The following is a 57,671-nucleotide window of genomic DNA, read 5'->3' as shown; positions in this document are numbered from 1 at the left end:
ACGGGACAAATAGGAGGCAGGCATCCGGGGGCCAAACCAAGCAGCCAGTGTTTGGCGTTGCCATATGCTTAGCTCCCTAATAAACTCCGCGCCCCTCGCAAGGAGGTGGTCGCGGCATGCCCGCAACCGGTCGCTTGCCGCTTAAGTCGGGCATCACCGCAGCCGCCTTGCCTCCAGGCCTCCGGCCTACCCGTATGCGCTTGTCTTCCCTCGGATCCGAATCAGCTGCCCTCGCGGGCGGCGAGCCATTCCTTTGAACGACACGCGCTGCCCCGCTTAACCCTTACCAGGCAAAACAGAACCCTGATGAAGAAATTGACCCTGGCGCTTACGTGCTTCGCACTGGTCGCTTGCTCCAAACCCAATGAACCCGAAAAGACCGTGGATGCCCTGCTGATTGGCGGCGGCATCATGAGCGCCACCCTGGCGACCTATCTGCACGAACTGGAGCCGAGCTGGACCATGGAAGTCCATGAGCGTCTGCCGAGCGTGGCCGACGAAAGCTCCAATGCCTGGAACAACGCCGGCACCGGGCACTCCGCCTTCTGCGAGCTCAACTACACGCCGGAGAAAGCCGACGGCAGCATCGACATCAGCAAGGCCGTGAGCATTGCCGAGTCGTTCGAAGTCTCCAAACAGTTCTGGGCTCATCAGGTGGAGCGCGGCGTGCTTCAGGAGCCGCGCCGATTCATCAATGCCGTCCCGCACATGAGCTTTGTCTGGGGCGAAGACAATATCGACTTCCTTCGCAAGCGCCACGCTGCGCTGCAACAGAGCCCGCTATTCAAGGGCATGGAATACTCCGAGCAGCCACAGCAGATCGCCGAGTGGGTTCCGCTGGTGATGAACGGGCGCAGCGACGCCCAGCAGGTCGCAGCCACCCGCATGCCGATCGGCACCGATGTGAACTTCGGCGAGATCACCCGTCAGTTGTTCAACGCTCTGGGCAAAAGCGAGCAGGTCAAACTGCAGCTCCAGCATGAAGTGCGCGACATCGTGCGTAACGATGACGGCACCTGGACCGTCGTCTCCGCCAATCTCGCTGACGGCGGGACCGAGACCAGCGTCAAGGCGCGCTTTGTCTTCATCGGCGCTGGCGGCGGCGCGCTGAAGCTGTTGCAGATGGCCGACATTCCCGAAGCCAAGGGCTACGCAGGCTTTCCCGTGGGTGGCCAGTTCCTGATGACACGCAACCCCGAGGTTGTCGCGCAGCATCAGGCCAAGGTCTACGGTCTCGCATCGGTCGGTTCGCCCCCAATGTCCGTGCCGCATCTGGATACGCGCGTAATTGATGGTGAGCGGGTATTGCTGTTCGGCCCGTTCGCCACTTTCTCGAGCAAGTTCCTGAAGAACGGATCGCTGATGGACCTTCCCGGCTCTTTGAGCACTGACAACGCCGTGCCAATGGTTCAGGCCGGCCTGGATAACCTGGATCTGAGCCAGTACCTGATCGGCCAGCTGATGCTCAGCCAGGAAGACCGTATCGCTGAGCTGAAGGATTACTTCCCTGAGGCCGATGCCAATGATTGGGAGCTGATCACCGCAGGCCAGCGTGTTCAGATTATCAAGGACGATCCGGAAAAAGGCGGCGTGCTGCAGTTCGGTACTGAAATTGTCAGCGCTTCGGATGGCTCCATTGCGGCCCTGCTCGGGGCCTCGCCTGGAGCGTCTACCGCTGCGCCCATCATGCTCACCTTGCTGAAAACCACCTTCAAGGCGCAGGTCGAGTCGCCTGAGTGGCAAGCGAAGCTCAAGGACATGTTCCCGGCATACGGCCGCGCCCTGAACGACGACCCGGCACTCACTGAGCGGGTGCGAGCCATGACCAGCGAGCAGTTGCAGCTGGCTGCCTCGACCGGCAGCAACGAAGAGCTAGTGACTGACTGACGCAATCGATCGGAAAAACCCGCTGCGGCGGGTTTTTTTGTGACTTGCTGCCGCGAGCTCAACGTCGGACTGACCTCGACAACCATTTGTCGTATTTGTGGCGCCATATTAATAACGCGCTAATGTCTGGATTTTTCGTGCCGAAAACGCGGCGCACCGCAGCTGTCGACGGTCCGTCGCAGTTTCTCTGATCGTCTCTCGCAAGTGGTATTTGAATGAATAGCTGGTTTGGAAATATTGGCGTCAGCAGGAAGCTCGCCCTGGGCTTTGGCGCTGTCCTGGTTCTTACTCTGGTTGTAGCCTGGAATGGCTGGGGCAGCCTGGGCAGCGTAATTCAACGCAGCAGCTGGATGACTGAGATATCGCATCTCAACGACACGCTGACTGACCTGCGCATCGCGCGCCTGCAATTCATGCTGGCAAACGGCGACACCGAGTCCACCGAGCGCCTGGACAAGAATTTGGGGATCTACCTGGCCCAGCAGACAAAACTGCTCAATACGTTCAAAAACCCCGTGAACGTGGCAATGCTCAAGGAGCAGGCCGGCTACAACGAGCAATACCAGCACTCGCTGAACAACATGCGTCAGAGCTACGTGCTGGCGAACGGATCGCAGCAAACAATCGACAGTGCAGCCGCACGCCTGAGCGAACTGACCAGCGCAGTCCATGCCCGCGTACTGCGGCTCCCCGAGTACGAAGACCAGCGCTTCGAGCAGCTTCGCGCGATTACCGATATCCGCGATGAGATCAAGCAGGCTCAGTACCTACTGCGCATCTACATGGCTTCGTCGAGCGCTGAGAAAATACAAGACGTCTACAGCCAGCTCGATGCCGCCGTGGCAACACTGGAGCAAAACCGTGGCGTGATCGATCTGAGCAACCGCGACGCCGTTGGCCAGATCCGCACCGTGCTGGGTGAATACCGCGCAGCAATCGGAAACCTGGTCAGCGCCACCCAGGCGATTGCAAAGGCACGCCAGGAAATGACCGACCAGCAAAAGGAAATCGTGCGCCTCAGCGATGAGTTGTACGACTTCCAGCTAAACCGCCTGGACATCGAAAGCGGTGAAGCGCGCAACAGGCTCGTCGTCAGCACAGCGCTGGCACTGCTGCTCGGGGTGCTTGCAGCGTGGTTGATCACCCGCCAGATCATTTTCCCGCTACGCACTACCATGGCGGATGTCGAACGCATTGCTTCGGGCGATCTGACTGCCACTGCAAAGATCACCCGCAGCGACGAGTTGGGCGTCCTGCAGCAAGGCATCCAGCAGATGGGTACCACCTTGCGCGAGCTGATCGGCGGCATACGCGACGGTGTGAGCCAGATCAGCAGCGCAGCCGAAGAACTATCGGCTGTCACCGCTCAGACAAGTGCCGGGGTCAACAGCCAGAAGGAAGAAACCGATCAGGTCGCGACCGCCATGCATGAAATGTCGGCCACCGTTCAAGAGGTTGCACGCAACGCCGAACAGGCCGCGCAGGCAGCCACCGAGGCCGATCACGAAGCACGTGAGGGTGATCGGGTTGTAGCCGAAGTGGTGGAGCAGATTGAGCGCATGGCCAGTGAAGTCATCCGTTCCTCTGAGGCGATGACCGCCCTGCAGAGCGACAGCGACAAGATTGGCAGCGTGATGAACGTGATCCGCGCCGTGGCCGAGCAGACCAACCTGCTGGCGCTTAACGCTGCAATCGAAGCAGCACGCGCAGGTGAAGCCGGACGCGGGTTTGCCGTGGTCGCCGACGAAGTGCGCGGCCTGGCGCAACGCACACAGAAATCCACCGAGGAAATCGAAGGATTGGTCACGGCACTGCAAGGCGGCACGCAACAGGTGTCAGCGATCATGCAGAACAGTCGCACCCTCACCGAAAGCAGTGTCGAGTTGACCCGCCGCGCCGGCACATCATTGGCGCGCATCACCAGCACGGTGTCGAACATCCAGGCCATGAACCAGCAGATCGCCACGGCCGCCGAAGAGCAGAGCGCCGTAGCAGAAGAGATCAGCCGGAGCGTGGTGAACGTGCGCGATGTGTCGGAGAGGACTGCCGCGGCCAGCGATGAAACGGCCGCGTCGAGCGTAGAGCTTGCACGTCTGGGCAGTCAGCTGCAGACGATGGTCAGCCGCTTCCGCATCTGACCTGCCTGAAACGACGAAGCCAGGCATCGCGCCTGGCTTCGTGGTGCATCGGCTGCGGTGATCAGCCTGCCTGCGTCTGCAGGTAGTTCTGCAAGCCGATGCGGTCGATCATGCCGAGCTGCTGCTCGAGCCAGTAGGCGTGATCTTCTTCGGTGTCCATCAGTTGCAGCGCAAGGATGTCGCGGGTCTGGTAGTCGTTGTGCTGCTCGGCCAGGGTGATGCCCTTGGCCAAGGCTTCGCGCACTTTGTACTCCAACGCCAGATCACTACGCAGCATCTCCGGTACGGTTTGGCCGGGATGCATCGCATCGGGGGTCATGTCCGGGGTGCCTTCGAGGAACAGGATACGTTTGAGCAGCGCGTCGGCGTGCTGGGTTTCCTCTTCCATCTCATGGTTGATCCGCTCGTAGAGCTTGGTGAAGCCCCAATCGGCGTACATCCGCGAGTGCAGGAAGTACTGATCGCGCGCCGCCAGCTCCCCACGCAGCAGCTCTTTGAGATATTCGATGACCTGTGGCTGACCTTGCATTGCGACTTTCTCCTGCACTGACTTTTGAACGCCGGGCAATGATACGCCCAATCGGCGACAGATAGACCTTGCCTCCAGTGACGCAGGCAAAACCGGCTGACCAGCGGGTCACATCAAAACAAGGCGAACTCCCGGGCCAGAGCGGGGCTCTACTGAATCTATCGTAGCGCTTGGACGCTGCAACGCCCTGCTCGTTCCTAACACCCAGGAGTATGGATGCCGCCGCTTCAGCGAACGCCTCGAGTCCCGTTCAACCTCTTTTGCATGACTGGATCGCTCTGCCTCTTGCTCGCCTTAGCAGGCTGTGCAGATGACGAAGAGCCGGCACCTGTGCCGCCGCGCGTGGCCTTCGTCGAGCCGCTACAGCGCATCGACAAGGGCCCGGAGGCGCTGCGGTTTTCAGGCGTGGTCGAAAGCGTGACCACCACGCAGCTGGCCTTTCAGGTACCAGGACGGGTCGAACGCATCCTCGTCGACGAGGGGTCGCCAGTGAAGAAAGGGCAGGCGGTGGCCAAACTCGACCGCACCGACTACGAGCTGCAAAAGCGTGAGGCCGACGCACGGTTGCGCCAACTGGAAGCGGATCTGACGCGCAAACGCGCGCTGCTGGCCGAAGGCATCCTCGCTCCGGCTGCCATCGAACCGTTGCAAGCCAACGTAGTGGCGGCGCGCGTAGCCCGTGACAGCGCGCTTCGCGACATCAAACACAGCACCCTGACCTCGCCGTTCGATGGCGTGGTTGCGCGGCGGTTGGTCGAGCCGGACATGGTGGTCGCCACGGGGTCGCCCGTTATCGAATTGCAGAACAACCAGCACATCGAGGTTACGGTCGACCTGCCCGAAACCGCGGCGTTGAGCATTCCACTTAACGACACCTTGCAGGCCAGAGGCGAGCTGATCATCGGCGACCTGGAACTGCCGTTGACCTACAAAGAGCACAGCACCCAACCGCGCGAGGGCTCGCGCACCTACCGCCTGACCCTGCGCGGCGAACAGCCGACCGACTACAACCTGCTGCCGGGTATGGCCATGCGCGTGCATCTGCAGCGCCCCTCCGCTCCCCGGGACGATACGCAGCCGCGCTTTCGCCTGCCGCTCAATGCCGTGCAGACAGCACCCAATGGCAGCCATTACCTGTGGCTGGCAGTCGATGGCCAGGCCAAGCGTCACGATCTGCAGCTCGAGCGAATCGAGGACGATCATGCTGTGGTCAGCGGAGAGCTGAATGAGGACATGCTCGTGGTGGTAGCCGGCGGCAGCAAGCTCTCGGAAGACCAACCGATCAAAGCCGAACGGCGGAAATAAGCGGATGGATTTAGCTCGTTACGCCATCGGCAAGCCGGTCAACATCTGGGTTCTGGTTCTGATCTGCCTGATTGGGGGCACCCTCGCCTTCTTCGAAATGGGCCGCCTGGAAGATCCCGAATTCACCATCAAGGAAGCCATCGTCACGGTGCAGTATCCCGGCGCGACCGCACTCGAGGTCGAGCAGGAGGTCACCGAGCCGCTGGAAAGCGCCATTCAGGAGCTTTCCGAGGTCAAGGAAATCCGTTCGCGCTCGATGAGCGGTTTGGCCGAGATGCGTGTGGAAATCCAGGACCGCTACTCCGGCGAGCAACTCGATCAGATCTGGGATCAGCTGCGCAACAAGGTTGGCGACGCCCAGCAGAAGCTGCCGCCGGGGCTTGACCCGCCCTTGGTGAACGACGATTTCGGCGATGTCTACGGGATTTTCTTTGCGCTCACCGGGGATGGGCTGACACTCAAGGAGCTGCACGAAGTTGCCAAGGACCTGCGCCGCGGCCTGATCACCGCCGAGGGCGTCGGCCAGGTGGAAATCGCCGGGGTGCGCGAAGAGCGGATTCTTGTCGAGGTCGATCAGGCGCGTCTGGCGGCCTTGCGCTTGTCACCGCAGGAGCTGGTCGCCGCGCTGGCCGATGCCGATGCCGCGGTGGAATCCGGCGGCGTAAGGGCCGGCGAGTTCTTTGTGCATATCCGCCCGACCGGCGCTTTCGACTCGCTGGACGCCCTGCGCGCCTTGCCGGTTGGCCAGGGTCCGCAAAGCGTGGACCTGGGATCGATCGCCACGCTCAAACGCGACTATGCCGAGCGCCCTCGCCAGATCATTCGACATAACGGCGAGCCGGCATTGACCTTGGGGATCAGCGGGATTTCGGGCAGCAACATCGTCGAGGTGGGGCGCAGCGTCGAGGCGAAGCTGGAGTCCATGCAGCACTTGATGCCGCTCGGCGCCGAGCTGCACCCGCTCTATCAGCAGCACAGCATCGTCAACGAATCGGTCAACAGCTTCGCGCTCAACGTATTTCTTTCGGTAGCCATTGTCGTTGGCGTGCTCTGTCTGGCGATGGGCGTGCGGGCCGGTGTCATCATCGGCGCCGTGCTGTTCCTCACCGTGCTCGGCACATTGCTGGTGATGTGGCTGGCCGGAATCGAGCTGGAGCGCATTTCCCTCGGCGCGCTGATCATCGCCATGGGCATGCTGGTGGATAACGCGGTGGTGGTCTGCGACGGCATGCTGATCGAGAAGCAACGCGGCAAAAGCATCCTCGAAGCCTCGCGCAAGACCCTGCAGCAGACCCAATGGTCGCTGCTGGGCGCGACCGTCATTGGCATTCTCGCCTTTGCCGGAATCGGCCTGTCGCAGGACACAACGGGCGAGTTCCTGTTTTCGCTGTTCTTTGTCATCGCCACCTCGCTGCTGCTGAGCTGGTTGCTGGCACTGCTTGTGGTGCCGCTGTTCGGCTACTACCTGCTGGAACGCAAAGGTGACCGCGACAACAATAATGACGGGGGCGATGCGGACGAGGCCTACAGCGGGCCGATCTACAACCGCTACCGCCGTATGGCCGGCTCGGTGCTCGCCCATCCATGGCTGACGTTGGGCATTCTGGTGGTGCTCACGGTGCTCAGCGTGCTGGGTTTCAGCCGCGTGCCACAGAGCTTCTTTCCGCCATCGAGCACGCCGATTTTCTACGTGAACCTGTTCCTGCCGCAGGGCACGCATATTCGCGAAACCAGCCGCACCGCCGAAGATGTCGAGGGCTACCTGAAACAGCTCGACGGTGTCAGCGATGTGTCGACCTTCGTCGGCTCGGGCGCGTCCCGCTTCATGCTCACCTATGCGCCGGAGCAGCCCAACCCTGCGCTCATGCACTTTCTAGTACGCACCGAGGAGCCCGATGTCATCGCCGGGCTGGTGCACGAGGTCAACCAGACCCTGCCGGGCCGTTACCCTTCGGCCGACGTGGCCGCAGCGCAATTCATGTTCGGCCCGAATGCCGAAGCCAAGCTCGAAGCTCGCGTCAGTGGCCCGGATCCTGAAGAGTTACGCAGGCTGTCCGCCGAAGGTCAGAGAATCCTTCACGAGCAGGGCAACGTCTTCAACATCCGCGATGATTGGCGCGATCCGATTCCCGTGTTGCGCCCGCAACTGGCACTCGACCGCCTGGCCGACGCCGGCCTGACCCGGCAGCAGGTCTCGCAAGCGCTTTCGGTCGCCAGCGAAGGCGAGCAGGTAAGCGTTTTCCGCGAGCGGGACGAATTGATCCCGATCCTGCTGCGTGCCACGCCGGAGGACCGCGTCGAACCGGGCGATCTGATGCAACGGCTGATCTGGAGCCCGGCGAGCAGCCGCTACGTGCCGCTGGCTCAGGTGGCCGATGGCATCGAGGCAACCACCGAGGAGTCGATGATTCGTCGTTACGGTCGCGAACGGACCATCGCCGTGCGTGCAGAACCGCGTGACGGGGAGAACACCAACGACGCGTTCGGGCGCATTCGCCCGCTGATCGAGGGCATCGAACTGCCCACCGGCTATTCGCTGGAATGGGGCGGTGATCATGAACAGTCATCGGATGCCCAGCAGGCACTGGCCAGCACGCTGGCGGTTCCGTACCTGGCGATGGTGCTGGTCACGGTGCTGCTGTTCGCCAAGGTTCGCCAGCCATTGATGATCTGGCTGGTGGTGCCGATGGCGCTGTGCGGCGTCACCCTCGGGTTGCTGGTTACCGGGCAGCCATTCGGCTTCATGGCGCTGCTCGGCCTGCTCAGCCTGACCGGCATGCTGATCAAGAACGCCGTGGTGCTGGTGGATGAGATCGACCGGCAGATCGAGGATGAAGTGCCCCGTCTGACCGCCATCGTCGAGGCATCGGCTTCGCGCCTGCGGCCGGTAATGATGGCAGCCGGCACCACGGTGCTGGGCATGGTGCCGCTGCTGTTCGACCCCTTCTTTGCCAATATGGCCGTCACCATTATGGGCGGACTGGGCTTCGCCACCCTGCTCACCCTGCTGGCGGTGCCCTGCCTGTACCTGTTGTTCATGCGCGTCAAACCGGAGGAAACCTGATGCCTAGCCGATTGCCTCGCACGCCACTGGTCTGGGCCATGGCGCTGGCGCTCGGCGCTTGCTCCAGCGTGCCGGAGCGACCCGCACCGGACGTGCCCGAATCCTGGTTTCACGCCGTGCGCCAACAGCCCGCCGATGCCGACGCGCTCGCCGACTGGTGGCAGCAGTTCGACGATCCGGCGCTGACCCGCCTGGTGCGCCAGGCCTTGAAGAACAATCGAGACATACGCCTGGCCATGCTGCGGGTCGATATCGCGCGGTCGCAGCTGCGTCAGGCGCGCGCCGGGCTGTTCCCGACCTTCGATCTACCAGGATCGGCCAGCCGTCAGTGGATCGAAAACAACAACGAGCCGGACCCCAACAGCCCCATCGGCGAGTTCGTTCCGGACGAGGATGTGATCACCTTCGACAATTGGGAACTGGCGCTGCAGGCCAGCTGGGAGCTGGACATTTTTGGCGCCACTCGCGCCCGGACGGACAGTGCGCGGCAGCAGATCCGCTCGGCCCAGGCTCAGGCCATCGCGGCTCGTCTTGCAGTCGCTTCCAATGCAGCCCAGGGCTACATGCAATTGCGCGCGCTGGAAGGACAGCGTGCGCTGCTGGTCGAGGGCATCGAGCTGGCAACCGACCTGGAACGAATCGCCGGCAAATTGTTTGAGGCCGGTGAAGTCACCCGTCTGGACGTAGAAGCGAGTGCCGCCGAACGCGCCTCCCTGGAAGCGGACCTGGATGAGCTGGATATCAACCTGGCCGAGGCGCGCCTGGCACTTGATACGCTGCTCGCCGAGCCGCCAGGCAGCACCGCGCGCCAGCTTTTGGCTTCAGCAAAGGTGCCGCTTGCAGATAAACCCATCCCGCCTGGGCAACCGCTGGACCTATTGCGCAGACGCCCGGATTTGATCGCCGAAGCGGCACAGCTGCAGGCGGCACAACTGCAATCGCTGGCCGCCCGCCGTGACCTCTTCCCGACCCTGGCGGTGCAGGCTGCGGTCGGACGGTCCGGGCTGGCACTGGGCGATGCCTTCTCCACCGCCTCGAACTTCGCGCGTCTGGGTGCAACCTTTGGTATGCCCTTCCTCGACTATCGGCGACGCGGTGCGGCCATCGATTTGGCTGATGTAGAGGGTGAAAGCGCTTACATAGGCTTTCAGCAAGCGCTGGCCGAAGCGATGGAGGAAGTCGAGCGTTCACTGGTTCGCATGGATGGGCAGCAACGCCGCCTGAATTCGCTGAGCAACACCCTGCGCCATCGCGAATACGCCTATGAGCTGGCGCAGAAGAGCTATCGACTGGGCGAGGCGAATCTCAACGAGGTGCTCGACGCCCAGCGCGGTTCGCTACAGGCACGCCAGCAGACGTTGCAGGGACGAACCGCCCTGGCAACGTCTCAGGTGGCTTTGTTCGTGGCATTGGGTGGTGGCTGGGAGATGAAGCCGAGCGCGGTGTCGGATTCAGACAACACGAGCGAAGCGCCGGAGCAGCCGGAGCAGCCGGAGCAGTAATTCTGCGACCGCCTCTCTGATGATCGCGAGCAAGCTCGCTCCTACGAAAAGCGGACCAATCTTGCGAACCTCAGCGCCCGGAACGCGTTCGCTCTGTAGGAGCTAGCTTGCTGGCGATCAGGACCGGTACAGGCAGCGAGCATCCGGGGGAACGCCGGGCGATGATCGCGAGCAAGCTCGCTCCTACGAAAAAGCGGACCGCCGACCAGCCTTGGAACCTTAGCGCCCGGAACGCCTTCGCTCTGTAGGAGCCAGCTTGCTGGCGATCCCGACGATCATAAACAGATAGCATCACGCAGACACTGAACCGTGATCGCTCCAAGGTGGGACGCCCGAGTAGCGTCCCTCAGTGCCTGAGATCAAGCGATCAAGCCCCGCCAGGCGCTGCTCAGTTACGCATCCAGGGCGGCGGGGGGGGTTCGTCGCTGGGCTCATCCGTCGCATTGCGCAAGGCTTCCTTGCGTTCCTGCTCGGCAAGGGTGGCCTTGATCTCTCGCATGACGGCATCCAGATCGGCAGCGTCTTCCGGCTCGGCGAACTCGCCTGTCAGCTCAGAATCTGGGGTCAGCTTGCCGTCTTCGTAAAGCGCCCACATCTCCTTGGCGTAACGGGTGAATTTCAGCTCCGGCGCGAACTGCCCAAAGTATGCCGACATGTTGCCAACGTCGCGCTCAAGCATTTCGAAAGCATGGTTGTTGCCGGCAGCATCCACCGCCTGCGGCAGGTCGATGATCACCGGACCGTGCTCGTCAAGCAGTACGTTAAATTCGGACAAGTCGCCATGCACCAGGCCGGCGCAGAGCATCTTCACCACTTCACTGATCATGAAGGCGTGAAACTCGCGCGCGTCGTCCGGGTGCAGATCGACGTCATTGAGTCGTGGCGCGGCATCGCCGTCCTCGCCCGATATCATTTCCATCAGCAGCACGCCGTCGAGGAAGTCGTACGGCTTGGGTACGCGAACACCTGCTTCCGCGAGGCGGAAAAGTGCCGCCACCTCGGCGTTCTGCCAGTTCTCCTCCTTTTCCTTGCGTCCGTGCTTGGAGCCCTTGGCCATGGCGCGGGCATCGCGGCTGCTTCGCACCTTGCGGCCTTCTTGATATTTCACAGCCTGGCGGAAACTACGGTTATTGGCCTCCTTGTAGACTTTGGCGCAACGCAGCTCATCCCCGCAGCGCACCACATAGACCGCTGCTTCCTTGCCGCTCATAAGCGGGCGCAGCACTTCGTCGATCAGCCCATCCTCGACTAACGGCTCGAGTCGTTTTGGCGTTTTCATCAGCGGCTTACAGACCCTTCTTGGCTATGCATATCTGCAGGTTACGGGAATCGCCAGCGGGCTTCCATGCTCGCTCGCAAGTTTGAAAGCGTACTGTGGATTGGCATCGCAGCCAGCCAGGGCGGACAATCGGAATCACTCACCCAGGGAGCACTGCAATGCTCGATTTCGATCACTGCTGGCAAGCGCTCTGCGACCGCGATGCGGGCTTCGATGGCCGCTTCGTATTTGCCGTGCATTCGACCCGTATCTTCTGTCGGCCCAGCTGCCCGGCACGTCGCCCCAGGCGCGAAGGCGTCAGCTTCTTCATGCACACCCACGAGGCCGAAGCCGCCGGTTTCCGTGCGTGCCGACGCTGCTCACCTCACGGCCAGAGCCTCGCCGAGCAACTCGATGCGCTGGTGATCGCCGCCTGTCGTCTGCTCGATGAAAACCCCGAGCCGATGACGCTGGATCAGCTGGCCAAGCGGATCGGCCTGTCGTCATCGCACCTGGCCCGCGCGTTCAAGGCTCGCACAGGCCTGACGCCTCGCGCCTGGGCCGCAGCGCGGCGACGCGAGCGTTTGGAGACGGCGCTCCCCCACGCCGAATCGGTACTTGGCGCAGCGTTGGATGCCGGCTACGGCAGCACCCGTGGCGCCTATCAGAACGTCACCGCTCTCAGCCCGGCGCAACGACGCCACCGGGCCGCCGGTGAAGTTCTGCGCTACGCCATCAGCCCGAGCCCGCTGGGCCTGCTGTTGGTCGCGTCCAGCGACAAAGGCATCTGCGCCCTCCTCTTCGGCGATGATGAGCAACCCTTGCTCGATGAGTTGCAGCTTCGCTTCGCGGCAGCGGAACTGAGGTCTGATCAGCCAGGGCTCGGCGAATGGCTACGCTCGATCGTCACACAGCTGGAAGAACCCAGCCGGGCCGCACAATTGCCGCTGGATCTGCGCGGGACAGCCTTTCAGCACCGGGTATGGCAAGCGCTGCAGGATATTCCTCCGGGAGAAACTCGCCGTTACGGCGAACTCGCTGCGAGTCTCGGCAGTCATGCACGCGCCGTGGCTCGCGCCTGTGCCAGCAATCCCGTCGGACTCCTGGTGCCCTGCCATCGAGTCGTTGGTGCCAATCAATCACTGACCGGCTACCGCTGGGGTATCGAACGCAAAGCCGCGTTGCTCGAAGCCGAGCGCGACGATTCGGGAGCGTGACGGCAGTTTCTACGGTCCCATGATTCACAGCACATGAATTCCAAGGACCGAGCACCCATGACCGAACTGAAGCGTTATCGCATCCACTACCTGATCGACGGCAAGCCGGCCTCCCTGACCCTGAGCGCCTTCGAGCGGCCGGACATGGAGCAAGCCGAGCTGGAAATTCTTCTGCATCATGTACGCGAACCGCGCGCGGCGGTCGATGCACCCTGGGAAATTCCAGTACGCCCCAGCGAAGACAGCCGTATGGCCGAGCTCGGCGTCAGCGATATCAAGATCGAGGAAGACTCAGGCCAGTGATTGCCGCAGCCTAACCACGTCAGACTAGGAGAAACCGGACGTGCGCCTGATCGACACCCATACCCATCTGGACTTCGACCCTTTCGATCACGACCGCAAAGAGGTGATCGAGCAGTGCAAAGCTGTCGGTGTGGAACGGATTCTGGTGCTGGGCGTGCATCAGGCGAACTGGGCCAGAGTCTGGCAGATGGCGCAGAACGAACCGGCTGTCTACGCCGCGCTGGGCATGCACCCTGTGTTTTTGCAGGACCACCGGCCGGAACATATCGACGCGTTGCGCAACTGGCTGCAGCGCCTGGCGGGCGAGGAAAAACTCTGCGCCATCGGTGAGATTGGTCTCGACTACTACATCGAGAATCTGGACAAAGAACGCCAGCAACAGCTGCTCGAAGCACAGTTCGAATTGGCGAACGAATTTGAACTGCCGGTGCTGCTCCACGTTCGCCGGGCGCATGCGCAGATGATCGCCACGCTCAAGCGCTGCAAGCTCAAACGCACCGGGATTGCACACGCTTTCAGCGGGAGTTGGGAGGAAGCGCGGGAGTACATCAAGCTGGGATACAAGCTCGGCCTGGGTGGCGCTGGAACCTGGCCACAGGCGCACCGAATGCATCGGGTGCTGCAGCAACTGCCGCTCGAAAGCATCGTGCTGGAGACCGATGCCCCGGATATCACGCCCCACAGCCATGCAGGCCAGCGCAACAGCCCGGAATTCCTGCCCGACATCTGCCGCCAACTGGCCGAGCTCCGGGGTATCAGCCCTGAAGAGCTGGCAGAAGCAAGCTATCGCAACAGCCGCGAGCTGTTTGACTGGGAATGAGCTGCAGCTGACCGCAGTGGTGATGCTACCCGCCGAGGGAACGTAGCAGCAGCGGCAGCAATCATCACGTGAGACCGCCATGCTGCCGAGATAGCTAGCGACATGCAGCCTCGAACCGCACAGCAGACATCAGTCCTCCAGCGGATCGTGCCCCCAATTCATCAGCGAGTGGCGCCAGCGACTATCCCGAACGTCAGCTGCTGGCCGCTGCGCGAGATGCCGACGGATATAGCCGATAACCTTGCGCATGGCGCGGTACTCGTCTTCGCCCAGTTCGGCCTGACGTAGCCCCTTGAGTTCAAGGATGCGCTCACCCATGGCGTGCCCTACCGCTTCGCCGTCACCTGGCGAGGTCACTTTCTCACCCTCGGCAGTCATACCGACGCTGCGACTGGTTTCAGTCTCAAGCCATCGCCGCAGCTCGGCTGGCGCCATATTGATCAGTTCGTGGAATTCGGTGCGGACGTCTCGCTTCGAGTTTTCATCGAGCTCGCTCATTGCTCGCCCTCGCGCTTGAGTGCCGCAACCAGCTCATCCTTCTTCATCTTCGAGCGCCCACGAATGCCCCGCTGGGCGGCGCGGCGCATCAACTCAGGCTTGTTCAGGCCGCTCAGCGCTGATTCGCGCTCGCGGCCAGCCTTGCGCGCGACATCCGCCGGTTGCTTCGAATGCTGCTGACCGCGGCGGGAATCTGCGCGCTTCTTGCGTGTGGTGCGGGCGTACTCTTCATCACTGAGGGACTCGCGAGCATGCTTGGGTAGGTAGCGCTCACCTGTCTCGCCCGACGGCTTACCCGATTGGGTGCCCCAGTCCTCCTGGGTCCATTCTCGCAAATGGTTGTCGGCTGTTTTGCTGCCCGCGTAACCGCCGCCGCGCTTCTTGTATTCCTGCACGGCGTATTGCGCCTTGCGCGCGGACCACTGGCCCGGTTTGCCACCTTTGTCGCCGGCAATGACTTCCTGTTTGACCTTGTCCCACAGTTGCGGATCGGTTTTCTTAGCGGTGCTGGACATGTTGCGCTCCCCAGGTTTGCCTGATCGGCAGACCCGGGACCGCGATGCGCTGTTCAAAAGTGCCGATGGACGGAGCGCGCAATAGAAGCCCTAAACCCGAAACGCTCCAATCAATTGCTGCAAGCGCCCAACCAGTTCGGTGAGCTCTCGACTCGCCTGTTCGGTGTGGCCTGCGCCTTCGGCGGTCCGCTGTCCGGCTTCGTTGATGGCGACGATGTTACGATCGATATCGTGGGCGACGGCGGTCTGCTCCTCGGCAGCCGCAGCGATCTGCTGGTTCTGATCGACGATGACGCCCACCGCTTCCAGGATGTTTTCCAGCGCTTGCTGAACCTGCGCCGACTGGCTGACCGTTTCTTCAGCCATTGAGTGGCTGGAATGCATGGTCTTGACTGCCGCACCGACGCCCCCCTGAAGCCGGGCGATCATCTGCTCGATTTCCGCGGTCGACTGCTGGGTGCGCTTTGCCAGGCTGCGCACCTCGTCGGCCACCACCGCGAAGCCACGTCCTTGCTCACCGGCACGCGCGGCCTCGATGGCGGCATTGAGCGCCAGCAGATTGGTCTGTTCGGCCACCCCTTTGATGACGTCGAGCACCTGACTGATCGCCTTGCTGTCGCTGGCCAGCTGGTTGATTACATTGACTGACTGTTCAATCTCCGCGGCAAGGCGCCCGATGCCGCTGACCTGCGCTTCGACCAGCGAACGGCCGCTGACAGTTTCCTGGTTGACGCTCTGGGCGCTGCCCACCGCGGCTTCGGCACTGGTGGCGACTTCCTGCGCGGTGGCCGACATTTCGTTCATCGCAGTGGCGACCTGCTCGATCTGCCCACGCTGCTCGGACACGGTCAGGTTGCTCTCGCCTGACACGGTTTCGACGCGCGAAGCCTGACGCTCGACCTCCCCCACCGTCTGCCCGACGCGCTCGATGAGCTCGCGGATCTTCGCCACCGTATCGTTGAAAACCTGCCCTAGCTCACCCAGCTCGTCACGACTCTGGACCTTGAAACGCGCCGTCATGTCACCTGCCGCCACTCGATCCATGGTGGCGCCAAGGCTGCGCAAAGACGCACGGGTCGACATGTAGAACGCGCTGTACAGATAGACCACGAGTATGAAAATCAGCGCCAGGGCGGCGAGCAGCAAAATCATCAGCAGCTGCTTTTGCGCCAAGCGCTGCTCAAGCTCCTCGTCGAGGAAACCAAGGATGGCATCGTTGAACGCGTAGGTTTTCGCCATCTCAGCGCTGATCAGGTCGTAAAAGGCTTCCCAGGGCTGATCCAGCGCTTCGGCCATGATTACCTGGTCCTGGAAAATATCGTTGCTCACCTGCAGGGACGTGCGACTGGCAGCGGCCTGGCTTTCGAGTTGGCGTTGCGCAGCCGGGCTGCTGCCAAGTACGTCCTGAAGTTGAGCGGCGTACTGTGCCTGCTGTTTTTCCAATTCAAGCAGCAGGCCATCCAGCTTGTTGCTGGCATCGGAATTCAGGTAGCCCTGACCGAACGTGTAGGAACCGATCGCGCGGCCTTCGCCGAGCACAGCGGTGATCGTCGGCGTGACGGAAGTCAGTAGCTCAGCGAGCAGCCGAACATCGCGTTGGATGTCCTGACTCAGCCCGGATTGGCTGGCGATCAGCTTGATCATCACCTGAGCCTTGCCCAGGACGGCGCGCGCCATGGCGGTTTTCGTCTGTAGCGACTGCTGTGACTGAGCCTCACGCAGGGCAGCGTCCAGTTCGTCACGACGCAGGTTGAATTCGGCGATCTGCTCGGGGTGATCGCTGACCGGCGTCAGGCTTTGCATCAGGGCAGCGAGCGCTTGTTCAGCACTGGCCAGCCGGGTAACCAGCGCTTGTACTTCGCCGGTCTGCCCGATGATGCCTTCGATTTCGACCAGATCTTTCCAGTCCTCGATTCCACGGCGCAGCTGCAAGGCGGTGCCGAGCAACTCCAGACTGCGCAGCTCGGTACGGGTGCCGACGAACTCCTGATAGGACTCACGCACCAGAAAGAAATTGGTCGCCAGCATGGGGACGAAGAACAGAATGCTGATGAGGCTGAACTTCATGCCGAAACTCAGGCGGTTCATCAATGCGATAGCCGGATACAACAGACTTTTCAAAAGACGTCTCCCAATTTCTTGTTGTATTGCGGCGGCCATCAAGGGCCGAGGCAGGGCTCGTCAGGGAAGGGTGCGAGAAAACCTATTCGGGATATCGGTCGGTCCTTGAGTAACTTAAGGTAGTGGCAGAGTGACAGCTGGGCAACCGACAGAAGGCGCGCCGATCCAGCCCTATCCACCATGCTTATGCGGGAACAGAAGGCGAGAAACCGGGAGCGCTGGGGCGCCGAAGGGTGCAGGCGTAACTAGAGCAACAACACCCATAGCGCGATTGCGGCATACCAGAGGATTCGGGCACGCACCAGCAGGGCCGCGAGCGCATCGAGCCTGGCAATGCCCTGCTCGCCCTCATAGGCTTCGCCAAGGTCGGCGGCGATTGGTCCGACATCGGCCAGCAGCTGCCGCGCGGGAATGCTCCAGTGCAGCAGGTCGCTGAGCATGGCGCGATTGGCTGCGACGAAGTTGCCGACCAGCCCGAAGCTGGCGAGCAGAACCCGCACCGGCAGCCAGTCGAACGCATGCTTGAGCTGCCCGGCACGCTCGCGTATACCCTGGCTTTCGGCACGTTCGAGGGTCAGCGCCAATAGTCGATACGCGAGCGCCGCAACGGGCCCAAGCAGCACATACCAGAAAATTACCGCGAAGAACCCCTGATGGCTGCGCCAGAGCAACTGCGCTTCAACAGCCCGCAACAGGCCGGGCGCATCATCGGCACTCAGCCCAAGATCCCGCTCGGCAACCAGTGCGGCCGCCTCATGATCGCCCCGGCGCCACGCATCGCGAAACGGCCCCAGCTCACGTTTTCCATGGCCGCGACCCAGGCAGTAAAGCAGTACCAGCAAATGCAGCGGCAGGCTCAGCCAGCCGTAAGCCAGCGGCTCGAGCGCCGTCAGGAGGAAGGCAAGCAGCAGTACCGGCATCAGCACCAGCAGCATCAGGCCGAGCCAGGGGCTGGCCGCCAGCGATGCACGGCTCTCGACCTTGTGGCGCAAGCGAAGCCAGGGGCCATCATCTTGAACAACCCGCCGCCAACCGGTGAGTTTGTCGATGATCAGGGCAAGAAGTACCACGAGAAAAATCATGTTCGAATCCTGTCAGAACTGTCTCAGGCAATGATCGAGGCGGCGCGCAAGCGCTGCCAATCGAAAGCGGGGCCCGGATCCGTCTTGCGTCCAGGTGCGATGTCGCTGTGACCACGGACCCGCTCGGCGGTGATTGCCGGATAGGCCTGCTGCAGCAGATGACACAAGCTGATCAGGCTGTCGTACTGGGCCTCGCTGAACGGGGTTTCGTCAGTACCTTCCAGCTCTATACCGAGGGAGAAATCATTGCAGCCTTCCCGTCCGTCGAAGCTCGAAACACCGGCATGCCAGGCTCGATCAATGCAGGAGACGAACTGGGTGATGGCGCCGTCACGCTCGATGAGAAAGTGTGCCGACAATTGCAGGCTCGCAATCTCTTCGAAAAAAGGATGCTCAGCCGTGGGCAGGCAGTTCTGAAAAAACTCCTGGACCTTGCCCGTCCCGAAGCAGCCCGGTGGCAGGCTGATGTTGTGGATCACAAGCAGCGAAATTTCGCCGTCCGGGCGCTGATTGAAGTTGGGCGAGGGGCAATGGCGAATGCCTCGACACCAGCCTGTCGCATGATCCAACTGCATCGCGGCGAAACCTGGGTGACCTGCGGGTCTGCAGGCTAGCGCCTGCATGAGGGCTGCTGCAAGCCAGCCTGGTTTATTCCAGCCGCGGCGCGGGCTGGGCACCGACGCGCTTTTCATCGCGGCGCGACGCCAGGCGGTCGGCCAGTCGCGTAGGTTCTGGCAGACGGTAGCGGGTGACATAGCGCATCACCAATTCCGGCGCGGTCGCCAGACTGACGCGATTGCCGGGCGAAATGATCAGCGGCCGCACCTTTTCCTTGCTGCGCAGCACGGTGCCAATGACCTTGCCGCCCCTGTTCAGCAGATCGACCTGATCGCCGCGCCGCTCGCCGAGTGGCTCATGCAGGCCGGTGAGAATCTTCTTCGCCACACCTATGGTCGGCAAACCAGTGATGACGCCCAGGTGCGCGGCAATGCCGAGGCCGCGTGGATGCGCGATGCCGTGCCCGTCAGAGAAGATCAGATCCGGCATCTGCTCCAGCGAGTCGAGAGCCTGCAGCACGGCAGGCAGTTCTCGAAAGGACAGCAGCCCGGGTATGTAGGGCATACAGGTCGGTATCCGCGCCAATGCTTGCGCCAGCGGCTCGAGCGTCTGCGCATCGAGCAGGACAACGGCGGCACGAGTTATCTTTCCGCCGTCCTCGAAGCCCACATCGACGCCCGCGATCAGCTTCAAGGGCCCGAAGTAATCGGTCAGCACGACCTTGTCAGCAAGCTGCTTCTGCAATTCCCTCGCAGCGGCGGTGTTGCCGTCCCACTCGCCGAGCGCCGAATGGAACCGGTTTTTTTCTGAAGTCATGGAGCCCCCTCTGCTCGATCAGACGAGCAAGAGCAGGTGCAGTTCCGCCGTCGACCTACCAATGAGGGCTGGACAGCCAGCAGAAAAGATAAGACGCTCCCGCCGTACCACGGCAGATTTACCCTGCTTCGCCCCTATAAAAATAAACCGGAACCGGCAGAAGACAGCGCATGCTCACCGCCCAGCCCTTGAAACGCATCAGCATCCTGGCAACCGATGGGGTGTTTGCATCCACCCTGCTGCATGCAAAGGATTTCTTTCACATGGCCAGCCTGCGCTACGGCAAGCAGCTGGGTCTGGACCTTACGCCTGCGTTCGAGACGATGCTTGTGAGTCCCGACGGCCGCGCGGTCAGCACCTTCAGCGGTCCACGCATCGAAGTCGACGGTGCGCTGGACGACGCCGATGCGGTGATCCTACCGGCGTTCTGGGGGGATTTTGATGCGCTCTGCAAGCAGTACCCACAGGTGTCGCCCTGGTTGAAGGCGCGTCATGCAGCCGGCAGCGCCATTTGCGGCGAGGCCAGCGGTGCGTTCTGGATGGCTGCAGCCGGCTTGCTCGACGGTCGTGAGGGCACTACGCACTGGCGCTTCGCCCGCGAGTTCGCCGAGCGATTTCCGCGAGTGATCTTCACCCAGGAAAAGCACCTTACCGACAGCGATAACCTGTACTGCGCAGGCGGTACAACCTCGGCCTGCGACCTCTACATTCATATGGTGGAGCGCTTCTGCGGACCGCACATCGCTCAAGGAATGGCGCGGGATATCCTGTTCGAGGTCCGTCGCAGCTACAACCCTGGCCGAATCGGGTTCGGCGGACAAAAACTGCATCTGGACACCCGCGTCCTGCAGATTCAGGAGTGGCTGGAAGAACACTTCTCGGAGAAATTCCGCTTCGAGGACGTGGCGCGCGACCACGGTATGAGCATTCGCAATTTCATGCGACGGTTTCAGACCGCCACGGGCGACAAGCCGCTGCACTACCTGCAGCGATTGCGCATCGAAACGGCGAAGACGCTGCTATCGACCACGCGCAAGAGCATCAAGACCATCAGCTATGAAGTGGGCTATGACGACGCCAGCTTCTTTGCTCGCCTGTTTCGTCAGCACACCGAGCTTTCGCCCAATCAGTACCGCCAGCAGTATCGGCACAAGAGCGCGTGATAAAAAAACGGCAAGTCACGCCGAAGCGCAGACTTGCCGTTTTCAACCCCTGATGACTTCAGGGCTTGTGTGGGCGTGACAGGTACTCGTGTGACTGCATTTCAAGCAAGCGACTCAGGGTGCGCTGGAATTCGAACTCCAGACGCCCGCCGGCGTAAAGATCCTTGAGTTCCACCTCGGCCGAGAGGATCAGCTTGACGTTACGGTCGTAGAATTCGTCGACCATGTTGATAAAGCGGCGGGCCATGTCGTCCTTTGAGACGTCCATGCGCTCGATATTCGAGACCAGAACCGCATCGAAAATCTTACCCAGCTCGATATAGTCGTTCTGGCTGCGCGGTCCGTCGCACAACTCGCGGAACTCGAACCAAGCGACGCCGCTGGCAACCTTGCGCGCGACGATCTTGCGGTTCTCGATCATCAGGGGCTCGTTTTCCTGAACTCGGCACTTCTCCGGCAGCAAGCTACGGAAGCTCTTTTCCAGGCTCTGCTCTGCCTCGGCGTCGAGCGGGAAGTGAAAGAGTTCAGCTTGCTCAAGAGCGCGCAGTCGATAGTCGATACCGCTGTCGACGTTGACGATCTCGGTGTGCTTCTTCAACAACTCGATCGCAGGAAGGAAGCGCGCCCGCTGCAGGCCATCCTTATACAGACCGTCCGGCACGATATTGGAAGTCGCCACCAGACTCACGCCGTTCTTGAACAACTCCTCAAGCAGCGTGGCCAGAATCATCGCGTCGGTAATGTCCGATACGAAAAACTCGTCGAAACAGATCACGCGTGACTCGTCGGCGAATCGCTTGCCAATGATGATCAGCGGATTCTTTTCACCCTTGAGGGTGCGCATTTCCTCGTGAACGCGCTTCATGAAACGGTGAAAGTGGGTGCGCGTCTTCTTCTCGAACGGCAGCGCTTCGAAGAAGGTGTCGACCAGGTAGGTCTTGCCACGGCCAACGCCGCCCCAGAAATACAGACCTTTCACAGGTTCCGGGTGCTTCTTGCCGAAGAATTTGCCAAGCAGCCCGGACTTGCTGCGGTCATCGGCAACCAGATCGTCGTAAAGGCGCTGCAAATGACGCACGGCAGTTTCCTGGGCTGCGTCGTGGAAAAAGTCAGGACGTTTCAGGTCTGCCTGATAGCGCTCAAGAGGGGTCATGGCGGGGTCTGGGTAGTGAAACGGGGCCGACACTTTAGCCGTGCCCTCGGTGGTTGGCAATTTACTCACATCGTTCAAGCGCGGGTGCCTCGGGTGAGATCGTGTATCAGCAGGGCTGCGCCGACCCGCCAGCATCCGGCGGAACCGGCACGTGCGTTACGCAGCAAGGGTTGCCATTACCTGGCGCAGACGCAGCATGGCTGCTTCGAGCGCCTGCTCATCGGCATAGGCGGGGCTGTCAGCAATGCAATCGCCGTCCAGCCACAAGGTAAATTGATAGTCTTCGTCAGCACGGAGTTCCAGGGCGTCCACACCTTGAGCGATCAGGCGCTGGCTGACGCCGCCGATGGCTTTCGGATCGCTGAACGGCCGAGACAGCAACAGCTCTTCACCGTCGGCAGCGAAAAAACGGAAACGGAAGCTGCCGTCGTCCTCGCGGAAACTGGCGAAACGGGCAGTCTTGCCGCCCTTCTTCTTCGCCGGAGCAACGCTCGCAGCTTCACTGCGGAAATTGCGCAGCCCGACCGCCTCACGCAGTTCGCCAAGGAAGGGCGTAGCGACACTGCGCGCTTTGGCGGCACCGGCCTGCAGAATATCCTCCAGCTCACCGGGCCGCTGCATCAATGCGTGATAACGCTCGCGTGCCTCGCTCAGCTCGCTGTCGAGCAGGTCGAACAAGCGCTGCTTGGCTTCGCCCCAAGCCAATCCATCGATCAGCTCGCTGCGGAACTCGCTCAGCTGTGCCGGAGTAGCGAACGCCTGATAAATGGTGAACAGATGAGATTCGTCCGGATTTTTCGGCTCGCCGGGCAGCCTTGAGTCGGTGACGATTCGCGCGATGGTGCTCTTTAGCGCTTTGGCACTGGCGAACAAAGGGATGGTGTTGTCGTAGCTCTTCGACATCTTGCGCCCGTCGAGCCCGGGCAAAGTCGCAACGCTTTCCTCGATCACGGCGGACGGCAGGGTGAACAACTCCTTGCCGTTACCGAACAGGTGATTGAAGCGCTGAGCGATGTCGCGCGCCATTTCCACATGCTGGATCTGATCGCGCCCGACCGGCACCCGGTGTGCATTGAACATGAGAATGTCCGCCGCCATCAGCACCGGATAGCTGAACAGCCCCATGGTAATTCCGGCGTCCGGGTCCTCCCCCTGCTCCACATTCTTGTCCACCGATGCCTTGTAGGCATGCGCGCGGTTGAGCAGGCCCTTGCCGGCAACACAGGTCAGCAGCCAGGTCAGTTCAGGGATTTCCGGGATGTCCGACTGGCGATAGAACGTCACCCGCTCGGCGTCGAGACCACAAGCCAGCCAAGTGGCCGCGATTTCAAGACGCGATTGCTGGATGCGCAGCGGATCGTCGCATTTGATCAGGGCGTGATAATCAGCGAGAAAATAGAAGGAGTCGGCATCGGCTTCCCGACTGGCCACGATGGCGGGACGAATAGCACCTGCATAATTGCCCAGATGGGGTGTGCCAGTGGTGGTGATGCCAGTAAGGATTCGGGTCTTCATTCGGTTATCTCGATTCATTCAGCGCAAACAGCAAGCAGGTCTTTGGAAAAGCAAAGGACGATGCTGGGGCTCGCTGTATCGCAAGCGATTCACTAAACCAGTCGCGGCGTGACCAGCTCTTTGAGTTCCACCAGCTTGCCGTGGAAAAAGTGGCTGCATTCTGCCACTTTCAGCAGCTCGTGAGAGCGCTGAAGCCCTGCGGAGAAGGCATGCACCGAAGACGGATCTATGACTTCATCATCGTCCGGCTGGATGATGGTAAGCGCACAGCTTTCGGCCAGCGGCAAATCCGTCAGGCGAGATACGGCTGGCGCAACCATGAACAACCGCTCCAGCGGCTCGCCACGCGCTTCGACGCGCCCGGCCAGCGCCGCAGCGACAAAGCCGCCAAACGAAAAGCCCAGCAAGGTCAGCGGTAGCGACGGATATTGCGCACGCAGCCAGCGCAGCGCAGCTTCGGCATCGTCCACTTCGCCAGTGTTCATGTCATGGCTGCCAGCACTGCCTCCAACACCGCGAAAATTGAAACGAAGGGTGACGTAACCTGCATCCCGCGCCGTGCGCTGCAGGGTCGAGACCACTTTGTTGAGCATGGTTCCGCCCTTGACCGGATTGGGATGGCAGATCAGCGCCAGCCCACGTGCATCGGGCTGATCGAAATACAGACCTTCCAGCGCACCGGCCGGGCCTTCGATGGATATGGGGCTTTCACGTTTCAACAAAGTAACTCCGTGACCTTGGGGCTTATCGGCTCGTCTTGCTTGAACTGCCGAATAGTGCCGCTTCGCGTGGCGGTATACAGGGCAGGGACGAGACGTTAACGTATCAGACGGTGGGAAGACTACCGCCCAGGCGGCGCGAAGCTAAGATGCCGGTCGTGAACCGATCGGACTGGTCGCCCAAGGCGACTGCCACTGCAAGATTTTTCACTGCTGTACGTCACAGCCGTTTTATATAGAGGAAGTACTCGTGGAACAGACCCTCGCGACCTGGTTGCTCCCGATCGTCGGCGTGATCGCCGGCATCGTCATTGGTTACCTGATTGCACGTAACAGCGCGCCGAACAGTACACAGCGTCAGGTGGATGACCTGCAGGAGCGCCTCGATACCTACCAGAGCGAAGTGGTCACGCACTTCAACACCACTGCCAGCCTGCTGCGCAAGCTGACCAACAGCTACCAGGACATGCAGGATCACCTGTCCGAAGGCGCCGACAAGCTCGCCCTCGACGAGCAAACCCGTCAGCGTCTTCTCGCCGCCCTGCATAGCGAGGAAACCCACAGCCATCGGGAACGCCTCACTTCGCCGACTTTCACCGAACCACCAAAGGACTACGCGCCAAAAGGTCCTGATGTGCCCGGTACGCTGGACGAGAATTTCGGTCTGAAAAGCAGGCACTGAATCGCGACGGCGGCACTCCTGGGTGCCGCCTTTCTCTGCCCTATTGTTTCAGACGCATCGACAGGTCAATTGCCCGAACATGCTTGGTCAGGGCGCCGATCGAAATGTAGTCGACGCCAGTCTCGGCGATGGCACGCAGGGTGTCATCACTGATCCCGCCAGATGCTTCCAGCTTTGCTCTTCCCGCGGTCACCGCGACTGCTGTGCGCATGTCTTCGAGGCTCAGTTCGTCGAGCATGACTACATCGGCCCCGGCAGCAAGTGCCTGCTCCAGCTCATCAAGGTTCTCGACTTCGACCTCAACCGGCTTGCCGGGCGCGATGTGATGCGCAGCCTCGACCGCCTCGGCAATCCCGCCGCATGCCGCGATATGGTTCTCCTTTATTAGGAAGGCGTCATACAGCCCGATGCGATGGTTATGGCAACCACCACACGTCACCGCATACTTCTGTGCAAGACGCAGCCCGGGAATCGTCTTTCGAGTATCGAGCAACCGTACGCCGGTGCCTTCAACGAGGTCCGCATATTGCCTGCAGCGGGTCGCCACCCCTGATAGGGTTTGGAGGAAATTCAATGCTGCGCGCTCTCCACTGAGCAGCGACCGCGCCGGCCCCTCGAGATGAAATAGCACACGGTCAGCCTCGACCTGCTCTCCGTCCCCGACCTGCCAATGCACCGAAACCCTGGAATCGAGCTGACGAAACACCGCATCGACCCATGCCGTCCCGCTTATCACCGCCGACTCGCGAGTGATGACAGCAGCATGTGCAAGCCGCTCGGCGGGGATCAATTGTGCAGTGATGTCTCCCGAACCGACGTCTTCAGCCAGCGCTTTGCGTACATTGGTTTCAATTTCAGCGGACAAATCCGCAAGGGTGATGTTGCTCACGTAAGGCTCCCGTTCATTTCGGCAGAGTATAAGCGCTGACCCTTTATAGAGCCTCGGAAGGCCTTCATCAAAGCGCGCGAACAAGCTGCTCGTACAGCCGCGCCCCCTGCATTTCGACCGCTTGTAGGAATTACGCGAGTATGTGTGAGCTGCATCATGTCCAAGACAAATCCACGCTAGGCTAATGAACGAGCGGCCTATAATGAACTCATATTTGGCGCCACCGAAATGGCGAACCAACCATGGAATTACAAGCCGTTGCCCCTGCGCATAATCAGCGGCATGCTACACGGTGTTGAGCGCTTGAATGACAGGCGACCGGAGAGTCTCGATGCGAACCGATGCGAAAGTGGTGCACCTCAAGGCCACCCCTGAGCAAAAGCAGACCTCGCCGGCAGGTAGACTACCTGTCGCGCTCATCAGCGTGCGCGACAAAGCAGCCCAGCAACTGAGACTGGCGCTACAGACCCTGTTCGACAACGCCGACGATTCTCTATTCGAGATTGCCGATCGCGCGACAAGCAATGCGGAACAGAACGCATTTTTCGAAGCCATGCGCGACCTGCGGATGAAGCGCCGCGGGATCGAACGCGGATTCCTGCAGCAGGTATTCGAGTCTTTTTCCAAACTGAATCAGTACGAGATCGGCAAGCCCGCACAGCAGGAGGCCTCGTTCGAAAGCCTTGCACTGGTGCAGAACGACGAACTGGAAGAATCAGTTGCGATCGATACCATGGTCGCCAAAGTCATCAGCCGCGCCAGTCAGCCGCTAAGCCATCTCACCACCCGCATGAATGTGCTGGTGAGCCGAAAGCTCGACGACAAGAGCAATCCGCTGGGGCCTCAACAGCTGTGTGAATATTTCCTCGAGGCCTGCAGCACCCTAGGCGTCGAGATCAAGGTCAAGCTAATCATTCTCAAATTGTTCGAGCGCTATGTACTCAGCGACCTCGAACAGCTTTACGCCGAGTCCAACCAGGCGCTTGTCGCCGCGGGCGTCCTGCCAGAATTGCAATCCACACAACCGCGCCGCGCACCCGTCCGCCCAGGCACTTCAGGCACCGGTGCAGCGCGATCAGAGCAGGGGTTCAGCGATTCGCCTGCTTATGTGGATGAAGGCGTTCACGAAGCATTCGGCACACTGCAGGCACTGCTCTCGGAGCTACGCGGAAGTGCGCTACCCGCCCGCAATCTGCCCAGCGATGCCATTCCGATCTCCAGCAATGACTTGATGCGACTGCTTTCGCACCTGCAGTCTCGCGCACCTCAGCAAGTCGACGAGTTCGATCTGCAAAGCCAGCTCGAACAATTGTTGCAGCGCGTCAGTGCCAAGAGCGGTAAATCGCGCGTGGTCGGTGAAGTCGACGAAGATGTCATCAATCTGGTGTCGATGTTGTTCGAATTCATTCTCGACGACCGCACCCTCCCCGATTCTCTGAAGGCATTGATTGGGCGCCTTCAGATCCCCGTTTTGAAAGTCGCAGTTCTGGACAAGACTTTCTTCAGCCGCGGCAGCCACCCGGCTCGACGCCTGCTGAACGAAATCGCATCTGCAGCAATGGGCTGGGTCGATCAGGATGAAGCCCAGCGCGACAGCCTCTACCAGAAGATCGAACAGGTAGTGTCTCGCCTGCTAAACGACTTCGTCGATGATCCAGGCATATTCTCCGAGTTACTGGCTGACTTCCTCGCCTTCACCGGTGATGAGCGACGCCGCAGTGAGCTGCTTGAACAGCGCACCCGTGATGCCGAGGAAGGACGTGCACGGGCCGAGATGGCACGCCAGGAAGTGGAACACGCACTCAACCAGCGCTTGCTCGGCAAAACCCTCCCCGAGGTGGTTGTCAGGCTGCTGCAAGAGGCGTGGAGCAAGGTCCTACTGCTGACTTGCCTGAAACACGGCACTCAGTCAGAACAATGGCAGGCCGCTCTGGCCACCATGGACGACCTGATCTGGAGCGTTGGTCCACACGAGGACCCCGAGTCCCGCTCGCGACTGCTGGAGCTTGTGCCGAGCCTGCTAAAGAATCTTCGCGAAGGTCTGGTCAGCGCTGCCTTCGATCCCTTTTCGACTAGCGATTTCTTCACGCACCTTGAAGCCCTACACGTCCAGACGCTTCAACAGCTGAGCAAACCCGCTTCAGTACCGCCAGCCAATGATCCGGCGAGCGGTGGCGATATCCTCACCGACGTCAAACTCGAATTACCCCCTCGCGACGAGGAGTCGAAAGGGCCGGCCGCTCAGGCCATGGTCGAGGTCAATGAAGAAATCGTATTGCTTGCCCCAGGTGAAAGTCGTGAGCAAGAGCCCGAGATCAACCTGGCCGATAATGATGAAGCCTTGGCACAGGTCGACAATCTTCGCGTAGGCAGCTGGGTCGAATTTCAGGAAGATGAGGACCATAAGCTGCGTTGCAAATTGGCGGCTATCATCAAACCCACGGGTAAGTATATCTTCGTCAATCGCACCGGAATGAAGGTGCTCGAGAAAACCCGAATGGGTCTGGCCATCGAGTTCCGCCGTGGCGCGATACGCCTTCTCAACGATGCCCTCCTTTTCGATAGGGCATTGGAGTCTGTGATTGGCAACTTGCGCAGCCTGAAGCATAACGGTCGATGAGCCGTCAGGGAGGGCCAAACTATCCCGCCGCCCTCCCTCAGCATTCCTCCCGATACAACCAAAGCCAAACAGCAACAAGCCCTGATCGCGCCTCTCGCTTGGCTTTTGGCAGCACACCGCTAGAATGCCTGCATTCCCCCGCGAGGTTTGTATGCCGAGCCGCCTGAACCCAGAAGACCAGAAACGCGTCGATCAGTATCTCAGCGCACCACAGCACCAAGTCGAGCGGCGGCCTTTTCGGCCCTGGCTGCTCCTTGTGCTGGTTCTGGTAGTAGTTTTAGGGCTTGGGCTGCTGAGCCGACTCCTGAGCCGCCTGGTGTTATGAGTGGCACCGACCTCGCCCCGGCGCATGACCGAATTCCGTAAAGCCTTATGAGTTCATTCAATGACACATCGCATCGTAATCGTCGGCGGCGGCGCTGGCGGCTTGGAGCTTGCCACCCGCCTGGGTAGAACCCTGGGCAAACGAGGAAAGGCACGCGTCACGCTGATAGACGCGAACCTCACTCATATCTGGAAGCCTCTGCTGCATGAAGTGGCGGCCGGCTCACTGAACTCGTCGGCCGACGAACTCAACTATGTCGCGCAAGCGAAGTGGAACCACTTCGAATTTCAGATGGGCCGGATGAGCGGCCTGGAGCGCGAACGCAAATGCGTGCACCTCGCTGCATCCTTCGATGAGCACGGTGTAGAGCTCGTACCCGCCCGAACGCTGAGCTATGACACCCTGGTCATTGCGGTCGGCAGCACCACAAATGATTTCGGAACAACAGGCGCCGCGGAGCACTGCATCTTTCTGGACACCCGCGAACAGGCAGAGCGTTTCCACCGCCTGCTACTCAGCCATTACATGCGCGCCCATGCCAGCGAGGGCCATCAAAGCACGATCAACATGGCCATCGTCGGCGCAGGCGCCACAGGCGTTGAACTGGCGGCCGAGCTTCACCATGCCGCGCGCGAGCTCGCTGCCTACGGCTTGAATGGCATCAAGCCGGAAAATGTCCATATCACACTCATCGAAGCCGGCCCCAGGGTGCTTCCCGCCTTGCCCGAGCGCATCAGCCAGCCAGTGCACCAGACGCTCAACAACCTCGGCGTGACGGTGCTCACCAACGCCGCTGTCAGCGAAGTGACGAACGAAGGGCTGCACACCAAGGATGGCAATTTCGTGCCAGCTAAACTGAAGGTCTGGGCTGCCGGCATCAGAGCACCTGGCTTCCTACGCGAAATAGATGGCCTTGAAACCAACAGGATCAATCAACTGCAGGTGCTGCCAACCCTGCAGACTACTCGTGACGAGAACATATTCGCTTTTGGCGATTGCGCCGCCTGCCCACAACCCGACAGCGATCGCAACGTTCCGCCGCGGGCGCAGGCAGCGCATCAACAGGCGTCACTGCTTGCCAAATCAATCGCCCGCCGGCTCGAAGGGAAAGAGCTGGCGGCCTATCGGTACCGCGACTACGGCTCTCTGATCTCCTTGTCGACGTTCTCAGCCGTCGGCAACCTGATGGGTAACCTCACTGGCAACGTTATGCTCGAGGGATGGCTGGCACGGATGTTCTACGTATCCCTGTACAGGATGCATCAGATCGCGCTCTACGGTGTTGCCCGGACCGGACTGATGATGATCGGCGACAAGCTCAGCACCAGCACGGTACCCCGCCTGAAGCTGCACTAGCGTCTGCTGCCGCGCCACTCCACTGGATAAGAGATGGCGCGGCAATAGTAAACATGGCTCAGAAAAATACCGGCCAAATCGCAGGCACAAAAAAAAACCGGAAGGTCTTTGGACCTTCCGGTTTGATACGCCTCTTGCGAGACGATTTTGGTGGGTCGTGTGGGATTCGAACCTACGACCAATTGGTTAAAAGCCAACTGCTCTACCAACTGAGCTAACGACCCAAAAGTGGTCGGGGTAGGGGGATTCGAACTCCCGACATCCTGCTCCCAAAGCAGGCGCGCTACCGGACTGCGCTATACCCCGATATGGAATTTGGCTCCGCGACCAGGACTCGAACCTGGGACCCAATGATTAACAGTCATTTGCTCTACCGACTGAGCTATCGCGGAACTTCACTTCCAGCTCCTTGGTTGGCTTGCTGTGCCGCTTTGCAAACCCCCCTCAGAGGCGCGCCATTTTACGGTTCTCGACGCGGCTGTCAACAGAAAAAATGCGATTTACTACAATGCTTTGCGGATAACCTCCCGCTCGTAACAAACGGAGCCGTCAACCGCCCTTGATCACTGGCACGGCCGCTCAGCTCGAGCGGCCTTTTTTGCTGCTTATGACTTGGAAAAATGGATCTGGTCACCCTCCACTTTACCGACGATCGCCGACCCAGGTTCAAACGCACCAGAGAGTATGTTCTGGGCAAGCGGGTTCTCGATCCATCGCTGGATGGCGCGCTTAAGGGGGCGCGCGCCATACACGGGGTCATAACCAACGGCGACCAGCTTGTCCATGGCCTCATCGCTGAGTTCAAGGCTCAGCTCGCGCTCTGCCAGACGCTGCTGCAGGCGACCCAGCTGGATTTTTGCAATGCCTGCAATCTGATCCCGCGCCAGCGGGTCGAAGACCACCACCTCGTCGATACGGTTGATGAACTCCGGCCGGAAGTGATTGCTCACTGCATCCATTACAGCAGCCCGCTGCGCATCAGGATCCCCCACCAACTCTTGAATCTGGCTGGAGCCCAAATTCGAGGTCATCACAATCACCGTGTTGCGGAAATCCACCGTGCGTCCGTGGCTGTCGGTCAGGCGCCCATCCTCCAGAACCTGCAGCAAAATATTGAAGACGTCAGGATGGGCCTTCTCTACCTCGTCGAGCAGCACCACCGAATAAGGCTTACGGCGCACCGCCTCGGTCAGATAACCGCCCTCCTCGTAGCCTACGTAGCCTGGTGGTGCACCAATGAGACGTGCCACCGAATGCTTTTCCATGAATTCTGACATGTCGATCCGGACCATCGCCTCTTCGGTATCGAACAGGAACTCGGCCAGCGCCTTGCACAACTCGGTCTTGCCCACCCCAGTCGGGCCAAGGAACAGGAAGGAACCACTAGGGCGATTCGGGTCGGCCAATCCGGCACGGGAGCGGCGGACCGCATTGGCCACCGAGACGACCGCCTCATGCTGCCCAATCACGCGCTGGTGTAGCAGGTCTTCCATCTTCAGCAGCTTGTCGCGCTCGCCTTCGAGCATCTTGGAAACCGGGATCCCGGTCCACTTCGAGACGACCTCGGCAATCTCCTCGTCAGTCACCTTGTTGCGCAGCAGCTGGTTCTCGGTCTTTCCGTGCTGGTCGACCATTTGCAGGCTGCGCTCCAGGTCCGGAATGATGCCGTACTGCAGCTCGGCCATTCGTGCCAGATCGCCCTTGCGGCGTGCTGCCTCTAGGTCCGCCTTGGCCTGCTCGATCTTCTGCTGCATCTGAGCAGAGCCTTGCACCTCGGCCTTTTCGGATTTCCAGATCTCTTCAAGATCTGCATATTCGCGCTCCAGCTTGACGATTTCCTCGTCGAGCTTGCTGAGACGTTTTTTGGTTGCCTCGTCGTCCTCGTTCTTCAGCGCTTCACGCTCGATCTTCAACTGGATCAGCCGGCGATCCAGACGGTCCAGCTCTTCAGGCTTGGAATCGATTTCCATGCGGATTCGGCTAGCCGCTTCGTCGATAAGGTCGATCGCCTTGTCCGGCAGCTGGCGATCAGTGATGTAACGATGCGAGAGCTTGGCTGCCGCGATGATGGCTCCATCGGTAATGGAAACGCCGTGATGTACCTCGTAACGCTCCTTCAGGCCGCGCAGGATGGCAATGGTGTCTTCCTCACTCGGCTCGTCGACCTGAACGCGCTGGAAACGTCGCTCAAGTGCCGCGTCCTTTTCTATGTACTGGCGGTATTCGTCTAGCGTGGTCGCGCCTACGCAATGCAATTCGCCGCGAGCCAGGGCCGGCTTGAGCATGTTGCCCGCATCCATTGCGCCTTCAGCCTTGCCGGCGCCGACCATGGTGTGTAATTCGTCGATGAATAGAATGACCCGGCCTTCCTGCTTGCTCAGCTCGTTGAGCACCGCCTTGAGTCGCTCCTCGAACTCGCCGCGAAACTTCGCGCCAGCGATCAGCGAGCCCATGTCCAGAGCAAGAAGGCGTTTGTCCTTGAGGCCATCCGGCACCTCGCCGTTGACGATACGCTGAGCCAGCCCCTCGACAATCGCCGTCTTACCGACACCGGGCTCGCCGATCAGGACGGGGTTATTCTTGGTGCGCCGTTGCAGCACCTGGATGGTCCGCCGGATCTCGTCATCGCGACCGATCACCGGATCGAGCTTGCCTTCCTCAGCGCGCTTGGTCATGTCAACGGTGAACTTGTCCAGCGCCTGGCGCGACTCCTCGGCATTGGGATCGTTGACCGCCTCGCCTCCGCGCAGGTTGCTGATAGCGTTTTCCAAAGCCTTCTTGCTTACGCCCTGTGCCAGCAGCAGCTTGCCCAGGCGGGTATTGCTATCCAGCGCAGCGAGCAGCACGAGTTCGCTGGAGATGTACTGATCACCTTTCTGCTGCGCCAGCCGGTCGGCCTGGTTCAGCAGGCGGGCCAGGTCCTGGGACATATTCATGTCACCGGTCGGGTTCTGCAGCTTCGGCAACTGATCCAACTCTTTAGTGAGCGCTTGGCGCAGGCCCTTGATGTCGAAACCCACCTGCATCAGCAGCGGTTTGATCGAACCGCCTTGCTGTTCGAGCAGCGCCTGCATCAAATGCAGTGGCTCGATAGAGGCATGATCGAAACCAACGGCGACGGATTGGGCATCTGAAAGCGCAAGCTGCAACTTGCTGGTCAAACGATCGATACGCATGTAATCACCTTTCTAGGTTAGGCAGGCCGGCGCGCACGAAAGCGCCTGAAACGAAAGCCTGCGAGATGAACCTTAGATGAGGTTGATTGTTGGAGATTCAAGCCGTAGGGCATTGACGCAGATCACTGCGCATGGCAATAGCGCGGGCAGGCGAGCCCTGAATGCCAATGGAGACTGCGCGTTAGACGAGCCAGACGAGACTTGCGAAGCGCCCGGTTTGAGCAGCGCGGCGGTAGGAATAGAAGCGCGGGTCAGAAACGGTGCAGAAACCGCCACCGTATACCGCTGCAATCCCGCAAGCAGACAGACGGATGCGCGCCAGCTGATAGATGTCAGCCATGAATCGGCCTGTGTTGCGGCTTGCAACAAAAGCCCCGGATGCTTCCATATGTTGCGTGACGAACGCATCGCGCACTTCGCCACCGACTTCGAACGCAGCGGGGCCGATGGCCGGGCCAAGCCAGGCCATCAACTGGTCGCTGGGGGTTTCGAGGGCTGCAACCGTCGCCTCTAGCATACCCCCAGCAAGTCCGCGCCATCCTGCATGTGCGGCTGCTACGCGCGTTCCGGCAAGATCAGAGAAGAGCACTGGCAAGCAGTCTGCGGTCAATACAGCACAGGCCACTCCGGCCTCCGCTGTCCAGCTCGCATCCGCAGTAGGACAAGCTCGAGGATCGGCCTCAACCGCGATACTGGAGTGTATCTGGCTCAACCAGGACGGCTCGCAGCCGATCGTCTGCTGCAACCTCTGCCTATTAGCAGCAACCGCATCCGGGGCGTCGCCCACGTGGACGCCCAGGTTGAAACTGTCGAAAGGTACATCGCTGACGCCACCACTGCGGGTGGTGACACAGGCCCGAACGCGCGAATGAGCCGGCCAGTCAGGCAGGATCCAGTCGCCAGGCCAACGGCTCACCCGACAAACGCCTCACGATCCTGCTGCAGCAATGTCAGCAACCAGATGAAATCATCCGGCAAAGGCGATTCCCACTTCATGCGCTCACCGGTAACAGGGTGATCCAACTCGAGGAATCTGGCGTGCAAGGCCTGGCGCGGGAAATCGCGGAGTGTTTGCACCATGGTCGGATTTGCCGCCGGCGGAATTCGAAAACGCCCGCTGTAAAGCGGATCGCCCACCAGCGGATAACCGATGTGAGTCATATGCACGCGGATCTGGTGGGTGCGCCCCGTCTCAAGTTTGACCCGGACATGGGTATGAGAGCGGAAGCGCTCGAGCACCCGATAATGACTGACGGCTGGCTTGCCGCCCTCTGCTACGGCCATGCGCTGACGCTGCTGGCCGTGCCGGCCAATGGGCGCATCGATGGTGCCGCCGGTGATGATCACACCTATCACAATGGCTTCGTAGATCCGACTGACGCTGCGTGCCTGCATCTGCTCTACCAATCGGGTCTGAGCCTGCAAGGTCTTGGCAACCACCATGAGGCCAGTGGTGTCCTTGTCCAGCCTATGAACAATGCCGGCACGCGGCACATTGATGATGTCCGGCACATGATGCAAAAGCGCATTGAGCAAAGTGCCGTCCGCATGTCCGGCAGCTGGATGCACCACCAGGCCGGACGGCTTGTTCAGCACCAGGATGTGCTCATCTTCGAAGACGATATCCAGCGGGATGTCCTGCGCCACCCACTCTCCCTGCGCCTGCTGCTCGGCGGAAAGCTCCAGAATCGCGCCGGCATGCACAGTGTCCCGGGGCCGCAACACGGCGCCATCGACTTTAAGCAGGCCATCCTTTATCCAGGCGGAGAGACGGGAGCGGGAATGCTCGGAGAACAGCTGGGCCGCGACCTGATCGAGGCGCTGTCCGCCGAGGTCGTACGGCACCTCTGCGCGAAGATGGATGGCCTGAGTTGAGATCGTGGACATATTTATGAGTGCTTCACTAGTTGAGAGAGGCAACCGCGCAATAGCAACGGATGCGACAGACGATGGGGCTGCTAGATGCGGACAGAGCCAATCAACGAGGCCAACCTGGGGACGAATCGACGGCCAGACATGGGCATGAACGACCTCTCGACCGCGACGCGGGTGCAGCCTTTGGTTTCGGCAACACGCTTGTGTTTAAATACCGCGTCTTTGTCCCGGCCAACCGGGGCGCTCATCATAACAGGACGGCTTAGCGCGAGACAGCCAGCCGTCACAGGGACGCAAGCCGCCATGCACGTGAAACACCTGCTGCTGATCGCCATTTTCGCCCTTACTGCTGCCTGCTCATCGAACGAAACCGTCAGCGAGAACCTTGGCGAAGCGGAACTGTACCGGCAGGCACAGGCCGACCTGGACAACAAAAGCTTTACCAGCGCGATCAGCAAACTGAAAGCACTGGAATCACGCTATCCCTTTGGCCGCTTCGCCGAGCAGGCGCAGCTGGAACTGATCTACGCCTACTACCGCAACACCGAGCCGGAAGCGGCGCGCTCTTCGGCCGAGCGCTTCATTCGTCTGCATCCGCAGCATTCTAGCGTCGACTACGCGTACTACCTGAAAGGGCTTGCATCTTTCGATCAGGATCGCGGCCTGCTTGCACGCTTCCTGCCACTCGACATGACCAAGCGCGACCCCGGCGCCGCACGCGACTCGTTCAACGAGTTCGCTCAGTTGACCACTCGCTTCCCGAGCAGCCGCTACTCGCCAGACGCCAAGGCGCGGATGGTGTACTTGCGTAACCTGCTGGCAGCCAACGAAATTCACGTTGCCGACTATTACCTACGTCGCCAGGCCTATGTTGCTGCAGCCAATCGCGGGCGTTACGTAGTGGAAAACTTCCAGGGCACCCCTGCCGTTGGCGACGGCCTTGCCGTGATGACTGAATCCTATCAGCGCCTAGGCCTGGACGATCTGGCCACCACCAGCCTGGAAACACTGAAGCTCAACTATCCGGAGCATCCCAGCCTGGAAGACGGCGAATTCACGCCGCGCCAGAAGGAAGCCGATAACCGCAGCTGGCTGTCCCGCGCCACGCTTGGCCTGATCGAAACCGAGAACAAAGCGCCAGACAGCTCTCAGTCCAACCGCGATGTAGTGCGTCAGTATGAGAACGCGGCCCAGGATCTGCCGGACGAGCTGCGTCCAGTCCTCAGGGAAGCTGAAGCGGAAGCAGCAGACGAACAGCAGAATGAAGGCCGCTCCTGGTGGAGCTACCTGACCTTCGGCCTGTTCGACTAGACACCCAATAGCGGTCTGCCGAATCGGCAGGCCGGCATGGCTCAGCCAGGAATCGCACACATGGGTCTGTTTCGTCTGTTGTTCTGGATAATTCTGATTGCAGCCGCTTTCTGGCTCTGGCGCCGCCTGACAAGCAAACCAAAAACGACTAACCAACCGCAGCAGACCGCGCTGCCAATGGTGCGCTGTGCTGAATGCGGTGTGCATCTGCCGCGCGAGCAAGCCCTGCAGAGCCACGATCAGTGGTATTGCAGCCAGGCGCATCTTGAACAGGACAACAAGTCGGGTGGGAACTGAACGCCTGACGTTTCTCGGCTATCAAGGCCGGCGAATCCTTCGCCTCTACCATCTTTATCGCGTTGCCATCGGCCTTGTACTGGTGCTGCTCATCAGCAGCGACTTGCATAGTGATCTGATGCGCATGATCAACCCGGTGGCGTTTCATTACGGTGCCTGGCTTTATCTGATCCTCAACATCCTCACGGCGGTATTACTGCAGAACCCGAAGCGGGAGCTGCCGGTACTGGTTCTTGCCCTGCTCGACGTAACCCTGCTGGCAGCGCTTTTCTACTTTGCCGGAGGTACGCCCAGCGGCATCGGCAACTTGCTGATCGTTGCTGTCGCCATCGCAAACATCTTGCTGCACGGACGGGTCGGCTTTTTCATTGCGGCGGTGGCAGCGACCGGCCTCATCTATCTGACCTTCTACCTCAGCCTCAACGACAGCGCGGCGAGCGGCCAGTACGTTCAGGCCGCCGCACTCGGAACGCTGTGCTTCGCCGCAGCTTTGCTGGTACAGGGTCTGACGAGACGTTTGCAGGTCAGCGAAACCCTTGCACGGCAACGCGCCGAAGAGGTCGCCAATCTCGAGGCGTTGAACGCTCAGATCCTGCAACGCATGCGCACCGGCATCCTCGTCCTTGATCCGCAGGGCCGCGTATTGCTCGCCAATCAAGGCGCTCTGGAGCTGCTCGGCCAGCAATCCCTGACCGGCGAACGACTCGCCCCGCGCTGCCCGGAAATCATCAAGGGCCTGCAGCAATGGCGGGACAACCCCACACTGCGCCCCCGCAACTTCAAGGCCACGCCCGACGGTGCCACACTGCAGCCGAGCTTCGCGACGCTTCAGCATGGCGTTAAGCAGGACACTCTGGTTTTCCTCGAAGACATCTCGCAGATCGCTCAGAAGGCGCAGCAGCTTAAACTTGCCTCCCTCGGCCGCCTGACTGCCAGCATCGCGCACGAAATCCGCAACCCGCTCGGGGCGATCAGCCATGCCGCTCAGCTGTTGCAGGAATCAGAAGTGCTGGATGCGGCGGACCTTCGACTGACGCAGATCATCCAGGACCATTCACGGCGCATGAACCTGGTCATCGAAAACGTTTTGCAGCTGTCTCGCCGACGCCAGGCCGAGCCTCAGCTGCTCGACCTGAAGTACTGGGTTCATCGTTTTGCCAGCGAGTTCCGCCAGACACTGCCCGCTCAGCACAGCCTCCACGTCGAGACCCATGGCAGCTCGCTGCAGACCCGAATGGACCCCAATCAGCTGATTCAGGTACTGACTAACCTGGTGCAAAACGGCCTGCGCTACAGCGGTCAGAAGCATGGTCAGGCACAGGTATGGCTGAAGGTCTTCCGTGACGAGTCGAGCGACCTGCCCGTGCTGGAGGTCCTCGACGACGGCGCCGGCGTGCCGATCGACCAGGTCCAGAACATTTTCGAGCCCTTCTTCACCACGGAAAACAAAGGCACCGGCCTGGGCCTTTATATCTCTCGAGAGCTGTGCGAAAGCAATCAGGCCCGCCTGGATTACCGTGAGCGGAACGAGGGCGGCAGCTGCTTTCGCATCGTTTTCGCACACCCTCGCAAGCTGACGTGACCCTTCCCGAAAGGCATCGGGTCACACATCAGCTACGGTAAGGGTACAAGCCAGGCGTTGTAGCGTTAACATTGCCGACCGCACCATACATGCAAAGATCGAGACCATGACTGCCCGCCAGAAAGCGCTGATCATCGATGACGAACCCGATATCCGGGAGCTCCTGGAGATCACCCTCGGACGCATGAAGCTGGACACCCGCAGTGCCCGCAATCTCAAGGAAGCGCGCGAGTGCCTGGCGCGCGAACGCTACGATCTGTGCTTGACAGACATGCGTCTGCCAGACGGTTGCGGCCTGGAGCTGGTGCAGTTCATTCAGCAGCACTATCCGCAAATGCCGGTGGCAATGATCACCGCATATGGCAGCCTGGACACCGCAATCGGCGCACTCAAGGCCGGCGCTTTCGATTTTCTGACCAAACCTGTGGATCTCGGGCGACTCCGAGAGCTGGTCAATACCGCCTTGCGGCTGCGCAGTCCGAACCCCAACGAATTGACAGTCGACAGCCGTCTGCTCGGCGCATCGCCCCCCATGAACGTGCTGCGCAAGCAGATCGGCAAACTGGCACGTAGTCAGGCCCCGGTCTATATCAGCGGCGAATCCGGCAGCGGCAAGGAGCTGGTCGCGCGCCTGATCCACGAGCAAGGCCCTCGTCATGAGCAGCCATTCGTACCCGTCAACTGCGGTGCAATCCCATCGGAACTGATGGAAAGCGAATTCTTCGGCCACAAGAAAGGCAGCTTCACCGGAGCCATGGAAGACAAGCCGGGGCTGTTCCAGGCTGCCAACGGCGGCACCCTGTTTCTGGACGAAGTAGCCGACCTGCCACTGCCCATGCAGGTCAAACTGCTGCGAGCCATTCAGGAAAAAGCCGTCCGCTCGGTTGGGGGTTCAAAGGAAGTCATCGTTGATGTGCGGATTCTCTGCGCCACCCACAAGGATCTCGCCACCGAAGTGACCGCTGGCCGCTTCCGCCAGGACCTTTACTACCGGTTGAATGTGATCGAATTGCGCGTTCCGCCACTGCGTGAACGCCGAGAAGACATTCCTAGACTTGCAGAGGCCATGCTCCGCCGCCTTGCGCAGGATTGCGGTGACACGCCAGCACGGCTGCATCCCGATGCCTTGGCCAAGCTACAGGGTTATCGCTTCCCGGGTAACGTGCGCGAGCTGGAGAACATGCTCGAGCGCGCTTATACGCTATGTGAAGGCGAGGAGATCAAACCCGGCGATCTGCGCCTCTCCGAAGCGTCGGGCATGCCCGAGAACGGCGAAGCGAGCCTTGCACAGATCGATAATCTTGAAGACCACCTCGAGGAGGTAGAGCGCAAGCTGATCATGCAGGCGCTGGAAGAAACCCGCTGGAACAGAACCGCCGCAGCACAACGTCTTGGCCTTTCATTCCGTTCCATGCGCTATCGACTGAAGAAGCTCGGCCTGGATTAGGCCTGGGGACGGTCGTGACACGAAGTCGCGACCGCTTGCTGCGCTTATCCTTGGGATAGCAGATTTCGAAGATCGATAACCGCCGCGTTAGCGCGGGAAATGTAGTTCGCCATCACCAGCGAGTGGTTGGCGAGTATCCCGTAGCCGCTACCGTTCAATACCATCGGGCTCCAGAGTGGCTCCTGTGCCGCTTCCAATTCGCGGATGATCTGGCGGACGCTGATCGCCGCGTTCTTCTTCGCCAGTACGTCAGCGAAGTCCACCTCGATGGCGCGTAACAGATGCGACAAGGCCCAGGCCTGCCCACGAGCTTCATAAAAAACATTATCGATCTGAAACCATGGGGTCTCGACTCGCGCCTCCTCGACCACTTGCTTCACCCCTTCACGCTCAAGCTCAGGCGTCACTTGAGCATCAAGACGAACACGGCCAACGCTGGCCGACAGCCGCTGCGACAACGAGCCAAGTCGAGTACCCACGTCGCCCAGCCAATTGTTCAGATTGTCTGCACGCGAATAGAACTGAGCCTTGGGCTCTGGATCGCTCAGGCGCGCCAGATATCGATCAAGATGGCGGATGCCGTTGCGGTACTCCGACTCACTGGCAGGCAATGCCCAGCTGCGGTTGTCGAAATTGAACAGCGGCTCGGCCTTGGACAGATCCGTATCTTCGGTTGATTGCGATTGAGACCGAGCGAAATCCTTGCGCAATGCACGACTCAAGTCCCGCACCTGAACCAGCACGCCATATTCCCAGCTGGGCATGTTGTCCAGCCACAAGCCAGGCGGAGCAATATCGTTGGTCAGGTAGCCGCCGGGCTTGTCCAACAGTGTGCTGGCAACCTTCCGAAGCGCCTGGACGGTCGTATAGCCGTTGACTATCTGCCGCTGCGATGCGTCAGCGGCCTCTCTCACATGCTGCTGCACCGGGAAACGCTTGGGCTCGGAACTCCAGTACCAACCCACCAGAAGTGCGACCAGCAAATACAGCCCAAGCATCACTGCAAGCGCCAGCACCAGGGGATTGCGAGTCACTCCGTCCGCTCTGGCGGTGCTTCCCGACGACCCAAGGCGGCCGAAGCGGTTCTTCCAATCCAACATGGGTATCTGTCCTTCTCTTTTGAATTCAAAGATTCGACCGCTGGTTACTCAGAGCGTCGCGGCATGTGAACCACTATAACGCAGCTGTTCATCGGCAAGCCTCATAATGAGAACCAGACCGCCATTGAGGCGGCAACGCAATGCCCGCTTCAGTGCTAGCATTGCGCCACCACGGTGCCTGCTTAAAGCACTGTCGCAGCGGGCCAGAGAAACAAACATGTCGGACCAGGAAGAACTCAAACAGCACTTCGCGCAGCGGGTCATTCACCAGGCACGGGAAGTGCTCGAGGTATGGCAGCAGCTTCAACGCAGCGAATGGAACGACAGCTACCGTACCGCTCTGGCGGATGCCAATCAGCGCCTGCGGCGTTTCGCCGAGCGCTTCGAGCAGACCGAGCACCGTCAACTTGCACTCGGCATCGATGATTGCCTGGGTGACATCAAGGACAACCGCGGACGTCTGTCGAGCGATACCATCGCCACCCTCAGCCAGCTGATCTACCGGCTCGCACGCACCGGTCTGCGTCACGGCGATCCGCGCGGACAATCGGGCTATGTTCCGCCACTCAGCAAACCTGTATATATCGCGCTCGAAGACCATGAGCGGGCCAGCCACGTGGTGCGTCAGCTCGAGTTTTTCAGCATGACCGCGCGCGCTTTCGCCAGCGATAGTGAGTTTCGAGCAGCGATGCATGAGCGCCATCCTGCGGCGCTGGTCATGGACGTCGATTTCAATGGGCCCGGCGCAGGGCTGAAGCTTGCCGAAAGCATTCAGCAGGGCTTAGAGGAAAAACTGCCACTGATCTTCTTCAGTCATCAGGAAACCGATACGCCGATGCGACTGGCCGCGGTGCGCGCAGGTGGCCTGGAGTTTTTTACCGGCGCTATCGACGCTTCGAGCCTGCTGGAAAAGATCGAGATATTCACCCGCACCGCCCATTACGAGCCTTTCCGGGTCCTGATAATTGATGACTCGCGAGCTCAGGCGACACACACCGAACGCGTTCTGAACAACGCGGGAATCATTACTCAGACGCTGAATGAGCCGATTCAGGCGATAACCTACCTCGCGGAGTTTCAACCTGATCTGATCATCCTCGACATGTACATGCCCGACTGCATGGGCACCGAACTGGCGAAAGTCATACGACAGCACGAACGCTACGTCAGTGTGCCGATCATTTATCTCTCCGCCGAAGACGATCTCGACAAACAACTCGATGCGATGAACGAGGGCGGCGACGACTTCCTGACCAAACCGATCAAGCCGAGCCACCTTATCGCCACTGTCCGCACTCGTGCCGAGCGCGCCCGCAGCCTCAAGGCCAGGATCGTTCGCGACAGCCTGACGGGCCTGTACAACCACACTCACAGCCTGCAGCTGCTCGAAGACGCCAGCTCAAGGGCTCGCCGCGACGGCCAGCCACTGTGTTTCGCAATGATCGATATCGACCACTTCAAGAAGGTCAACGACACCTACGGCCATCCCATGGGCGATCGGGTGATCAAGAGTCTCGCCCTTTTTCTCAAGCAGCGTCTGCGCAAGACCGACCATATCGGTCGCTATGGGGGCGAGGAATTCGCCGTGGTATTGCCCGACACGGATATTCATAACGCCGTAAAGGTGATCGACGAGATCCGCAAACGCTTCGCCGAAATCCACTACCCGGCCCAGCCGGTTGACCTTGCCTGTACTTTCAGCTGCGGCATTGCCGAACTCTTGCCTGGTACTGATACGAAGCTTCTGACTCAGCAGGCGGACGAAGCCCTCTACATGGCGAAAAACGGCGGGCGTAACCGCGTCGAGGGGTTCGACCCGTCACACAAGTGACATCAAACTGCCATACCTTCTAGCCTCCAGAACCCCGGAGGCCAGGATGCGCCTGAAGTCGCTCACCACCCTGAATACACTGCTGCTGGTTTCGATCTGCCTGGCCCTGGGCGCAACGCTCTGGTGGTCCGAGCAGGCACTGACGCGGCCGCACGATCTTATGGGACGCTACCTGAGCCTGTCACAACGCTTTCAACAGCAGGTCGCGAACAACATCCAGAGCTATCTGAGCAGCGGCGACGCTCTCCTGCATAAAGCCGCCGAGACCGAACTCGAAGGGCTTGCTGCAGACGTCGGCGCGCTGCCCCCGACCTTCGCCAAACGTCTTCAGCCAAGCCTGGAACAGCTCCACCAGTTCACTGCCACGGAACTGCTGGCCGCAGGCAAGCTCGCCGGTGACCCTCAGGGTTTGCTGGTCCAATCTGAGCGGGAGATCTCAGCTGCGCTGGAGCAGCTGCATCGTTACGCCGCAGAAAGTGAGCAATCTGCCGCCGTCCGCTACCAGGATCCGTTGTTCGAAGCGAGCCGCCAGCTGATCCGCCTGAGCCACGCACGCGCCAAGCTGACCAGCAGCGGGCAGGACGCGTTGGTCGCCGATGTCGAGCAGGCGCTTCAAGGGCTGAGTAAAGCTGCGGCTACGCTGGAAGCCTTGCCGCTGCTCGGTGTCATGACCGAACAAGCGTCCGGAGCGAGCGCATTTGCTGCGCTATTGGACCTTGAGGTTAAGACGGATACTCAGACCGCAGAGGATCGCGGTGGCGCCCTCAAACGCGAACTTTCCGGTTTGTTAAAACGATTTCCAGGCGAGCTGGAGCGGACGCGCTCGCTGATCCAGCAGCGGATCGCACTCAGGGACAGCACCCAGCAGAAGGTGGCGAACATGCAGGCTGCGCTGGATGAACTTGAACCTGAAATTCGCGCCGAGCATGGCCGCATACAGGCAGAAGTACGGCTGATTCAAGGCACCATCATCCTGCTGATCCTGCTGGTCGCTTTCGCCATCGACCGTTTGCAGCGGCAGTTGACCCGTTCTCTGGGCCTGCTTGCACCGGCGCTTAGCGCCTGGGCACGCGGCGATTTTCATAAGCCCGTAGAACTTGGCGCACGCACGTCGGAGGTGGTCGAGATCTGCAGCTCACTCAATCAGCTGCGTACCTATTTGCTGACGCTGGTCGGCACACTGCGACAGCATGCAGATGAAGTGACGGACAGCAGCCAGAATCTTGCGGAAATGAGTACCGACCTGCACCGCAGCGCCAGCCACCAGAGCAGCGACACCGCGCAGATTCGCGATGCACTTGGCGAACTCGAAGCAACCATTCAAGACGTTGCCACCGGTGCCGGCCAAACTGCAGAGGCTGGGCGAGCGGCCAACCAGGCCGTCCACAGAGGGCAAGATGTCATCAGCAAAAGCCTGACCGGATTGCACGGGCTGGTAGGTGAAGTGCAAAACAACGCCATGGCTATCGAACGCCTGGCCGATGAAACCGCCACCATCGGCAAGGTGTTGACCGTGATACGGTCCATCGCCGAGCAGACAAACCTGCTCGCATTGAACGCGGCGATAGAAGCGGCCAGGGCCGGTGCTCAGGGCCGTGGCTTTGCCGTGGTGGCCGATGAGGTTCGCACGCTGGCTCAGCGCACCAGTGGCGCCACTGAAGAGATCCAGCTGCTGATCGGAAACCTGCAAACAGCCGCTCATCAATCCGTGCAAGCCATGCGTACCCAGGTCGACCATGCTGAAGCAACCGCCCAGCTGGCTGAAACGGCCGATACGGCGCTGAACGAAATTGTCGCCACCATCGGCTCAATCGAGCAGATGGCTGCGCAGATAGCACTGGCGACCGCCCAGCAAAGCGAGGCCGTGAGTGAAATTCGCGGACACAGCGAGCGGATACATACCTTGGGCGACAGCAACCTGGCGCACATCAGCCGCGGTCGGGAACAGAGCGCCCAAATGCTCCGCCTGGCTGGGGAGCTGAATCAGGCAACGCTGGCATTCAAAGGCTAAGCGCAGCTCTGGATAGGCAGGCCGACGCGACAAGCGCGTCGGCCCGATTATTAATCAGCGGGGCACGGCCGGGCGTTGCGAAGGCTTCCGGCTTTTGCCGGCTGGCTTGTTACCGCCTGCAGCAGCTTTGCGGCGCGCTTCTGCGGCCGCTTTGGCCTGCTCTCGCTTGTCCCAGGCATTGCCGTCGTGACTGCGGGGCGGCAAGCCGTTGTGCTGGGTAAGAATGGCTCCACCCTGCCCTGCTTTCTTGCTACCCACCGGCGTCGAATTCTTGCGACGGGCGCTCTGATAGCCTTCGGTTGCCGGCTGATGCGCCGGTATCAGCTGATTCTTGCCAATGCCGATCAAGTCGGCCCGTCCCATGCGCTGCAAAGCTTCACGCAACATCGGCCAGCCCTTGGGGTCGTGATAACGCAAGAATGCCTTGTGCAGACGGCGTTGTTCCTCGCTTTTGACGATGGTGACGCCTTCGCTCTTGTACGTGACCTTGCGCAGCGGATTCTTGCCGCTGTGGTACATCGCTGTGGCGCTGGCCATGGGTGACGGATAGAACGCCTGAACCTGATCAGCGCGGAAGCCATTGCCTTTCAGCCACAGCGCGAGGTTCATCATGTCTTCGTCGGTGGTGCCCGGATGCGCGGCGATGAAGTATGGAATCAGGTATTGCTCCTTACCCGCCTCCTTCGAATACTTCTCGAACATTCGCTTGAACTTGTCGTAACTGCCGATCCCCGGCTTCATCATCTTGTCCAGCGGACCGCGCTCGGTATGCTCGGGTGCGATTTTCAGGTATCCGCCAACGTGATGGGTAACCAGCTCTTTCACGTATTCAGGCGACTCGACCGCCAGGTCATAACGCAACCCGGAAGCAATCAGAATCTTCTTGACCCCCGGCAGTGCACGCGCCTTGCGATACAACTCGATCAGCGAGCTGTGATCCGTATTGAGGTTCTCGCAGATACCCGGATAGACGCACGAGGGCTTGCGGCAATGCTGCTCGATTTCGGGGCTCTTGCAGGCGATGCGATACATGTTTGCAGTTGGCCCGCCGAGATCCGACACCACACCCGTGAAGCCTGGCAGCTTTTTCATTTCCTCGATTTCGTTGAGGATCGATTCGTGCGAGCGGTTCTGGATGATGCGGCCTTCATGCTCGGTGATCGAGCAGAATGTGCAGCCGCCAAAGCAACCACGCATGATGTTCACAGAGAAACGAATCATGTCGTACGCAGGAATCTTCGCGCCACCATATGACGGATGCGGCACCCGCGCGTACGGCGAGGCGAATACGTAATCCATCTCTTCGGTAGTCAAAGGGATCGGCGGCGGGTTCAGCCAGATATCGTGATCACCGTGACGCTGCACCAGGGCACGGGCGTTGCCGGGGTTGGTTTCAAGGTGCAGGACGCGGTTGGCGTGGGCATAAAGCGCTGAATCATTGCGTACTTTTTCGAACGACGGCAGGCGGATCACGGTCCGGTCACGCTCGATCTTCGGGCTCGGCAAGAGCTGAACGACTTTGGCCTCGTTCGGATCCTCAACCGGCCCTTTCTCCTGCTCGATGGCGCAGGCCTGCAGATCCTGAGTGTTGACGTAGGGATTGATGATCTTGTCGACCTTCCCGGGACGGTCGATTCGTGTCGAATCGATCTCAAACCAGCCTTCAGGCGCGTCACGGCGTATAAAAGCGGTGCCGCGAACATCGGTGATCTGCTCCACCGACTCACCGCGTGACATTCGCTGCGCCACTTCGACTATCGCGCGCTCGGCATTGCCATAGAGAAGGATGTCCGCCGTGGCGTCCATCAGGATGGAACGGCGCACCTTGTCCTGCCAGTAGTCGTAATGCGCAATGCGACGCAGGGATGCCTCGATACCGCCCAGCACCACCGGCGTATCCTTGAACGCCTCCTTGCACCGTTGGCTGTAGACCAGGCTTGCGCGATCCGGGCGCTTGCCCGCCAGTCCACCCGCCGTGTAAGCGTCATCCGAGCGAATCTTGCGATCAGCTGTATAGCGATTGATCATCGAATCCATGTTGCCGGCGGCGATCCCGAAAAACAGATTTGGCTGCCCGAGCTTCATGAAATCGTCTTTGCTCTGCCAGTCGGGTTGGCTGATGATGCCGACCCGGAAACCCTGGGCCTCTAGCAGACGACCGATGATTGCCATGCCAAACGACGGATGGTCGACATACGCATCACCGGTCACGATGATCACATCGCACGAATCCCAGCCGAGCTGATCCATCTCCTCCCTGCTCATCGGCAGGAATGGCGCCGGACCGAAACACTCGGCCCAGTACTTTGGATAGTCGAAAAGGAGTTTGGCAGCGTGCATGGCTAGAAACCGGGGCAACGAAAACGGGCGCGGAATATAGCACAAAAAATGATCAGGAAGGCCGACTGCTCTAGTCGGCTTTTACTCTCCACCAGCAGGCGAAACGGCAGTCAACCGTTGATATAACGTCGGGGAACACGCGGGGTGACCTTGGTGAGCAGCTCGTAGCCGATCGTGCCACAAGCCTGCGCGAGCTCATCGATCGGGATCGCCGCCCCCCACAGCTCAACCGCATCTCCAAGCTGCGCATGAGGCAGATCAGTGATGTCTACGCCCAGCATGTCCATGGAGACTCGTCCCGCCAGCGGCGCCCGCTGCCCGCAGATCAGGACAGAGGTGCCGGGAGGCGCAGTGCGCGGATAGCCATCCGCATAACCGCAGCTGACCGTAGCAATACGCGACCGGCGCTGCGCAACCCAGCCAGCGCCGTAGCCGACGCTCTCGCCCACCGGAACCTCACGGATCGCGATTATCGCAGCGGTCAGCGTCATCACCGGTTTCAGGCCCAGCGTCACGGCGCTCAGCTCAGCGAAAGGCGAAGCGCCATAAAGCATGATTCCCGGGCGTAACCAGTCCATGTGGGCGGCGGAGAGCGTCAATACCGCGGCCGAATTGGCGAACGAGCGATGATCAAAACGCAGATCCAGCAGGCTGTTGAACTGCTCCAACTGCGCCTCGTTGAGCGGATGCCCGCGCTCATCGGCGCACGCGAAGTGGCTCATCAAATTGATCTCGGCGACCTGAGCCGCACCGCTTAGTCGGGCATGACTTGAGCGCAACGCATCCGCTGTGAAGCCCAGGCGATGCATGCCCGAGTCGAGCTTCAGCCAGACATTCAAGGGCCGATCCAGAGTCGCGCTCAGCAACGCCTCCACCTGAGCTTCACCCTGGATGGCCACATCCAGGCCAAGCTCAGCTACGGCGCTGTACTCCGCCGGTTCGAAGCAGCCTTCGAGCAAAAGCAGCCGGGCGTCCGCATTGACAGCTCGAACCTGCCGAGCCTCTTCCAGCGAGGCGACGGCGAAGCCGTCAGCCAGATCCTGCAGGCATTCGACGGCCTCTGGCGCACCGTGTCCGTACGCATTGGCCTTGACCACGGCAAACGCCTTGCGACCAGGCGCGCATTGCTTGGCTAGCTGATAGTTATGACGAAGGGCGGCTAGATCGACCGTGGCAACCAGGGGGCGCATGGATAGTCCTTCGGGGCAGAGGAGAGAAGCCGCTATTGTCTGGCGCCTTTTGCCAGCCTCGCAAGCGGCTGCAAGCTAGTCGATTAATCGTCGTCGAACTGGTAGCTGCCGGGCGCCAGGTTCTCGAACCGGGAATATTTGCCCAGAAAAGCCAAGCGCGTGGTACCGATAGGCCCGTTTCGCTGCTTGCCGATGATGATCTCCGCGACACCTTTGTATTCGGTTTCCGGGTGATACACCTCGTCCCGGTAGACGAACATGATGATATCGGCGTCCTGCTCGATAGCGCCGGATTCACGAAGGTCGGAATTGATAGGGCGCTTGTTGGGCCGTTGCTCAAGAGAGCGGTTGAGCTGTGAAAGCGCGATAACCGGGCAATTGAATTCCTTGGCCAGGCCCTTCAACGAACGGGATATCTCCGAAATCTCGTTGGTTCGGTTGTCACCACTGGAGCCCGGGATCTGCATCAGCTGCAGATAGTCGACCATGATCATGCCAATCTCGCCATGCTCACGGGCCAAACGCCGCGTCCGAGCGCGCATCTCAGATGGCGAAATGCCAGCGGTATCGTCAATGAACAGTTTGCGGTCGTTTAGCAAATTGACCGCGGAGGTCAGCCGCGGCCAGTCGTCGTCACTGAGCTTGCCGGTCCGCACCTTGGTCTGATCAATCCGGCCAAGGGAGGCGAGCATACGAATCACGATGGAGTCGGCCGGCATTTCCAGCGAGAACACCAGAATCGCCTTGTCGGAGCGCAGCGCAGCATTCTCAACAAGATTCATCGCAAACGTGGTCTTACCCATGGACGGGCGACCGGCGACGATGATCAGGTCAGCTGGCTGCAGGCCGCTGGTGGCCTCGTCCAAATCAGCAAACCCCGTCGACAGCCCGGTGATCGCCTCTCCCGCATTGAACAGCGAGTCGATTCGGTCGATAGCTTTAACCAGAATGTCATTGATCCCTACCGGACCACCCGTATTAGGGCGCGCTTCAGCGATCTGGAAAATCAGCCGCTCGGCTTCGTCGAGGATTTCGTCACCCGTGCGCCCCTGAGGCGCATACGCGCTGTCGGCAATCTCATTGCTGATGCCGATCAGCTGGCGCAGCGTCGCGCGCTCGCGAATGATCTGTGCGTAGGCCTTGATGTTGGCAACAGACGGGGTGTTCTTGGCCAGCTCGCCGAGGTAGGCGAGCCCGCCGACTTGTGACAGGTGACCTTCTTTGTCGAGCTGCTCGGACAGGGTCACCACGTCGAATGGGGAATTGCGTTCAGCCAGGGTAAATACGGCGCGAAAGATCAGCCGGTGATCATGGCGGTAGAAATCGCCGTCCGATACCTGATCAAGGACCCGCTCCCAAGCGTTGTTATCCAGCATCAGCCCGCCAAGCACGGCCTGTTCGGCCTCGATGGAATGTGGCGGCACCTTGAGCGCTGCGGTTTCCAGATCGTATTGCTGGGGCACACTGATGTCGTTCATGGCACTCGAAATTCTTTAGCGTTCAGAAAAACAAAGGGCACGTTCCACTCGCGTGGAAACGTGCCCGATGGTACCCGTCAGGCACCGGAGGTGCCAGACGATGGCCTGTATCAGCCAGCGATCACGATCAGCTTCACGGTCGCTTCAACGTCAGTGTGCAGATGCACAGCGACGTCGTACTCACCAACCTGACGGATGGTGCCGTTAGGCAGACGGATTTCGCTCTTCGCTACTTCAACGCCAGAAGCTGTCAGCGCATCGGCGATGTCGTGAGTGCCGATGGAACCGAACAGTTTGCCCTCATCGCCCGCAGTTGCGGTGATGGTGACTTCCAGTTCAGCCAGCTGGGCAGCACGCGTTTCGGCAGAAGCCTTACGCTCAGCAGCAGCTTTTTCCAGGTCAGCACGGCGAGCTTCGAACTCAGCGATGTTAGCTGCAGTTGCAGCGGTAGCCTTGCGCTGCGGCAGCAGGAAGTTGCGACCGTAACCAGACTTGACGTTTACCTTGTCGCCCAGGTTGCCCAGGTTTGCGACTTTTTCGAGCAGGATGACTTCCATTTGAGTCTTACCTCTTAACTTTTAACCTTCACCGTCCGCAGGACCGGCATCGTCATCACGAGATGCACGACCGCGGAAATCAAACAAGCTGTCGACAATGGCCAATACGGCCAGTAACGGATAAAGCAACTGCATGAACAGAACCAGCGTGACGTAAAGCCCCACCAGCCAGAACCGTGACATCCGACCCTGCTTCACCAGCCCGTGAATCAGCGCGACACCGGCAAACACCAGCGGAACACTGCACAACGGAGCCAGCATCGCCATCTGAGCCCCAAGACTCGGTCCTAGCAACATGCCAACCAGCAGCAACATTGCTACTACAGGGGAAAGCCGTAGTGCCCGAAACTCGAGGCCGAAGCCACCTGGGTTGTATAACAACGCTTGCCAGTACCGTCCGAGCATGAGGCTGAGCAATGTGGTGATCTGCAACAGCGCCGCCAGCAAGCCGGTCAGAACCGGCGTCAGCAACGCTCCCAAACGCGCCTGCTCATCCACCGAAAGCTGCTGATAGGCATCCGACAGCATGTCGGGCAACACTTTCTGCAACTCAGTGGCGAGCGCCGCAATGGGCTCACCAAACACCACACCAAGCGCCCAGGCAAACAGCAGCCCAAGCCCCACGCTGCACAACATTACGCGTGGCCAGGAATTCTGGCTGCGCAATAACAACGCCAACCCAAATGAACCCAGCAGCACCAGCAACGTTCGCGGATCGCCGAAGTACCACCAGACGAGTGCGGGCAGAACAGCCCAGACCAACACGCCTAATGCGTCATTCAGCCCACGACGCAACAACACCAAGCTGCCTGCGGCAGCGCAGAGCCAGAACAACATCGGCAGCGCTGCAGAGCCAGCTACAACTACAATCGCTTGCATACGGCCGCGCATGATGAAGTCAGCCAGGGCGCGCATGCGATTTATCCTTTACTTCTGTCGAACAGTTCGATCAACGGCCGTGGCTGTCGGTGTAGGGCAGCAGGGCCAGGAAACGGGCGCGCTTGATAGCGGTAGCCAGCTGGCGCTGATAGCGTGCTTTGGTTCCGGTGATACGGCTAGGTACGATCTTGCCGGTTTCGGAAATGTAGGCCTTCAGTGTGTTGAGATCCTTGTAGTCGATCTCTTTCACATTTTCTGCAGTGAAACGGCAGAACTTACGACGACGGAAAAAACGTGCCATGAAATAGGCTCCTCAATAGGTCCGTGGATTACTCGTCAGCGTTGTTGTCGCGGCTGTCGCTGTCACTGTCGTTATCGGCAGAGTCAGATTCAGGGCGATCACGACGCTCACGGCGCTCGCTACGGTTTTCCTCAGCCTTCAGCATCTCGGACTGTTCAGTCACGGCTTCGTCGCGACGGATGACCAGGTTACGGATGACGGCGTCGTTGTAGCGGAAGTTGTCTTCCAGCTCAGCCAATGCCTTGCCGCTGCACTCGACGTTCAGCATCACGTAGTGAGCCTTGTGGACGTTGTTGATGGCGTAAGCCAGCTGACGACGGCCCCAGTCTTCCAGACGATGGATCTTGCCACCGTCTTCTTCGATCAGCTTGGTGTAACGCTCCACCATGCCGCCAACCTGCTCGCTCTGGTCGGGGTGGACCAGAAAGATGATTTCGTAATGACGCATTGTTGCTCCTTACGGGTTGCAGCCTGCCGCACAACGCGGATCAGGCAAGGAGTGAATCAGTTATGTTGACTTGCCAGCCAGAGAGGCGCGCAAACGCCTGCCATCCGGGCAAGGGGCGCAATTCTAGAGAAGCGCGGCGCACCGCGCAAGGCGATTTGGTGATTATTTAACCAGTCCGGATTCAGCCTCTCCCGCCCCGACCGCGCTCCGCCAGGATGCTATCGAGCAGGGTCCTGACCTGGTGAATGTCGTAGGGCTTGAGCATTGTCCGCAGATCATCCAGACCTTCGTCACGCGCGCTGATCGAATACCCGGAAGCGATCACGACGCTGAGAGACGCGTCGCGCGATCTTGCCTGGCGAACCAGTTCGATCCCGCTCATGCCCGCCAAGCCCACGTCAGTGAGCAGCACATCGAAGCTGCGTTGCGCCAGCATCTCAAGCGCAGCCTCTGCCGAATCGCAAGGACAGACCTCGTGCCCCAGCTCCTCCATGACTTCGCCCGTCAGCATCCGCAGCGTTGGGTCATCTTCGACGAAAAGGATACTCAGCCGGCCCTGCTGATCATCTCCAACCGCCAGCTCGGCTGTAGTTGACGTCACGGCTTCGCTCGATTCTGTACCGACTTGAGCCTCCAACGTTTCACACGACGCCGAGCCAGCAGCGACCGGCAGATAGACCCGCACCGAGGTGCCACTCCCTACCTCACTTTCCAGCACGACGAAACCACCACTCTGCCTGACGAAGCCATAGACCATGCTGAGACCGAGACCCGACGCGTTGGCGTCCTGCCGCGTGGTGAAGAACGGTTCGAAAGCACGATCGAGCACCTCGGGCGCCATACCCTCGCCTTCGTCGGCGACACTCAACTCGACATAGGAACCAGCAGTTGCGGCTGGCTGAGCGGCTAACTCGTCAGCATCCAGAGAGCGATTACGCACACGGATGGACAGCTCGCCGCCACTGGCCATCGCATCACGCGCATTCACAGCCAGATTGAGGATGGCCGCCTGGAGGTTGCCCACATCGGCGAATACCGGCCAGAGCTTAGGCTCGATATCGATATTCATCTGCACCGCTCGCCCCAGCGCTCCGCTCAGCAACTCACTCATCTGACTGAGTAATTCGCCCAGATCAATATCCTGCGGCTGAAGCGGCTGGCGACTAGCGAACGCAAGCAACTGGGACGCGAGGCGCGCACCTTTTTCCACGCCGCCAACAGCAGAGTCCAGCCGACGCTGCGCAGTCTCGTCGGCGCCCAGGTTTCGACGCAGCAATTGGAGGTTGCCACCAATGATCTGCAGCATATTGTTGAAGTCGTGAGCAATCCCGCCAGTCAACTTGCCCACCGCCTCAAGCTTCTGCGACTGCATCAGCGCCGCCTCAGCCACCCTGCGCTCGGTTTCACTGCGCAGCAACTCGCGAGAGCGCTCGCGGACAAGCTCCTCAAGGTGCTCGCGATGTCTGGACAGCTCCTGCTGACTGCGATGCTGCTCGGTAACATCACTGCCTTGAACGAAGATCCCTGAAGTCTGGCCGTCGCGCTCGGCAATCGGCTGGAAAACGAAGTCGAGATAGACCTCCTCGGGCTCCGCTTCAGGGCGACGCTGCAAAAGGGCCCGCATTCCTTTGCCCACATAAGGCTCACCGGTGCGATAAACCTGATCCAGCAATTCAATGAAGCCTTGACGTGTCAGCTCCGGCACCCCGTCGCTGACCCGCTTGCCGATCAGCTGCCGATAGCCCGTCAATTGCTGATAAGCCTCGTTGACCAACTCGAATACGTGATCGGGGCCACGCAGAAAGCTCACAAAACCGGGTGCCTGGGCAAACAGCTGGCGCAGCTGTTTACCCTCGTCCTGCATCAACTTCGCGCGAGACATGATCGCCGCTTCGAGCTGCTGCAGCGGCTGACCGGCTCTCTCGGTAGCGTGGAGAGAAGCCTTCAGCAGCTGTAGCTCGGTGATATCCATCGTGTGCTGCAGGATTGCTGAAACTTTACCCTGCTCATCGAGCACTGGCGTGTGTGTTGCGCTCCAGTACCGATCCTCATACACCACACCGTGCTCGGTTCGGACGGCGATCGAGTACCGAATGACCGGCAAGGTATCGACTCCCTTGCTGCGCAATACACGACTGAATGAGCCAAGCAGCTCTTCAACATGAGTGGTCTCAGGAGCCTTGGGGTCTGCCGCGAAGGCCTCATCGATGCGCTGCCCGACGATCTCGTCCAGGGTACGTGCCGTGAGCTGGAGATAAGCATCGTTGGCGTCAAGAATCTTCAGCTCAGGATCAAGCAGGAGATAGGCGTTTGGTGAACTTCTGAACAATGCCTCGAAAGGCGGGCGTTGCGACATACAACCTCCATGAGGCACACCTGACCTTACCGCTATCGAAAGCGATGGACAGAAGTACAACCAAAGCAGCAATCGTCATAGCGTGCCGCGAGACCAGGAACGGACAATTGACCTCAGGGCCGGCAATCCGTTTCGAGGCAAAGGGCAGCACTAATGATGGCGTGGCCGACCCTGGGTCTAGATTAGGAAAGCAATCAAGAAACGCTGGCTGAACGCCGCTGACGTAGCGCCTCGAACAGGCAAACACCGGATGCGACAGACACATTCAAACTGCTGACACTTCCGGCCATTGGCAACTTCACAAGGAAGTCGCAGTGCTCGCGAGTGAGTCGCCGCATGCCCTTGCCTTCGGCTCCCATTACCAGAACGATGGGGCCGCTGAGGTTCTGATCATAGATTTCCTTCTCGGCTTCGCCCGCAGTGCCGACCACCCACAGCCCCCGCTGCTGTAGCTTCTCCAGCGTGCGAGCAAGGTTGGTGACAGCCACCAGCGGAACCACCTCGGCTGCACCGCAAGCCACCTTGCGCACGGTGGCATTGAGCGTCGCCGACTTGTCCTTGGGAATGATCACGGCCAGCGCGCCGGCCGCGTCGGCCGTGCGCAAGCATGCGCCTAGGTTATGCGGATCGGTAACGCCGTCGAGCACCAGCAGCAACGGCGCTCCTTCGGTCCGGTCCAGCAGCTCCTCAAGCATTGCGTCACCCCAGACCTGGCTCGGGCTGACATCTGCAACCACACCCTGATGGACGCCTTCGACCCAGGCGTCCATTTCGCGGCGCTCGCATTGCCCGACACGAACCCTGGATTGCCCCGCTAGCTCGATTAAAGTCTGTACTCGCGGATCGTCGCGCCCTTCGGCGAGCCAAATCTGCTTCACGCGCTTTGGATGATGACGAAGCAGGGCCTCTACGGCGTGCAGACCGTAGATCTTTTCCAGGTCACTCATGGCTTAGCCTTACGCTTGCGCGGGGCGCCACCGTCCGGCTTGTCGGACGCTTTACCCGACGCCTTGGGTTTACCCGAGCTACGCTTTGGCTTCTTCGCGCCGCCGCTTTTGGCGTCGGAAAGCAGAGCCTTCTTCAATTCGCGGCTTTTGCGCACTTCTGGGCTGGCGGCCTCCCGGCCACCTCCAAACGAGGTATCCGCGCCTTTCTTGCTTTTACCGTCCTTGCGTCCATCTCGACCAGAGTCGGATCCAGGTTCACGGGCTGCGCTTTTGCTGCCGCCGCTGATCAGCTCGAAATCAATTTTGCGCTCGTCCAGATCGACGCGCATCACTCGCACCTCAACGCTGTCTCCGAGACGGAAGCTGCGACCGCTGCGCTCGCCGGAAAGGCGATGATGCAACGGGTCGAAGTGGTAGTAGTCGCCCGGCATGGCTGTCACGTGGACCAGGCCCTCGACGTAGATATCGGTCAGCTCGACGAATAATCCGAACCCGGTCACAGCCGTGATTACGCCCGGGAAACTCTCGCCGACTCTATCCTTCATGAACTCGCACTTGAGCCAGTTCACGACGTCGCGGGTTGCCTCGTCGGCACGGCGCTCGGTCATCGAGCACTGCTCGCCGAGCTGCTCAAGAGCAGCCTCGTCGTAAGGATAGATGCGCGCCTTCGGCATGCTGGTCCCACCCTCCCGTCGCACATGCGAGGTCTCGCGACGTGAGCGGATCACGCTGCGGATCGCGCGATGAATCAGCAAATCCGGATAGCGGCGAATTGGCGAAGTGAAATGCGCGTACGCTTCGTAATTGAGACCGAAATGCCCGTTGTTGTCAGGACTGTAGACCGCCTGACTGAGCGACCTGAGCATCACCGTCTGGATGACATGGAAATCCGGACGACCCTGAATACGCTCAAGCAGGGCCTGGTAATCCTTGGGTGTCGGGCCTTCCTTCCCTTTGTGCAACGTCAGACCAAGTTCGCCAAGGAAAGCGCGGAGCTTCTCCTGACGCTCAAGCGGCGGACCATCGTGCACACGATATAGCCCCGGCAGATCGTGATCCTGAAGAAAGCGTGCAGTGGCCACGTTGGCGCAAAGCATGCACTCCTCGATCAGCTTGTGAGCATCATTGCGCTCGGTAGGCTTGATAGCAGAGATCTTGCGCTCCGCACCGAAGACGATGCGCGTCTCCTGTGTCTCGAAATCGATTGCACCGCGAGTATGCCGAGCTTTCAGAAGCACCTTGTACAGGGCATGGAGCTGCTTGAGATCCGGCAACACTTTCCGGTACTCATCGATCAGACGCTTGCCCTCAGCGGAGGAAGGCTGCTCCAACATGCTGCTGACCTTGTTGTAGGTGAGGCGCGCATGGGAGTGGATGACGGCTTCGTAAAACTGGTAGTCCGTCATCTTCCCTGATTTGCTCAGGGTGATTTCACAGACCATGGCCAGACGATCGACATGCGGATTGAGCGAGCACAATCCATTTGAAAGCTCTTCGGGCAACATCGGCACAACCCGCTCGGGGAAGTAGACTGAAGTGCCGCGCAGCTCGGCTTCCTGGTCCAGAGCCGAACCAACCTTGACGTAATGTGAGACGTCAGCAATCGCTACATACAGGCGAAAGCCACCCGAAAAAAGCTTCCAGCCGCTGAGCTTTTCACAGTAGACCGCATCGTCGAAATCCCGCGCATCCTCACCGTCAATGGTAACGAATGGCAGATGTCGCAAGTCGACGCGCTTCTGCTTGTCCTTCTCCTCGACTTCCGGTTTGAGCTTGGCTGCTTCACGCTCAACCGCCTCAGGCCAGACGTGAGGAATATCGAAGCTGCGCAGCGCAACGTCGATCTCCATGCCGGGCGCCATGTAGTTGCCGATCACCTCAATGACATCGCCCTGAGGCTGAAAGCGCTGAGTTGGCCAGTGGGTAATTTTGATCTCGACGAACTGCCCCGGCTTGGCGTTCATTGAGCGACCCGGGGTTACCAGAACTTCCTGCTGGATTTTGGGGTTGTCGGCCATGACAAAGCCGATCCCACTTTCTTCCTGGAAGCGACCGACGATGGTCTCATGGGCGCGACTGATCACCTCGACGATGGCGCCCTCACGCCGTCCGCGACGATCAAGCCCGGCAACTCGGGCCAGCGCCCTGTCACCATCGAAAACCAGGCGCATCTGCGCCGGACTGAGGAACAGGTCGTCGCTGCGATCGTCGGGGATCAGGAAACCGAAACCATCTCGGTGACCACTGATCCGACCGCAGACCAGGTCCAGCTTGTCCACCGGGGCATAGGTGCCGCGCCGGGTGTAGATAAGCTGACCATCTCGCTCCATCGCGCGCAAGCGGCGGCGCAGAGCTTCGATGTCATCTTCGGATGACAATCCGAACTCTTCCAGCAACTGCTCGCGTGCCGCTGGCGAGCCGCGCTCGCTCAGGTGCTGGAGAATCAGTTCGCGACTGGGTATGGGGTTTTCGTACTTTTCCGCTTCACGTGCGGCCTCGGGGTCGAGGTG

46 protein-coding genes and 3 tRNA genes (1 of these 49 running past the window's edge) are annotated in these 57,671 nt (G+C 60.2%); 20 read left to right on the top strand and 29 right to left on the bottom strand.

Annotated features, from left to right (window positions below):
* The 3 genes from cueR to NA619_RS19415 form a co-directional block, all read left to right on the top strand.
* On the top strand, window positions 1–13 hold the end of the coding sequence (cueR, locus tag NA619_RS19425; protein WP_255963453.1) for a Cu(I)-responsive transcriptional regulator. The gene continues 401 nt to the left of window position 1, outside the view; only the last 13 of its 414 coding nucleotides appear in the window; the start codon falls outside the window, past its left edge; its stop codon occupies window positions 11–13.
* Window positions 14–306: 293 nt separating this feature from the next.
* The gene (gene mqo / locus NA619_RS19420; RefSeq protein ID WP_255963452.1) at window positions 307–1,887 is read left to right on the top strand and encodes a malate dehydrogenase (quinone); all 1,581 of its coding nucleotides are present in this window, start codon (window positions 307–309) and stop codon (window positions 1,885–1,887) included.
* Window positions 1,888–2,102: 215 nt separating this feature from the next.
* The gene (locus tag NA619_RS19415; RefSeq protein WP_255963451.1) at window positions 2,103–4,025 is read left to right on the top strand and encodes a HAMP domain-containing methyl-accepting chemotaxis protein; all 1,923 of its coding nucleotides are present in this window, start codon (window positions 2,103–2,105) and stop codon (window positions 4,023–4,025) included.
* 61 nt (window positions 4,026–4,086) lie between these two features.
* On the opposite strand, the gene bfr is transcribed toward NA619_RS19415, so the two are convergent.
* On the bottom strand, window positions 4,087–4,554 hold the full coding sequence (gene bfr / locus NA619_RS19410) for a bacterioferritin (protein WP_255963450.1): 468 nt from the start codon (window positions 4,552–4,554) through the stop codon (window positions 4,087–4,089).
* Window positions 4,555–4,770: 216 nt separating this feature from the next.
* Here bfr and NA619_RS19405 point away from each other — a divergent pair, with 216 nt between their 5' ends.
* Genes NA619_RS19405 through NA619_RS19395 form a run of 3 tightly spaced genes read left to right on the top strand, consistent with a single transcriptional unit; the run spans window position 4,771 to window position 10,425 of the window.
* A complete protein-coding gene (locus NA619_RS19405; protein ID WP_423836851.1) occupies window positions 4,771–5,859 on the top strand; it encodes an efflux RND transporter periplasmic adaptor subunit in 1,089 nt (362 codons plus the stop codon).
* A gap of 4 nt (window positions 5,860–5,863) precedes the next feature.
* Entirely contained in the window at window positions 5,864–8,923 is a 3,060-nt protein-coding gene (locus NA619_RS19400) for an efflux RND transporter permease subunit (protein WP_255963449.1), read from the top strand.
* Entirely contained in the window at window positions 8,923–10,425 is a 1,503-nt protein-coding gene (locus tag NA619_RS19395; protein ID WP_255963448.1) for an efflux transporter outer membrane subunit, read from the top strand. The genes NA619_RS19400 and NA619_RS19395 overlap by 1 nt, the downstream gene beginning before the upstream one ends.
* A 388-nt stretch (window positions 10,426–10,813) precedes the next feature.
* Here NA619_RS19395 and NA619_RS19390 read toward each other — a convergent pair whose 3' ends face one another.
* The gene (locus tag NA619_RS19390; protein WP_255963447.1) at window positions 10,814–11,704 is read right to left on the bottom strand and encodes a PA4780 family RIO1-like protein kinase; all 891 of its coding nucleotides are present in this window, start codon (window positions 11,702–11,704) and stop codon (window positions 10,814–10,816) included.
* Between the two features lie 158 nt (window positions 11,705–11,862).
* Here NA619_RS19390 and ada point away from each other — a divergent pair, with 158 nt between their 5' ends.
* The 3 genes from ada to NA619_RS19375 are packed head-to-tail and all read left to right on the top strand — an operon-like array spanning window position 11,863 to window position 14,023.
* A complete protein-coding gene (ada, locus tag NA619_RS19385) occupies window positions 11,863–12,900 on the top strand; it encodes a bifunctional DNA-binding transcriptional regulator/O6-methylguanine-DNA methyltransferase Ada (RefSeq protein WP_255963446.1) in 1,038 nt (345 codons plus the stop codon).
* A gap of 57 nt (window positions 12,901–12,957) precedes the next feature.
* Window positions 12,958–13,203: a hypothetical protein gene (locus NA619_RS19380; protein WP_255963445.1), complete on the top strand. Its 246-nt coding sequence runs from the start codon at window positions 12,958–12,960 to the stop codon at window positions 13,201–13,203.
* 40 nt (window positions 13,204–13,243) lie between these two features.
* Entirely contained in the window at window positions 13,244–14,023 is a 780-nt protein-coding gene (locus tag NA619_RS19375; protein ID WP_255963444.1) for a TatD family hydrolase, read from the top strand.
* A gap of 129 nt (window positions 14,024–14,152) precedes the next feature.
* Here the strand turns inward: NA619_RS19375 and NA619_RS19370 are convergent, their stop codons facing one another.
* From NA619_RS19370 to nfi, 6 genes are all read right to left on the bottom strand, one after another.
* Window positions 14,153–14,521 carry a DUF3140 domain-containing protein gene (locus NA619_RS19370; protein WP_255963443.1) on the bottom strand — a complete coding sequence of 123 codons (369 nt, stop codon included), beginning with the start codon at window positions 14,519–14,521 and terminating at the stop codon, window positions 14,153–14,155.
* Window positions 14,518–15,036: a DUF5872 domain-containing protein gene (locus tag NA619_RS19365; protein ID WP_255963442.1), complete on the bottom strand. Its 519-nt coding sequence runs from the start codon at window positions 15,034–15,036 to the stop codon at window positions 14,518–14,520. Before NA619_RS19365 ends, NA619_RS19370 begins: the two co-directional genes overlap by 4 nt.
* A 90-nt stretch (window positions 15,037–15,126) precedes the next feature.
* Complete coding sequence (locus tag NA619_RS19360) at window positions 15,127–17,157, bottom strand: methyl-accepting chemotaxis protein (RefSeq protein WP_255963441.1); 2,031 nt, start codon at window positions 17,155–17,157, stop codon at window positions 15,127–15,129.
* Between the two features lie 245 nt (window positions 17,158–17,402).
* Window positions 17,403–18,239: a regulatory signaling modulator protein AmpE gene (gene ampE, locus NA619_RS19355; RefSeq protein ID WP_255963440.1), complete on the bottom strand. Its 837-nt coding sequence runs from the start codon at window positions 18,237–18,239 to the stop codon at window positions 17,403–17,405.
* A gap of 23 nt (window positions 18,240–18,262) precedes the next feature.
* Window positions 18,263–18,814: a 1,6-anhydro-N-acetylmuramyl-L-alanine amidase AmpD gene (gene ampD, locus NA619_RS19350; RefSeq protein WP_255963439.1), complete on the bottom strand. Its 552-nt coding sequence runs from the start codon at window positions 18,812–18,814 to the stop codon at window positions 18,263–18,265.
* Between the two features lie 73 nt (window positions 18,815–18,887).
* Window positions 18,888–19,613 carry a deoxyribonuclease V gene (nfi, locus tag NA619_RS19345; protein WP_255963437.1) on the bottom strand — a complete coding sequence of 242 codons (726 nt, stop codon included), beginning with the start codon at window positions 19,611–19,613 and terminating at the stop codon, window positions 18,888–18,890.
* 170 nt (window positions 19,614–19,783) lie between these two features.
* Here nfi and NA619_RS19340 point away from each other — a divergent pair, with 170 nt between their 5' ends.
* Window positions 19,784–20,776, top strand: a complete 993-nt coding sequence (locus tag NA619_RS19340) for a GlxA family transcriptional regulator (protein WP_255963436.1) — start codon at window positions 19,784–19,786, stop codon at window positions 20,774–20,776.
* A 58-nt stretch (window positions 20,777–20,834) separates the two neighbouring features.
* Here NA619_RS19340 and zapE read toward each other — a convergent pair whose 3' ends face one another.
* The 3 genes from zapE to NA619_RS19325 all read right to left on the bottom strand — a co-directional run bounded on the left by zapE (window position 20,835) and on the right by NA619_RS19325 (window position 24,166).
* Window positions 20,835–21,929, bottom strand: a complete 1,095-nt coding sequence (zapE, locus tag NA619_RS19335; protein WP_255963435.1) for a cell division protein ZapE — start codon at window positions 21,927–21,929, stop codon at window positions 20,835–20,837.
* Window positions 21,930–22,085: 156 nt separating this feature from the next.
* Complete coding sequence (locus NA619_RS19330) at window positions 22,086–23,444, bottom strand: tryptophan--tRNA ligase (protein WP_255963434.1); 1,359 nt, start codon at window positions 23,442–23,444, stop codon at window positions 22,086–22,088.
* A gap of 92 nt (window positions 23,445–23,536) precedes the next feature.
* Window positions 23,537–24,166 (bottom strand): alpha/beta hydrolase, encoded by a 630-nt coding sequence (locus NA619_RS19325; protein WP_336605472.1) that lies wholly within the window; start codon window positions 24,164–24,166, stop codon window positions 23,537–23,539.
* A 247-nt stretch (window positions 24,167–24,413) separates the two neighbouring features.
* Between NA619_RS19325 and NA619_RS19320 the strand changes: the two genes are divergently transcribed.
* Entirely contained in the window at window positions 24,414–24,845 is a 432-nt protein-coding gene (locus NA619_RS19320) for a YhcB family protein (protein ID WP_255963432.1), read from the top strand.
* A 40-nt stretch (window positions 24,846–24,885) separates the two neighbouring features.
* On the opposite strand, the gene nadC is transcribed toward NA619_RS19320, so the two are convergent.
* Window positions 24,886–25,734, bottom strand: coding sequence for a carboxylating nicotinate-nucleotide diphosphorylase (gene nadC / locus NA619_RS19315; protein ID WP_255963431.1), 849 nt, complete (start codon window positions 25,732–25,734; stop codon window positions 24,886–24,888).
* A gap of 331 nt (window positions 25,735–26,065) precedes the next feature.
* Here nadC and NA619_RS19310 point away from each other — a divergent pair, with 331 nt between their 5' ends.
* The 3 genes from NA619_RS19310 (at window position 26,066) to NA619_RS19300 (ending at window position 30,035) form a co-directional block, all read left to right on the top strand.
* Window positions 26,066–28,354 carry a DUF1631 domain-containing protein gene (locus tag NA619_RS19310; RefSeq protein WP_255963430.1) on the top strand — a complete coding sequence of 763 codons (2,289 nt, stop codon included), beginning with the start codon at window positions 26,066–26,068 and terminating at the stop codon, window positions 28,352–28,354.
* 151 nt (window positions 28,355–28,505) lie between these two features.
* Window positions 28,506–28,679 carry a DUF3094 family protein gene (locus tag NA619_RS19305; RefSeq protein ID WP_122163815.1) on the top strand — a complete coding sequence of 58 codons (174 nt, stop codon included), beginning with the start codon at window positions 28,506–28,508 and terminating at the stop codon, window positions 28,677–28,679.
* Between the two features lie 60 nt (window positions 28,680–28,739).
* Window positions 28,740–30,035: an NAD(P)/FAD-dependent oxidoreductase gene (locus tag NA619_RS19300; protein WP_255963429.1), complete on the top strand. Its 1,296-nt coding sequence runs from the start codon at window positions 28,740–28,742 to the stop codon at window positions 30,033–30,035.
* 148 nt (window positions 30,036–30,183) lie between these two features.
* On the opposite strand, the gene NA619_RS19295 is transcribed toward NA619_RS19300, so the two are convergent.
* From NA619_RS19295 to rluD, 6 genes are all read right to left on the bottom strand, one after another.
* Window positions 30,184–30,259: transfer RNA gene (locus tag NA619_RS19295), tRNA-Lys, on the bottom strand.
* Between the two features lie 5 nt (window positions 30,260–30,264).
* A tRNA-Pro gene (locus NA619_RS19290) sits at window positions 30,265–30,341 on the bottom strand.
* Window positions 30,342–30,351: 10 nt separating this feature from the next.
* Window positions 30,352–30,427 (bottom strand) — tRNA-Asn (locus NA619_RS19285).
* 213 nt (window positions 30,428–30,640) lie between these two features.
* Window positions 30,641–33,211, bottom strand: coding sequence for an ATP-dependent chaperone ClpB (gene clpB, locus NA619_RS19280; protein ID WP_255963428.1), 2,571 nt, complete (start codon window positions 33,209–33,211; stop codon window positions 30,641–30,643).
* Between the two features lie 181 nt (window positions 33,212–33,392).
* A complete protein-coding gene (gene pgeF, locus NA619_RS19275; RefSeq protein ID WP_255963427.1) occupies window positions 33,393–34,127 on the bottom strand; it encodes a peptidoglycan editing factor PgeF in 735 nt (244 codons plus the stop codon).
* A complete protein-coding gene (gene rluD, locus NA619_RS19270; RefSeq protein ID WP_255963426.1) occupies window positions 34,124–35,098 on the bottom strand; it encodes a 23S rRNA pseudouridine(1911/1915/1917) synthase RluD in 975 nt (324 codons plus the stop codon). Before rluD ends, pgeF begins: the two co-directional genes overlap by 4 nt.
* Before the next feature lie 291 nt (window positions 35,099–35,389).
* On the opposite strand from rluD, the gene NA619_RS19265 reads away from it, so the two are divergent.
* From NA619_RS19265 to NA619_RS19250, 4 genes are all read left to right on the top strand, one after another.
* Window positions 35,390–36,397 (top strand): outer membrane protein assembly factor BamD, encoded by a 1,008-nt coding sequence (locus NA619_RS19265; protein WP_255963425.1) that lies wholly within the window; start codon window positions 35,390–35,392, stop codon window positions 36,395–36,397.
* A 60-nt stretch (window positions 36,398–36,457) separates the two neighbouring features.
* Window positions 36,458–36,694 carry a PP0621 family protein gene (locus NA619_RS19260; RefSeq protein ID WP_255963424.1) on the top strand — a complete coding sequence of 79 codons (237 nt, stop codon included), beginning with the start codon at window positions 36,458–36,460 and terminating at the stop codon, window positions 36,692–36,694.
* Window positions 36,684–38,276: a sensor histidine kinase gene (locus tag NA619_RS19255; RefSeq protein ID WP_255963423.1), complete on the top strand. Its 1,593-nt coding sequence runs from the start codon at window positions 36,684–36,686 to the stop codon at window positions 38,274–38,276. The genes NA619_RS19260 and NA619_RS19255 overlap by 11 nt, the downstream gene beginning before the upstream one ends.
* 106 nt (window positions 38,277–38,382) lie before the next feature.
* A complete protein-coding gene (locus NA619_RS19250; RefSeq protein ID WP_255963422.1) occupies window positions 38,383–39,723 on the top strand; it encodes a sigma-54-dependent transcriptional regulator in 1,341 nt (446 codons plus the stop codon).
* 44 nt (window positions 39,724–39,767) lie between these two features.
* Here the strand turns inward: NA619_RS19250 and NA619_RS19245 are convergent, their stop codons facing one another.
* Complete coding sequence (locus NA619_RS19245) at window positions 39,768–40,823, bottom strand: DUF2333 family protein (protein ID WP_255963421.1); 1,056 nt, start codon at window positions 40,821–40,823, stop codon at window positions 39,768–39,770.
* Between the two features lie 217 nt (window positions 40,824–41,040).
* Here NA619_RS19245 and NA619_RS19240 point away from each other — a divergent pair, with 217 nt between their 5' ends.
* On the top strand, window positions 41,041–42,654 hold the full coding sequence (locus NA619_RS19240) for a response regulator (protein ID WP_255963420.1): 1,614 nt from the start codon (window positions 41,041–41,043) through the stop codon (window positions 42,652–42,654).
* 46 nt (window positions 42,655–42,700) lie between these two features.
* Window positions 42,701–44,665, top strand: a complete 1,965-nt coding sequence (locus tag NA619_RS19235) for a methyl-accepting chemotaxis protein (protein WP_255963419.1) — start codon at window positions 42,701–42,703, stop codon at window positions 44,663–44,665.
* A 54-nt stretch (window positions 44,666–44,719) separates the two neighbouring features.
* On the opposite strand, the gene NA619_RS19230 is transcribed toward NA619_RS19235, so the two are convergent.
* The 10 genes from NA619_RS19230 to rnr form a co-directional block, all read right to left on the bottom strand.
* Complete coding sequence (locus NA619_RS19230) at window positions 44,720–47,005, bottom strand: YgiQ family radical SAM protein (RefSeq protein WP_255963418.1); 2,286 nt, start codon at window positions 47,003–47,005, stop codon at window positions 44,720–44,722.
* Window positions 47,006–47,115: 110 nt separating this feature from the next.
* Window positions 47,116–48,195: an alanine racemase gene (gene alr, locus NA619_RS19225; RefSeq protein ID WP_255963417.1), complete on the bottom strand. Its 1,080-nt coding sequence runs from the start codon at window positions 48,193–48,195 to the stop codon at window positions 47,116–47,118.
* Window positions 48,196–48,278: 83 nt separating this feature from the next.
* Window positions 48,279–49,673: a replicative DNA helicase gene (gene dnaB, locus NA619_RS19220; protein WP_255963416.1), complete on the bottom strand. Its 1,395-nt coding sequence runs from the start codon at window positions 49,671–49,673 to the stop codon at window positions 48,279–48,281.
* Between the two features lie 110 nt (window positions 49,674–49,783).
* Window positions 49,784–50,230, bottom strand: a complete 447-nt coding sequence (rplI, locus tag NA619_RS19215) for a 50S ribosomal protein L9 (RefSeq protein WP_255963415.1) — start codon at window positions 50,228–50,230, stop codon at window positions 49,784–49,786.
* A gap of 21 nt (window positions 50,231–50,251) precedes the next feature.
* Window positions 50,252–51,145: a hypothetical protein gene (locus NA619_RS19210; protein WP_255963413.1), complete on the bottom strand. Its 894-nt coding sequence runs from the start codon at window positions 51,143–51,145 to the stop codon at window positions 50,252–50,254.
* 34 nt (window positions 51,146–51,179) lie between these two features.
* Complete coding sequence (gene rpsR, locus NA619_RS19205) at window positions 51,180–51,410, bottom strand: 30S ribosomal protein S18 (protein WP_019340128.1); 231 nt, start codon at window positions 51,408–51,410, stop codon at window positions 51,180–51,182.
* Between the two features lie 28 nt (window positions 51,411–51,438).
* Window positions 51,439–51,858: a 30S ribosomal protein S6 gene (rpsF, locus tag NA619_RS19200; protein ID WP_122163797.1), complete on the bottom strand. Its 420-nt coding sequence runs from the start codon at window positions 51,856–51,858 to the stop codon at window positions 51,439–51,441.
* 181 nt (window positions 51,859–52,039) lie between these two features.
* Window positions 52,040–54,214, bottom strand: a complete 2,175-nt coding sequence (locus NA619_RS19195) for a PAS domain-containing protein (RefSeq protein WP_255963412.1) — start codon at window positions 54,212–54,214, stop codon at window positions 52,040–52,042.
* A 194-nt stretch (window positions 54,215–54,408) separates the two neighbouring features.
* Window positions 54,409–55,161 (bottom strand): 23S rRNA (guanosine(2251)-2'-O)-methyltransferase RlmB, encoded by a 753-nt coding sequence (rlmB, locus tag NA619_RS19190; RefSeq protein ID WP_255963411.1) that lies wholly within the window; start codon window positions 55,159–55,161, stop codon window positions 54,409–54,411.
* Window positions 55,158–57,671: ribonuclease R (gene rnr / locus NA619_RS19185; RefSeq protein WP_255963410.1), on the bottom strand; the 2,514-nt coding region annotated here is incomplete at its 5' end. The genes rlmB and rnr, both read right to left, overlap by 4 nt.

Origin of the sequence: Stutzerimonas stutzeri, assembly GCF_024448895.1 — a bacterium.
Classification (GTDB): domain Bacteria; phylum Pseudomonadota; class Gammaproteobacteria; order Pseudomonadales; family Pseudomonadaceae; genus Stutzerimonas; species Stutzerimonas stutzeri_Q.
Note: the sequence above shows the minus strand (reverse complement) of the source record. Positions and strands in the feature narration are given on the sequence as shown.

Coding starts and splice junctions, on each gene's coding strand:
- mqo (WP_255963452.1), top strand. CDS start 307: ATGAAGAAATTGACCCTGGCGCTTACGTGCTTCGCACTGGTCGCTTGC.
- NA619_RS19415 (WP_255963451.1), top strand. CDS start 2,103: ATGAATAGCTGGTTTGGAAATATTGGCGTCAGCAGGAAGCTCGCCCTG.
- bfr (WP_255963450.1), bottom strand. CDS start 4,554: ATGCAAGGTCAGCCACAGGTCATCGAATATCTCAAAGAGCTGCTGCGT.
- NA619_RS19405 (WP_423836851.1), top strand. CDS start 4,771: ATGCCGCCGCTTCAGCGAACGCCTCGAGTCCCGTTCAACCTCTTTTGC.
- NA619_RS19400 (WP_255963449.1), top strand. CDS start 5,864: ATGGATTTAGCTCGTTACGCCATCGGCAAGCCGGTCAACATCTGGGTT.
- NA619_RS19395 (WP_255963448.1), top strand. CDS start 8,923: ATGCCTAGCCGATTGCCTCGCACGCCACTGGTCTGGGCCATGGCGCTG.
- NA619_RS19390 (WP_255963447.1), bottom strand. CDS start 11,704: ATGAAAACGCCAAAACGACTCGAGCCGTTAGTCGAGGATGGGCTGATC.
- ada (WP_255963446.1), top strand. CDS start 11,863: ATGCTCGATTTCGATCACTGCTGGCAAGCGCTCTGCGACCGCGATGCG.
- NA619_RS19380 (WP_255963445.1), top strand. CDS start 12,958: ATGACCGAACTGAAGCGTTATCGCATCCACTACCTGATCGACGGCAAG.
- NA619_RS19370 (WP_255963443.1), bottom strand. CDS start 14,521: ATGAGCGAGCTCGATGAAAACTCGAAGCGAGACGTCCGCACCGAATTC.
- NA619_RS19365 (WP_255963442.1), bottom strand. CDS start 15,036: ATGTCCAGCACCGCTAAGAAAACCGATCCGCAACTGTGGGACAAGGTC.
- ampE (WP_255963440.1), bottom strand. CDS start 18,239: ATGATTTTTCTCGTGGTACTTCTTGCCCTGATCATCGACAAACTCACC.
- ampD (WP_255963439.1), bottom strand. CDS start 18,814: ATGCAGTTGGATCATGCGACAGGCTGGTGTCGAGGCATTCGCCATTGC.
- nfi (WP_255963437.1), bottom strand. CDS start 19,613: ATGACTTCAGAAAAAAACCGGTTCCATTCGGCGCTCGGCGAGTGGGAC.
- NA619_RS19340 (WP_255963436.1), top strand. CDS start 19,784: ATGCTCACCGCCCAGCCCTTGAAACGCATCAGCATCCTGGCAACCGAT.
- zapE (WP_255963435.1), bottom strand. CDS start 21,929: ATGACCCCTCTTGAGCGCTATCAGGCAGACCTGAAACGTCCTGACTTT.
- NA619_RS19330 (WP_255963434.1), bottom strand. CDS start 23,444: ATGAAGACCCGAATCCTTACTGGCATCACCACCACTGGCACACCCCAT.
- NA619_RS19310 (WP_255963430.1), top strand. CDS start 26,066: ATGCGAACCGATGCGAAAGTGGTGCACCTCAAGGCCACCCCTGAGCAA.
- NA619_RS19305 (WP_122163815.1), top strand. CDS start 28,506: ATGCCGAGCCGCCTGAACCCAGAAGACCAGAAACGCGTCGATCAGTAT.
- NA619_RS19300 (WP_255963429.1), top strand. CDS start 28,740: ATGACACATCGCATCGTAATCGTCGGCGGCGGCGCTGGCGGCTTGGAG.
- clpB (WP_255963428.1), bottom strand. CDS start 33,211: ATGCGTATCGATCGTTTGACCAGCAAGTTGCAGCTTGCGCTTTCAGAT.
- rluD (WP_255963426.1), bottom strand. CDS start 35,098: ATGTCCACGATCTCAACTCAGGCCATCCATCTTCGCGCAGAGGTGCCG.
- NA619_RS19265 (WP_255963425.1), top strand. CDS start 35,390: ATGCACGTGAAACACCTGCTGCTGATCGCCATTTTCGCCCTTACTGCT.
- NA619_RS19260 (WP_255963424.1), top strand. CDS start 36,458: ATGGGTCTGTTTCGTCTGTTGTTCTGGATAATTCTGATTGCAGCCGCT.
- NA619_RS19250 (WP_255963422.1), top strand. CDS start 38,383: ATGACTGCCCGCCAGAAAGCGCTGATCATCGATGACGAACCCGATATC.
- NA619_RS19245 (WP_255963421.1), bottom strand. CDS start 40,823: ATGTTGGATTGGAAGAACCGCTTCGGCCGCCTTGGGTCGTCGGGAAGC.
- NA619_RS19240 (WP_255963420.1), top strand. CDS start 41,041: ATGTCGGACCAGGAAGAACTCAAACAGCACTTCGCGCAGCGGGTCATT.
- NA619_RS19235 (WP_255963419.1), top strand. CDS start 42,701: ATGCGCCTGAAGTCGCTCACCACCCTGAATACACTGCTGCTGGTTTCG.
- NA619_RS19230 (WP_255963418.1), bottom strand. CDS start 47,005: ATGCACGCTGCCAAACTCCTTTTCGACTATCCAAAGTACTGGGCCGAG.
- alr (WP_255963417.1), bottom strand. CDS start 48,195: ATGCGCCCCCTGGTTGCCACGGTCGATCTAGCCGCCCTTCGTCATAAC.
- dnaB (WP_255963416.1), bottom strand. CDS start 49,673: ATGAACGACATCAGTGTGCCCCAGCAATACGATCTGGAAACCGCAGCG.
- rplI (WP_255963415.1), bottom strand. CDS start 50,230: ATGGAAGTCATCCTGCTCGAAAAAGTCGCAAACCTGGGCAACCTGGGC.
- NA619_RS19210 (WP_255963413.1), bottom strand. CDS start 51,145: ATGCGCGCCCTGGCTGACTTCATCATGCGCGGCCGTATGCAAGCGATT.
- rpsR (WP_019340128.1), bottom strand. CDS start 51,410: ATGGCACGTTTTTTCCGTCGTCGTAAGTTCTGCCGTTTCACTGCAGAA.
- rpsF (WP_122163797.1), bottom strand. CDS start 51,858: ATGCGTCATTACGAAATCATCTTTCTGGTCCACCCCGACCAGAGCGAG.
- NA619_RS19195 (WP_255963412.1), bottom strand. CDS start 54,214: ATGTCGCAACGCCCGCCTTTCGAGGCATTGTTCAGAAGTTCACCAAAC.
- rlmB (WP_255963411.1), bottom strand. CDS start 55,161: ATGAGTGACCTGGAAAAGATCTACGGTCTGCACGCCGTAGAGGCCCTG.